Genomic DNA, 57,326 nt, shown 5'->3' with positions numbered 1-57,326 from the left:
TAGCCTGTACTGTACAGGCAGTAGCAGGAAATGGCCGATCAGGAGTACAGGTTGCAACGATGACCGTATCGATCGTAGAGGGTTCAATACCGGCCATCACCAGTGCTTCACGGCCAGCAGCAGTTGCCAGCGTGGAAGTACTCTCACCAGGCCCGGCCACTCGCCGTTCACGGATACCGGTACGAGTACGGATCCACTCATCGGATGTATCTATCCGTTGTGCCAGTTCATCGTTGGTAATCAGACGTTGCGGAACAGCCATCCCCCAGCCGACCACTGCTGCATAACGTTCCCTGCTCACCCTTATACCCTTTCTATCATAATCAAAGGCTGCCAGCCCGATAACCACGGCAGGCAGCCTTCTCGATACGCATTTCCCGACAGGAAATTCGGTACCAGGAATAGAGCTATTCAGCAGTAATGTCGAGTACCTGCCGGCCCTTATAATACCCACAAGAGAGGCATACTCGATGCGCCCGCATCAGTTCGCCGCAGCGTGGGCAAGACACCAACACCGGTGGGGTGAGGGCCAAATGTCGCCGCCGATTACCGCGTCGATGACGCGATACTTTTCGTTTTGGTACTGCTCCCATGATTGTTACTCCTTAATTTTGGTTACGTTGTCGTTCAGCCCATTCACGTAAAGCGGCGAAGCGATCATCAACCAGCGTATCGTCATCTTCAATCCCCTCCGATGCAACCGTATAGTTGACCGGTTGATCACGATATGCCGGCGCAATTGGATTCATCGGCAGATTGATCAGCGCGTAGCTACGGATCGCTTCCCCAATATCAATATGATGCAACTCGTCGAGCATAAATGGATCATCCTCAACGGGTTGCGGTAATCGGTGACCATTGACAACATCAACGACGGCGTAGAACTGATCACTGAAATCGAGGTCAAGCTCATAATCAAATAATTCGAGCGAACGGACACAGGTCAATGTCACGACACCATGCACCGTTACCTGGGCATAGACCCCTGCCGCAGTACGGGTCAGACGCACACGACCAGAAATATTCCGTAGCGTCAACTCCTCATCGAGTGGCAAAGCCGCTTCGCTAAAAGAAATATCGCGTCGTGCGCCTATCTCTTCGCGTAACAATTGCGCGAGATTGAATCGTAATGCAGTCATAGCAATCACCTGTGGCGCGCCGTGGTTCCGCCACAAGCGCCAAATTATAGGCGAGAGAGCGGAAGATTGTCAAGCACTTGTTCGGCGTTCTTCCAGCGCGTGTAAGCCATTACGCACACTACTCAACAGTTTACTCAGCCGTTCATCGAGTTCTTCAAGCACCTGCCGGGCATACGCATCGGCACCAGCGCGGATTTCGGCAGCTTCATGTTCGGCCTGTTGCAACAGGCGCTCTCGCTCGGCTTCGACGGCGGCCAGCAACCCGCGTTCGCTCAATACCTCCTGCACACGGGCCTGAGCAGTAGCCAGCAACTGTTCTTGTTCAGCAATGATTCGTCTGGCTCGTCGGATCTCTTCAGGAATAACCGTGCGCATCTGATCGATGATTTCGAGGATACGACCTTCATCGACTAAGGTTCGTCCACCGCTGAGGGGCAGCCGGAAGCCGGCAGCAATCACCTCTTCCAGTTCATCAATCAAATCATCCAGTTCGATGATGATCACCCCCTCTGTGCGAACTTGTCGCGTAAGGCCGCTACAACGACCGGCGGTGCAAATTCCACCGGGTCGCGTCCAAGGCTGGCCATTTCGCGTACCGCCGTTGAACTGATATGGGCAAATTGCCGACCGGCCATCAGCACCACCACCTCGATGCCTGGATCGATGGCCTGATTCACCTGCGCCATTTGAAACTCCGCCTCGAAGTCACTCGCAGCACGAAGGCCACGCACAATCGCGCACGCACCTACCTGCCGGGCAAAATCAACTGTTAGTGTTTCATAGCTCATTGCCTCTACCCGTTCGAGATCGGCCGTTGCAACGCGCAACAGATGGAGTCGTTCAGCAGTCGAAAAGAGCAGTTTTTTCTGTGGACGATCAAACACTGCCATAATAACACGGTCAAAAATCCGCGTTGCACGACGGGCAATGTCAAGATGAGCGTATGTAACTGGATCGAAACTGCCGGGGTAGATTGCGATGCGCATAGCTTACTGATCGGATTCTGGCGTCGTTATTGCTGTCAGTTCATAAATCGAGAAGCACGAGTCTCCTAGACGCCGAAACTTGATTCGGTGCAGCCCTGGATAATCATCGGCCAGTTCTACTCGTGGTGAATGACCGACAATCAAGAGACTACCTTCCTTTCCCACACCGCTTTTTGCCACAAGCTGCATCGTCATCTCGATCGTCGGGTCAGCATAAGGTGGATCCATGATGATTATATCATAGCGTCCGATACCGCGTTGACGGTGCAAGAATCGATCCACCGGCATGTGATAGATATGTGCCTGCTGTTCGAAGTGGGTATGGCGCAAATTTTCAGCAATGATGGAACAGACATGCGCATTTCGCTCAACAAAATCAGCACTATCAGCACCACGCGACAGACACTCAATACCGAGTGATCCGGTACCGGCGTAGAGATCAAGGACTGCACCGCGGATTGGACCGTACCCCTCGAGCACCGAAAAGAGGGCTTCTTTCACCCGATCAAGCATCGGACGAGTACCGAGGCCTTTCGGTGCTTTCAAACGGTGTCCCTTAGCTTTTCCGGTAATAACTCGCATGACTCTGTTGCCATCGTTATAACGCACAGCAGACGGTCTGTGATACGACCGTCTGCCCCACTGCACCATTGCCGTACCCCAATCGGATTAGCGCTTTGTGTACTGTGGTGCCTTGCGTGCTCGCTTGAGACCAACTTTCTTGCGCTCTTTGGCACGTGGATCGCGGGTGAGCAGCCCGGCTTGCTTGAGCGTCGGACGCAAGGTGCTGTCGTAGTCTAACAGTGCCCGGGCAATACCGTGACGAACAGCACCGACCTGGCTGGAAATTCCCCCACCCTTGACCTTTACCAACACATTAAACGTGTTGAGATGGTTTGTCAATACCAGCGGTAAACGGAGGTTATACTGGTATAGATCACGACGACCGAAGTAATCCTCCGGCTTCTTCCCATTGACGATAAATTCCCCATTTCCGGGGAAGAGGCGAACCCGCGCCACCGCAGTCTTGCGACGGCCAGTGCCTTGATAATAGCGCTTAGCTTCCATTCCTTCTCCTCACCACCTTGGCACCACTGGGGTGCTCTTGACTGTCTGCACACGGACCGCAATATCTCCCGCTTGCTACACACTGTTTTAGCGCGGAATATAAGGCTTTGGCTGCTGCGCCGCGTGCGGGTGGTTTGGCCCAGCGTAAATGCGCAGCTTGCTCAACAATCGGCGACCCATGCGGTTTTTGGGTAACATCCGCTTCACCGCCAGGCGTAAAATCCGATCAGGATGCTTTGCCAGCATCATCTTGTAAGGTGTCGCTTTAAGACCACCCGGATAACCAGTATGGCGATAGTAGATTTTCTGATCGGGTTTCCGTCCGGTCAAGACAATTTTCTCGGCATTCACCACGATCACAAAATCTCCACCATCAACTGATGGTGTGAACGTTGGTTTGTGTTTCCCGCGCAGCAGAGTACTAATCTGCGTTGCCAGTCGACCGAGCACCTTACCACTCGCATCGATGACATACCAGTCGCGCTGCACTTCTGATGGTTTTTGATGATAGGTCTTCACAGCACCTATTCCTCGTGTACGTAGGACGAAGATTGGGCAATCTTCGTCGAGCCATTTTGCCGTTTCGATGTCTCTACCCAGCGGATGAGGCCGGGTGGATAGCGTACAGCCGTTAAGGTCAAGCCATGAGCCGGTGCAGTTGGACCGGCCAGCCGCCGGTCACGACTCATGAGCACTTCACCGAACTGATCGACCGTCATTCGGTTACGACCAACCTGTAAGAGTGTACCGACGATCATCCGTACCATATGCTGGAGAAAAGCGTTAGCTGCAACTTCGATAGCCAGTAAACGCCGCTCGAACCATTCATACTCACCGATTCGGGTCCAATATATTGTACGAACGGTCGAACGTTGGGCCGGTGCTGCCGTTGTAAAGGCAGCGAAGTCGTGCGTTCCCTCCAGCAACTTGAGCGCTGCGGTCATTGCCGGTACATCAAGGGTTCCTGCTACATGCAGGGCTTGATGGCGAAGTTGTGGCAATGGCGCTGGCGCACAATCGATAAGATAGCGATATTCACGCTGGATCGCACTAAAGCGAGCGTGAAAATCTTCAGTTGCGTCACCGACATTCTGTACCGTCAGATCAACCGGCAGATGAGCATTCAATCCGCGCCAGATCGTTTGCAGATCATGACGGGTGGTCGTCTGCACATGAGCAACCTGACCACTAGCATGAACCCCGGCGTCGGTTCGGCCGGCCAGCACAATCCGACGCCGTTCCTGGGTTAATGCTTCCCACGCCGATTCCAGAGCACCCTGGACGGTACGAATATCGGTCTGCCACTGCGACCCGGCAAAGTCGGTGCCATCGTAGGCCAACAGTAGCACAATCGTGCGCATCAGACCAACTCGATCAAGGCCATCTCGGCCCCATCACCCCGTCGCGGCCCCAGCTTGGTAATGCGCGTGTAGCCACCGTTACGTCCGCCGTAGGTGGTTGGGGCAAAGGCAAACAGCTTCCGCATTGCATCTTTACTGGCCAACTTCGAGAGCGCCATCCGTCGCGCATGGGGTGTATCCTCGCGCGCAATCGAAATCAGCGCTTCTACTTCAGGCTGAACGGCACGTGCCTTAGCCAGCGTCGTCTTAATCTTCTTGTGTTCAATCAGGGCAATCATCAGATTGCGGTAGAGCGCCTTACGGTGCTCATACGACCGCCCCAGTAATTTTCCGGCATGTCGATGTCGCATGGTCGTATCCTTATGAACGCGCTGCCCCGTTTTTTGGCACTATGCGCGGAATATAACCTCGTTCAATCAATTTATCACGAATCTCTTCCATCGACTTTTGGCCGAGATTCCGTACCGACAACAACGCCTTCTCGTCCATTTGCAACACTTGACCGATCTTGGTAATCTCCGCCCGTTTCAAGCAGTTGTATGTGCGGGTCGAGAGATCAAGGGTCTCAATTGACAGATCGTAGATATGTGCTGGAATCTCCAGCCCATTGGTCTCCGGTTGCGTTGCCGGTTCAGCAGCTAGGCGATTAAAATTCGCGATAGTAGTATTGTAGTGTACCAGGACTCGGGCCGCGTAATCGAGAGCATCTTGTGGTCGCACGGTTCCGTTGGTCCAGACCTCGAGAATCAGGCGATCATAGTCGGTGGCTTGCCCAATACGGGTATTTTCCACCACATAATTGACACGCGGCACCGGCGTAAAGATAGCATCAATCGGAAACTCACCGAGCGGCAAGATGCCTCGCTGATCGGCCGATAGGTAGCCGCGACCTTGTTCAATCGTTGCGATCACCTCGATGTGTGCCTGATCATGCTCAAGGGTGCAAATATAGTGATCGGGATCAACGACCGACAGACCTTCTGGCAACACCAGATCGGCAGCCGTCACTACAGCCGGTCCCTGTTTTCGGATCATTGCCTGTACTGTTCCCTCGTGGCGACCACGCAAATGGATGCCTTTCAGGTTTAAGATAATCTCGACGACATCCTCGGTCACACCGGGGATAGTGTCGGTCTCCTGATAAACACCAGCGATGCGCACGTGGGTGATCGCCGATCCGGGAATGGCCGTAAGCAGCACGCGCCGAAGCGCATTACCGAGCGTGTGTCCATAGCCCGGATCGAGCGGCTCGATTTTAAAGCGTCCAAAGGTATCGGTTGCTTCAACAACCTCAATCTTTGGTTGTGCAATATCGAGCACTGCTACCTCCCATTTCTTTTCTCCGTCTTACAGACGAGAGTAATCATTACCGGCTATAGAACTCAACGATCAACTGCTCGTTAATTCCGGCCTCAGCATCTTCACGGCGTGGTAAAGCAACGACGGTACCCGAAAGATCGGCAGGATTGAGCCGCAGCCATTCGGGCGCACGATGTTTGTTCAAAACACCGCTATCGACGAGATTCTTAAAGTAAGTACGGCTCCGACTTTGTGGACGAACGGCAATAACCTGCCCAACCTTCACCGTATACGACGGGATGTTTGTTTTGCGACCATCAACAACAATATGCCCATGGCTGACCAACTGGCGAGCCTGAGCGCGGGTTGTGGCAAATCCAAGACGATACACCACATTATCAAGTCGGCGCTCAAGCAAGCTCAACAAATACTCGCCAGTTACGCCACTACGACGTGACGCCTGCTCAAACAGTCGACGAAACTGGCGTTCGAGCACGCCGTAGATGAATTTTGCCTTCTGCTTTTCACGCAACTGCATACCGTAGTCGGACAATTGCCGACGACGAGCGGCGGCACCGTGCTGTCCAGGCGGATCTGGCCGCTTATTCAGAATACGTTGACCTTTTTCGGTGATTCCGATACCGAGGCGTCGGCTAACTTTGCCGACTGGTCCTATATATCGCGCCATAGTCTTACTAATCCTTTATTCAGAATATATTCATCCGAGCAGCCAGTGACTGCGCTTCTATCTCAAACTGTGAGATGGGCGCCGGTGCTGCAATTGAGCAGACACACTACCACAACGGGCGTCCGGGAATAATCCCTCCGGTTCCAATTGTGGTCGTCTCACAGCGTACATTCAGTTGTATCATTCAACCACACCAACGATGAAACCGCACACGCTCCTACACACGCCGACGTTTTGGCGGTCGGCAACCATTATGTGGAATCGGTGTTACGTCGGTAATGGCAGTAATCTGCAAACCAGCAGCCTGCAAAGCGCGAATAGCAGCCTCACGGCCGGCGCCAGGTCCTTTAACAAAGACCTCAACCGAGCGCATACCGTTTTCCATTGCCTTCCGAGCAGCATTTTCTGCTGCCACTTGAGCAGCGTAGGGTGTGCTCTTCCGTGATCCCTTAAATCCACTCTGACCAGCACTTGACCAGCAGACGACAGCGCCCTGGGGATCGGTAATAGTTACAATCGTATTGTTGAACGTGCTCTGGATATGGGCCTGACCCCGTGGCACGTTCTTACGCTCACGGCGTTTGCCGCGTTGGCGTGTCGTAGTGGTCGTTTTTCCCTTAGCGGGCATGCCTCACTCCTTATTACAACTACTTCTTTACGGCCTTCTTCTTGATACCGATCGCCTGACCGCGACGGCCACGCCGGGTACGCGCATTGGTACGGGTACGTTGCCCACGCACCGGCATACCACGGCGATGACGGAGCCCACGATAACAGCCGATATCCATCAAGCGCTTAATGTTCAACTGCACCTCACGGCGCAAATCACCTTCAACCCGATACTCGCGGTCAATAATCTCGCGAATACGGCCTATCTCTTCTTCGGTCAGGTCACGCACCCGGCGTTCGGGGTTTACATTCGCTTTACGCAGAATGTCCATGCCGTTTGAGCGACCAATACCATAGATGTAAGTGATCGCAATTTCGATCTTCTTGTTGCGGGGAATATCAACCCCGGCGATACGTGCCATGCCAGTCCTCTTCGCTCCTGATGTACTCGGCCAGCTCCGACAAGGCTGGCGAGAACAGATCGCTTGTCCCTGATAACAGATACTCGTTACCTGTTGTTAGCCTTGCCGCTGTTTATGCTTTGGTGTGCGCGAGCAGATCACCCGAATCACGCCCTTGCGCTTAATCACCTTGCAATATTCGCAGCGCGGCTTTACCGACGCTCGCACTTTCATTTCAGCCTCCTTGCGGCGGCGGACGCCGCCGTGCTGCGTCGCGCCCCCTACTTATATCGATACGTAATCCGCCCCCGGGTCAGGTCATACGGCGACAATTCAACCAGAACCCGGTCACCTTTTAAGATGCGAATGTAATTCATACGCATCTTGCCCGAGATGTGAGCCAGTACTTCGTGCCCGTTATCGAGCTGCACCCGGAACATTGCATTTGGTAATGGTTCCGTGATGGTACCTTCCATCTCGATGACATCTTTCTTTTTTGACATACCCCTCCTAACCTACGGCTGCGCCGGAGCCAAATATGGACTCAGCGCCTTCAACATTGCCTCTGTCACGAGCGCGATCTCGCGTTGGCCATCGATCTCATGGAGAATGCCCTGCCGCTGATAGTATTCGATCAACGGCATCGTTTGGGCAAAATAGACATCCAATCGGTGCTGCGCCGTTTCAATCGAGTCGTCGCTTCGCTGATAGAGTCTGCCGCCGCAGGCGTCACAGACACCCGGTCGGTGTGACGGGAAATAGTAAATGTTGAAAATCGCGCCACAGGTGCGGCACGTCTGCCGACCGGCAATTCGGCGCAGCAGCACATCTTGTGGTACGGCCAGGAAGAGGACGGCATCGATCCGTGAGTTATGAACGGCGAGCGCCTCTTCCAGGGCTCGCGCCTGTTCCCGGGTTCGGGGAAACCCATCGAAGATGACCCCCGCTGCACAATCGGGTTGGCGAATGCGTTCGAGGATCATGCGAATCACGACTTCATCGGGTACCAACTCCCCCCGATCCATATAGGACTTAGCCAGCATCCCCAGTTCCGTTCCTTCGCGCAGCGCGGCACGAAAGAGATCACCACTCGCAACATGGGTCAACCCTGTGCGGTCGGCGAGGGTCTTGGCCTGCGTTCCTTTGCCGGCGCCCGGCGGTCCTAGTAAGATTACATTGGTCATGACTCGGCGCTCGCTCAACTTCAAAACCGTACATGATCGTATGCACGGTAGACCATCTGCCTGTCTCACAAAGACGCTGCCCAACCGGTACGCCGGCGAGCAACAATTCCCATTGTACTACACTTTTTTCGTTTGTGTGCAGCGATCAGCGGCTCAGAAATCCCTCGTAGTCTCGCATGATCAACTGCGCTTCAAGTTGACGCATGGTATCGACAGCCACACCGACCACAATCAAAAGCGCAGTACTCCCCAGACCGATTTGTACACCGGTAATCGACTGCGTGATAAACGGTAGGACAGCGATCAACCCCAGGAAGAGTGCACCTGCCAGAGTGATGCGATTCAGTACTTTCATCAGGTACTCTTCCGTTTTCTTCCCGGGCCGAATACCAGGAATAAAACCACCATTCCGTTGCAGATTTTCTGCCAGGTCCTGTTGCGTAAAGATCACAACAGTGTAGAAGTAGGTAAAGCCAACCGTCAACAGGAAGAGCAGAGTCATATAGACAATACCACCACCCTGACCCGTCGGATTAAAGGTGTTGTAAAAGAAACCAGCAATGGCATTGCCAATTCCTTCCGCACCGGGACGGTAGAACCACGATGCTACAATGCCGGGGAAGATGATGATGCTTTGGGCGAAGATCAGAGGGATCATCCCGGCAGAGTTCACCTTGAGCGGGATAAAGCTGCTCTGACCACCGTACACTTTATTGCCACGAACTCGGCGGGCATACTGAACACGAATACGACGCTGTCCTTCTTGTACCAGCACGATACCAACAATTGTCAGGATGGCAATTGCAATAAAGCCGATCAGGCCAAGAATGGTGCTGAAGTCACCAGCCTGACTGATCTGGAAACCTTGAATGATCAATCTTGGCAGACGTGAGACAATTCCACCAAAGATGATGATCGAGATACCATTGCCGATCCCGCGCTCGTTGATTTGTTCGCCGAGCCAGATCAACAGCATTGTACCGGCGACCATCGTGGTCAGCACGGTGAACGTAGGCAGGAAATTTGCGCCCAGGTCAAATGGCGTGCGGAATAACGATAATGCTGGATCGTTGTTCGGATTGATCGACCGTTCGAGTGTCAGCGTCTGACCGTAGGCCTGCAAATAAGCAAGTGGAATCGTCAGCCACAACTGATAGCGATTTAGACGCAGGCGTCCCTGCTCACCCTCTTTTTGCAATTCCTGAAGTGCCGGGATCAACGGTTGCAGCAACTGCATAATAATTTGGGCCGTGATATACGGATAGACCCCCATTGCCGCAACCGAAAAATTTTCTAACGCCCCACCGGCAAAGATATTCAGCAACTGTGCCAGTTGATTCGTAGCCAGTGCCTGTCGCAACTGATTGAGCGTCGCCGGATTAACATTTGGTACCGGGATGTGCGCGATCAGGCGAAACAGAAACAACATCCCCAAGGTGAAGAGGATGCGGCGCCGTAGATCTGGCAACTGAATAGCACGAAGTACAGCCTGTAGCATGATAGTACTTCCTGTCAGCGGCGAGAACACGAGGGTTCTCGCCGCTCTGACCAATTACGCTTGAACCTGGCGAGCGTTGCGCATACTGGGATTGGGGCCGCGCGAGCGTGAGTGGCGTTCGACAATCCAAGGGAGATCAATCGCCTTCCCACCGGCAGCCTCAATCTTTTGTCGCGCACTTGCCGAGAACTTATGAGCTTTAATTGTCAACGGTTGGTTCAGCTCACCGTCGCCGAGGATCTTGACCGGCATCCGCTTGCGGCGCACCAGACGGCGGGCCAGCAAGGTCTCTGGAGTTACCTCAACCTCGGTTGGCCAATCGGCCAGACTACCAACATTTACCACTTCATATTCGACGCGGAATTTATTAACAAATCCGCGCTTAAAGGGCATACGCTTGACCAGACGGTTCTGACCACCTTCAAAGGTACGATACGGACCAGGTCCACTGCGGGCTTTCTGCCCCATCATACCTTTACCGCCAGTCTTGACTTTCCCTGAACCATGGCCGCGACCGATCCGCTTGCGCTCTCGATGCGCACCTTTAGGGGGACGTAAATCGTGAAGTTTCATGCCTGCACCTCGTCCTCAACCTCCTCCACCTTTACGAGGTGCTGAATCTTAAACAGCATCCCCCGCACCGATGGAGTATCAGGTTTGAGTACACTCTGATTCAACCGGCGCAAGCCGAGCGCGGCCAGCGTTGCTTTCTGGTCACGCGCATAGCCGATTGCGCTCTTCACATAGGTCACGCGCAGCTTTGCCATTATGCTGCCTCCGTTTCCCGTCGTCTCCGGCGCTCCATCAGCTCTTGCGGCGTCATATCACGCCGACGAGCCATTTCCTGGAGCGAGGTCATCTCGCTTAACGCCTTAAAGGTTGCCTTCACCACATTCACCGGGTTATTGCTACCGTAGACTTTAGAGAGCAAGTCTTTAATCCCGGCTGCTTCCACCACCGGACGCACACCGCGACCTGCAATAACGCCGGTACCGGGTGCTGCCGGCCGTAGCATCACCTTAGTTGCAGCAAACTTTGTAGTGACCTCATGGGGAATCGTCGCATGAACAAGGGGCACGCGAATCAGATTCCGTTTTGCGGCCTCAGCTCCCTTGCGAATAGCGTCCGGCACTTCTGCCGCCTTCCCCATGCCAATACCAACGTGGCCTTTGCCATCACCAACGACAACGACCGTGCTGAAGCTAAAACGCCGGCCGCCCTTCACGACCTTTGACACGCGGTTGATCTGGACGACTCGCTCCTCGAGCTCCAGCGTGTCGGGGTTGATACGTTCTCGTTTCACAGTTCCTCCGCTACGCTGCCCTTAGGCAACTAGAAGTTCAGACCAGCTTCGCGGGCCGCCTCGGCCAGCGCCTTCACTCGTCCGTGATACTTATAGCCACCGCGATCGAAGACCACCTTCGTAATCCCAGCCTGTAACGCTCGTTCGGCAATCAGCTTACCAACCAGTGCCGCCTCTTGGGTTTTGGTCAACTCTGGACTGCCGGTCCACCCTTTTTCGTTCGTTGAAGCGGCAACGAGCGTGTGACCAACAGTATCATCAATTACTTGCGCATAAATATGGACGTGGCTCCGAAAGACGTTCAGGCGTGGTCGTTCAGGCGTACCAAAAACCCGCTTTCGGATGCGACGATGCCGGCGAAGCCGGAGTTCACGTGGTGTTCGCTGTCCCATACGATCCTCAAATACTGTCGCGATAGAGATTGTATCCCCTACCGCTCGCTAGGGGTGCAGGCTACGGCATAGCAGCCGCAGCCCAACCAACTATTTCGCCTTACCAGCCTTACCAGCCTTGCGGCGGATCTTCTCTTCAACGTACTTAATGCCCTTACCCTTATACGGCTCAGGCGGACGCAGACTACGAATTCGGGCTGCCTCTTCGCCGACCTGTTGTTTATCGATACCAACGATCGTCAGCGACAACGGATCGTTTGCCGACTTACGTTCACCGACAATGTAGCTAATGTTCGGTGGCGGCTCGATACGTACCGGGTGTGAAAAACCCAGATTGAGCACGAGCGTTTTTCCTTCGAGCTGAGCACGATACCCAACGCCGTTGATTTCGAGCGCTCGTTGCCAGCCCTGGGTAACCCCAACCACCATATTGTAGATCAGGGTACGGGTCAAACCGTGCAAAGCGCGATGCAACTTCCCATCAGAAGGACGCTGAACGGTAATGACATCGCCTTCCTGACGAATAATCATATCAGGATGCAATCTCTGGCTTAGCGTCCCCTTGGGGCCTTTTACCGTCACGAGATTCTGCTCGCCGATGGTAACCTGAACCCCCTTTGGCACGGTAATTGGTCGTTTTCCGATTCGCGACATGATACTCCTCCGTGCGCGTTACCAAACGTAGCAGAGTACCTCGCCGCCGACACGCTCGCGCCAAGCCTCGTGATCGGCAAGCACACCCTTCGGCGTCGAAAGAATGCTCAGCCCGAGACCACCGCGCACTCGTGGAATGTCAGCGCGCTTGGTATAAATTCGCAGCCCCGGCTTACTGACCCGTCGCAAGCCGGTGATAGCCGGCCGACGATCAGGCATATACTTCAGCGTAATCGAGATGGTCTTGTACGGCTTGCCATCATCGATTACAGTGTAATCCCGAATAAATCCTTCACGTTTCAGAATATCGGCAATCGCGATCTTCATCTTCGATGCCGGAATTGTTACAGTTGTATGGCGGGCCATACACGCATTACGAATGCGTGTCAGCATATCGCCGATAGGATCATTGACACTCACGGTATGCCTCCTCAACGATCGCGGGCGTCAGCATCACTCGCTTGCCGCACAGCACTCACCAACTTGCCTTTACGACGCCCGGAATGAGGCCCTTTAATGCATGTTCGCGGAAGCAAATGCGGCACATCCCGAACTTACGAATATACGCTCGTGAGCGACCGCAGATTTTACAGCGGTTGTACGCACGAACTTTGAATTTCGGCGGCCGCTGGGCCCTTACAATCCACGACTTCTTAGCCAAAGGATTACCTCCTCAAAATGCGTTGAACCAGTCAGCGTCCTGCGCTCTTAGTTCAAACTAATCACGAAATGGCATGCCGAGACGTTTCAGCAAGGAATAAGCCTGCTCATCATTCGGCGCACTGGTGACAATTGCCACCTCTAAACCACGAATCTTGTCGATCTTATCGTAATCAATGTCTGGGAAGACAATCTGCTCACGCAATCCCAGACTGTAATTGCCGCGCCCATCGAACGAGCTGCGGCTCACACCACGAAAATCACGGATGCGCGGCAGCGCCAGCGAGCAGAGCCGATCTAAAAAGTCGTACATGCGGTCACCGCGCAGGGTTACCATCACCCCAATAGGCATCCCGGCACGCAGCTTAAACGATGCTACAGACTTCTTGGCCCGTGTCACGACCGGCTTCTGCCCGGTGATGGTAGCAACGTCATTTACCGCAGCCTCGATAGCCTTCGCATTCTGAACCGCCTCGCCGACACCAACATTTACCACAATTTTGACGAGACGTGGCACCTGCATGATGGACTTGAACTTAAACTCCTCCATCAAGGCAGGGACAACCTCTTTTTGATACTTTTCACGTAATCGAACGGTCATAGCGTTTTCTCCAGGGGCTTGGCAGCAGACATCTCTTGTGCCGGCCCTGTGAACAGACTACTTATCGATAATGGCGTCACATGCCTTACAATAGCGCACCTTGCGCGGACGGCCTTTATGATCGGTTTCTTCCAGGAAGCGCTTACCGGTACGTGACGCCCGACCGCAGCTCGGACAGATCAGCATCACATTCGATGCATGAAGTGGCGCTTCCATCTCGATAATACCGCCAGGGCGACCAGGGCCACGCGGCTTCTGGTGCCGCTTGACGATATTAATCCCTTCGACAACAACACGGTTCTCTGCCGGCAAGGCGCGTTTAATCTTGCCACGACGCCCCTTATCTTTGCCGGCAATAACCAACACCTCGTCACCAGTTTTCACATGCATCACAGCACCTCCGGGGCGAGCGACACGATCCGCATAAACTGCTTCTCGCGCAACTCACGGGCCACCGGGCCAAAGATGCGCGTGCCGCGTGGGTTGTTCTCTTTCCCAATCAGCACCGCCGCATTGTCATCAAAGCGGATGTGCGATCCGTCAGGTCGGCCGTATTCCTTTGCCGTGCGGATGATTACCGCCTTGACAACATCACCCTTCTTCACCTGACCACCGGGTGTAGCAACCTTTACCGAGGCAACAATGATGTCGCCAACTCGACCGTAGCGCACCCGTGAACCTCCGAGGACCCGGATGCACATGATCTCTTTCGCCCCGGTATTATCGGCAACCTTCAGCCGTGTCTGAGGCTGGATCATGGCTACTCCTCCTCGCCACGTTTCACAATTTCCACGACCCGCCAGCGCTTTGTGCGGCTGAGCGGACGGGTCTCTTCGATCCGCACCGTATCACCCACTTTGCACTCATTATGTTCATCGTGGGCGTGAAATTTCTTCGTTCGTCGAATAATCTTACGGTAAAGGGGATGCGGCTTGAGATAATCTACCGCGACCACCACCGTCTTATCCATTTTATCGCTAACGACGCGACCCACCTTTGTCGTTTTGCGCTTTTGCTCTGCAGTCATCATGCTCTGCTCCATCTCTGATTAGCCGAGCTCAGCCTGCGCCAACTCACGTTCACGCAGGATGGTTAAGATGCGCGCTATCTCTTTTTTGACCTGCCGTGGTCGGGCTGTATTGGTCAACTTTCCAGTTGCTTTCTGGAAGCGCAGATTAAACAACTCAACCTTATATTCAGCCAATTTCTCGCGCAACTGTGCATCATCGAGGGCGCGCAGTTCACTCGCTTTCACTGCTCACCTCCCCAGTTGCTGCCATCGTACCCTGCTCTTCCCGATCGATAATTTTGCACTTGATCGGTAACTTCTGCGCGGCACGACGCAGGGCTTCCTGAGCTACATCTTCGCGAACGCCGGCCAGTTCAAACATGATACGGCCGGGTTTCACAACGGCAACCCAGTGATCGACAGAACCCTTACCACCACCCATACGGGTTTCGGCCGGTTTGCGGGTGATCGGTTTATCTGGAAAAATACGAATCCAGACCTTTCCACCACGCTTGACGTAGTTGGTAATTGCACGACGGGCAGCTTCAATCTGACGGCTGGAGATCCAGCTCGGTTCGAGTGCCATCAGGCCATATTCACCGAACACGACATTGTTGCCGCGATACGAGAGGCCATGGCTGCGCCCTTTCTGCATTTTGCGGTACTTCGTGCGCTTAGGCAGAAGCATTGCTATTCCTCCTCGGCTGACGTTCACGCCGTTCGGGCGCGGGCGTAGGTGTAGGCGCGGCTGCTGCCTGCTCGACCGGTGCCTTGGCAGCCTGGTTGGGGAAGACGTCTCCCTTGTAAATCCAGACCTTCACGCCAATCCGACCGTAGGTGGTATGGGCGTGTACCTGGGCATAATCGATATCGGCCCGCAGCGTATGGCGCGGCACACGACCCTCGGCCTCTTCGTGAACGCGCGCCATCTCGGCTCCACCGAGGCGACCTGAACAACGCACTTTCACTCCCAAGGCCCCGAGTCGCATTGCGCGCTGCACAGCCTGCTTCATTGCACGCTTGTAGCTCACGCGCCTGGTAATCTGTTCACCAATGCTCTCAGCAACCAACTGAGCATCAAGTTCCGGTTGATGGATCTCCTTGATATTGAGCTTGATCTTCTTCCCGGTCTTGCGCTCCAATGCACTCTTCAACGTGTCAACATTCGTGCCGCGTTTCCCGATCACAATACCGGGCTTAGCTGTGTACACCGAGATCTCGATCTTGTTTGCTGAACGCTCGATCTCGATCCGCGACACGCCAGCGCTTTGCAATTCCTTACTAATTAGCTTCCGCAGCTCGATGTCTTCGTGGAGCTGGCGAGTATATTCCTCGCCTTCAGCGAACCACTTCGACTGCCAGTCCTTGATGTAACCGAGCCGAAAGCCAATCGGATGTACTTTGCGCCCCAAGCGAGCCTCCCTCTACTAGTACTCCGACCTGTCAGCAACTACCACAGTGATATGGGTAGTTGGTTTGCGGATGCGATTCGCCATCCCGCGTGCACGCGGCATAAACCGCTTCAAGACCGGGCCTTGATCGGCATAGATTGCCTTGATATACAGCGATTCGCGATCCATTTGAAAGTTGTGCTCTGCGTTTGCAGCGGCCGACTTGATCGTGCGGGCGACTTCTCGGGCTGCCTTCTGCGGCATATACCGAAGCGTTGCCAGCGCACGGTCTACATCCATACCGCGCACCACATCCATCACGAGGCGAACCTTCAATGGCGAGATTCGCACATAGCGGGTAACTGCTTTTGCTTCCATTGTTTTTTCTCGTATCGCTACCCGACGCATCACCACAAGCGTGTCATTGTACCACGTTTTTGGGAAGATGCAATCAGGTCTAACAGCGGGAGCTACTTGACTTTCCCGCGCTTATCGGCTTTTTTGCCACCGTGGCCGCGAAAGAAGCGGGTAGGTGCGAACTCTCCCAGCTTGTGACCGACCATGTTTTCGGTGATGTAAACAGGCACATGGCGGCGGCCATCGTGGACTGCAATGGTGTGACCAATCATCTGCGGGAAGATGGTCGAGTCGCGCGACCAGGTTCGGATAACCCGCTTCTCATTGGCCTTGTTCATAGCCTCAATTTTCTCGAGCAACTTAATATCGACGTATGGCCCCTTCTTTGACGAGCGGGACATAGTTCCTCCTCACAGGCACGTCGGGCGACAACAGTGGCCGCCCGACACAGGGCAATGTTACTTACGCCGGCGAACAATGAAGCGATCAAAGCGCGGATTATGACGAGTCTTAACGCCACGTGCCGGCTTACCCCACTTCGTCTTTGGCGTACTCATACCGCGTGGTGCACGGCCCTCGCCACCACCATGGGGATGGTCACGCGGGTTCATCGCAGCGCCACGCACGCGCGGACGGCGGCCGAGCCAGCGTGAGCGGCCAGCTTTGCCGAGCCGGATATTCTGGTGATCAACGTTCCCAACCTGGCCAATGGTAGCCATACAGCGCAGATGGATAAGGCGCATTTCACCAGAGGGCATACGAACCGTAGCGTAGTTACCCTCTTTGGCCATCAATTGAGCGGCGGTACCAGCCGAACGTACCAGCACGCCACCGCGCCCAATCTCAAGTTCGATGTTGTGAATCTGAGTACCGAGCGGAATCGCACTGAGCGGCAGTGCATTACCTACGCGGATTTCGGCATCTGGACCGCTCATAACGGTATCGCCGACTTTCAGGCCAAGCGGAGCGATAATGTAGCGCTTCTCACCATCGGCGTAAGCCAGCAATGCGATCCGCGCAGTACGGTTTGGATCGTACTCAATCGCCTGAACCTTCGCCGGGATACCAAACTTATTGCGCTTAAAGTCAATAATTCGGTAAAAGCGCTTGTGACCGCCACCACGATGACGCACCGTGATTCGGCCCTGATTATTCCGGCCAGCTTTCTTGCGTAGCGGCTCAATCAAGCGCGGCTCAGGCCGCTTTTTTGTAATTTCCTCGAAGGTCGAAACCGACATATTGCGGCGACCGGCCGAGGTTGGTTTGTAGATACGAACTCCCATCGTCTTGCTCCCTCCATCGGCAACGACTCTTCAGTGCGAATCGTCGCCGGTCACTACTTTCATTGCAGTAGTGACCTATGATCCGAAGATCTCGATCCGATCGCCTTCAGCAAGGGTCACAATGGCCTTCTTCCAATCGCGGGTATAACCGACCGAACGGCCACGGCGGCGCAGCTTCCCGCGCACATTCATCGTATGCACCTTTGTCACCCGCACGTTGAAGATTGTCTCGACCGCATGCTTAATCTGCGGCTTTGTTGCCTCACGATGAACCTCAAACGTATATTTATTGAGTTCCATGAGGCTGGTGTTCTTCTCGGTAATCAGCGGGCGGATCAAAATATCATACGGCGTCAGCATGGTTACTCCTCCTGCGCCGGCGCTGCTGTGCGAGAACGCTCGCCAAGGTAGCTTTCCACCACCTCAACGGCTGCCTTCGGCATCACAATATGATCATAAACCAGAAGATCGCGCACATTGAGGTAATGGGCCAGCAACGTTTTTACTTGGGGTAAATTGTTAGCCGAGCGGCGCAGATTCTCATTCGCCGGACTCTTGCTATCGATCACGACTAGTGTCTTCTTATCAGCGAGGCCGTGGGCCTTCAGAAAAGCGACAAAATCCTTCGTCCGCGGCTGGGGGAACGTCAGCTCATCGACAAAGCGAATCTGATCGGCGGCGAATTTTGCCGACAAAGCTGAGCGGACACCGAGCCGACGCATCTTCCGTGGCATTGAGACACGATACGAACGCGGATGCGGGCCATGAGCCACGCCACCACCTTTGTGGTGTGGAGCGCGGATCGAACCCTGACGGGCACGTCCAGTCCCCTTTTGCCGATAGAGCTTGCGGGTCGAACCCTTTACCTCACCGCGTCCACGTGTATTATGCGTGCCGAGGCGGGCATTGGCCTGTTGCATCACAACGTATTGATGCATGACCGCTACGTTCGGCTCAATGCCAAAGATGTAATCACTCACTTCAATGGCGCCCACCTGTTCGCCGGCCTGATTATAGAGCGTTGCCTGCATCGTTTTACTCCTCTAGCCCTTCACCGCTTTGCGGATCTGAAGCAGGCCATTGCGGGCGCCAGGAACGGAGCCCTTCACCAGTAGCAAATTCTGTTCGGGAAGCACCTCAACCACCTCCAGATTCTGGATGGTAACCCGCGTGCCACCCATTCGACCAGCCATGCGCTGACCCTTCCACACACGACCCGGCGTCGTACCTGCACCAATCGAACCAGGAGCACGATGACGATCACTCTGACCGTGGGTCTTCGGACCACCCCGGAACCCATGTCGCTTCACAACACCGGCAAAGCCGCGCCCCTTTGAGGTACCAGAGATGTCAACTTTTTGACCTGGTCGGAACAGCTCAACTGTCACGACTTCACCTGGCTTATGGGCCAGAGGGTCATCGGCGCTGAACTCGCGCAGAATGCGTAACATCTTGCCACCTGAAGCCTTCAGATGCCCTTGCTGAGGCTTAGTCAGCTTGCGTGACTCGACCTCTTCGTAACCGAGCTGTACCGCACTGTAGCCATCACGCTCAGGGGTGCGGATTTGCGTGACGATGCAAGGACCAGCGGCAATGACTGTCACTGGAATGGCCATGCCTTCCTTGGTGAAGTATTGCATCATCCCGATTTTACGACCTAACAATCCGTGAATCATGGATACACCTCCGCAGCATGCGTCTTCGCGCAGCGGCTGCCTTTTTAGCGCACATCACTCCTTTTGACCAAGGGTGAAGTTGTCGATAGAGTGGTGTCGCGCATCATTTTCTTCTACAACTTAATTTCAATATCGACACCAGCCGGCAGATTGAGCTTCATCAGCGCGTTGATTGTCTGCTGGCTTGGATCGAGTACATCGATGAGCCGCTTATGGGTCCGAATCTCAAACTGCTCTTGCGAGTCCTTATCAATAAAACCCGAGCGTATTACGCTGTAACGCTCGATTTTTGTCGGGAGCGGAACGGGACCAGCAACAAGGGCACCTGTCCGTTCAGCAGCCTCGACAATCTGACGCGCAGATTGATCGAGGATCTTATGATCATACGCCTTTAGGCGAATTCGAACCTTTTGCTTAGCCATCTTTATTCTCCAATCAACAGGGACGTGGCATACACCCACGCCCCCGCCATCGGTTTCCTATCTACTAATCAAGAATCTTGGTTACGACACCGGCACCGACGGTGCGACCACCCTCGCGGATGGCGAAGCGCAATCCCTCTTCAATCGCCACCGGCACGATCAGGTCGATGGTCATCACCACGTTGTCGCCTGGCATCACCATCTCCATCCCCGCCGGTAAGCTAATCGCCCCCGTCACGTCGGTCGTCCGAATGTAGAACTGCGGCCGGTAGCCCGAGAAGAACGGCGTGTGCCGTCCACCCTCTTCCTTCTTCAACACGTACACCTGCGCCTCAAACTTCTTGTGCGGCTTGATGCTCCCAGGCGCGCACAACACCTGCCCGCGCTCAACCTCGTTGCGCTCAATCCCCCGCAACAGACAGCCGACGTTGTCGCCAGCAATCCCTTCATCAAGCGTCTTCTGGAACATCTCCACCCCCGTCACCACCGTGCGGCGGGGCGCTTCGTCGGTCATGCCCACAATCTCGACCGTATCGCCGACCTTCACCTTCCCGCGCTCGATCCGCCCGGTCACCACCGTTCCACGCCCCTTAATCCCGAACACGTCTTCTATCGGCATCAGGAACGGCTGGTCAATCGCCCGCTGCGGCGTCGGAATGTACTCATCGACCGCCTTCATCAGCTCCAGGATACAGGCATACTCCGGCGCGTTGATGTCCTGGCTCGGGCTTTCCAGCGCATTGCGGGCGCTCCCGCGGATAATCGGAATCTCATCGCCCGGAAACCCGTACTTGCTGAGCAGCTCGCGCAACTCCAGCTCGACCAGCTCCAGCAGCTCGGGGTCGTCCATCATATCGACCTTGTTGAGGAACACCACGATGGCCGGTACCTGCACCTGGCGGGCGAGCAGGATGTGCTCGCGGGTTTGGGGCATCGGGCCATCGGGCGCGCTTACTACCAGGATGGCACCGTCCATCTGCGCTGCGCCGGTAATCATATTCTTGATATAGTCGGCGTGACCAGGACAGTCCACGTGCGCGTAGTGGCGTTTCTCGGTCTGATACTCGACGTGGCGAATGGCGATGGTAATGCCACGGGCACGCTCTTCGGGTGCGTTGTCAATCTGGTCGTAGGCCATAAACTGGGCCGCGCCCTTGAGTGACAGCACCTTGGTGATTGCAGCGGTCAACGTCGTCTTACCGTGGTCTACGTGACCGATGGTGCCGACATTGACGTGCGGTTTCGTCCGCTCGAATTTTTGTTTGGCCATTGTGTTGTACCTCCGCGTTTATGCGCGATCTTCACTATACTATTCTCTATCAGCCAGAAATGGCTATTTCCCGATCAGACCAGGCAGCGTAGATAGCTGTTGGCAGTAGACGCCGGGTTGTGCGTTCCGGAATTGCCAGCTCACCCGCACTCAGATAGCCATCAAACGAAGCCATCGTTTCTGCGAGGAGATTACCGATGGTCAACGCCGAAATTGTGGTTGCGTAGGCACATACTAACACTCCCAGCGGTTGCCTATTCAACAGGCGCGCACATTGAGCCAGCAATTGTGGTAGTTGTTCGTGCAAGCGCCAGATTTCACCGTTAGGACCTCGCCCAAATACCGGTGGGTCGAGTAAAATCAGATCATAACGATTACCACGTCGCAGCTCACGCGCTACAAACTTCCCGACATCATCGATCAGCCATCGGATCGGACGATCTGCCAGATCAGCTAAAACCTGGTTTTCCTGTGCCCAACGCACAGCAGGCTTAGAAGCATCGACGTGCGTCACATGGGCACCGTAGCGAGCCAGATGTAAACTACTCAACCCGGTGTAGCCAAATAAGACCAAGGCGCGTGGTTGCGAGCGACGTTGCACCTGACTGGCCAGCCAATTCCAATGTGCGCTATGCTCCGGGAAAACACCGGTATGACGAAACGGTGTCAGACGTACCCAGCAACGCACCCCATGGGCATTCATTGACCAACGTTCAGGCAAAGGTTGACGTTGATACCACTCACCCGGCCCCTCTTCACCACGAATGCGACGAAAGGTAGCATCAGCTCGTTGCCACTCAGACTCCGGCAGATGCGGCGTCCAGATCGCCTGCGTTTCCGGTCGAGCCAACAGGTAGGGACCAAATCGTTCCAACTTCGCCCCGTGACCCGAGTCGATTAACTCATAATCAGCCCAAGGCGGTGGCGTCAACAGGCGTAGCTCCATCGTCGCAGTGAAGGAACGAGCGCTCGCCGCGTTCGTCCCACTCTCTCCTTGCTAATTCGTACTACGCTTTTCGATAATTTCCTTCGCCAGCGCTTCGGGCAACGGCTCGTAATGATCAAATTCCATCGACGACGTAGCACGACCCTGCGTTGCCGAGCGAAGGTCGGTCATGTAACCGAACATATTTGCCAGCGGTACATAGGCGCGTACCACCTGCGCATTCCCACGAGCTTCCATACCCTCGATGCGACCGCGGCGTGAGTTGAAATCACCAATCACCGTACCAAGGAACTCTTCTGGAGTAACCGTCTCGACCTTCATAATCGGTTCGAGCAGTTGTGGCTTACCACGGCGAACGGCATCTTTGAGACACATCGAGGCCGCAATCTTAAAGGCCATTTCCGACGAGTCAACTTCGTGGTATGAACCGTCGTACAACGTTGCCTTAATATCAACCACCGGGTAACCGGCGATAACACCGGTCTGCATCGCCTCGCGCAAGCCCTGTTCAACGGCAGGAATGTACTCTTTCGGGATCACGCCACCGACGATAGCATTGACAAACTCAAACCCACTACCAGGCGGCAAGGGTTCAAACCTGATTTTCACATGACCGTACTGACCCTTACCACCGGTCTGGCGTACGAAGCGAGTCTCTTGATCAACTGGGATGGTAATGGTTTCGCGGTACGAAACCTGGGGCTTGCCCTGATTGGCCTCAACCTTATACTCACGGCGCATACGGTCAAGGATCACCTCAAGGTGCAGCTCACCCATCCCTTTGATAATAGTCTGGCCGGTCTCAGGATCGGTATACACGCGGAAGGTAGGATCCTCTTCGGCAAGGCGGCTGAGCGCAATCGACATCTTGTCCTGGTCAGCCTTGGTCTTTGGCTCAACTGCCAACTCGATCACCGGCTCTGGGAAGCGAATGCTTTCAAGCACGATAGGATGATCGGGATCGCAAATCGTATCGCCGGTATACGAGTTCTTAGGGCCCACCATAGCGGCAATTTCGCCCGTGTATACCTCTTCAATATCTTCACGATGATTGGCGTGCATGCGCAGGAGACGGCCAAGGCGTTCACGCTGGTTTCGCGTTGAATTCAGCACGTAAGAACCCTTCGTAATCTTACCGGCGTAAACGCGGAAGTAAGCCAGCTTACCGACATAGGGATCGGCGACAATCTTGAAGACCAGAGCCGTAAACGGCGCATCATCGCTCACTGGGCGGGTGATAACCTCTACGCCTTCATCACCCATTACCTGACCGGGCAACGTACCGGTAATTGCCGGCCGGTCGAGAGGCGACGGCAAGAATTCCACAATCGCATCGAGCAGCTTTTGGACACCCTTGTTACGCAAAGCAGCGCCACAAAGTACTGGTACCAACTTCCGTTCGATCGTTGCCTTGCGCAACCCCCGCTTCAGCTCTTCGACGGTCAATTCTTGCCCTTCGAGATAGAGCAGAGTCAACTCATCGTCGGTCTCAGCGATCATCTCAACCAATTCATTGCGAGCTTTCTCGGCAGCGGGGAGCAACTCTGGCGGAATCTCCTCTTCGCGAATATCCTTACCCAGCTCATCGTAATAAATTGTTGCCTTCATCTTGAAGAGGTCGATCGTTCCGCGGAACGTATCTTCGACCCCGATGGGCAACTGAATAATCGCCGGTTTGGCGCCGAGGCGATCTTTAATCATCTGCACGCAGCGCTCGAAGCTCGCGCCGACGCGATCCATCTTGTTTACAAAACAGATACGCGGCACGTTGTACTTATCAGCCTGTCGCCAAACGGTCTCAGACTGAGGTTCAACACCAGCCACGCCGTCGAACACGACGACGCCGCCATCGAGCACGCGCAATGAGCGTTCCACCTCTACGGTAAAGTCGACGTGACCGGGAGTATCAATGATATTAATCCGATACTCTACGCCGTCCAGGCGCCAGGAAGCAGTCGTGGCAGCAGCAGTAATCGTAATACCGCGCTCTTGCTCCTGCGGCATCCAGTCCATTGTCGCGGTTCCTTCATGAACCTCGCCGATCTTATACGTGCGGCCTGTGTAAAACAGAATCCGCTCGGTCGTCGTGGTTTTACCCGCGTCAATATGGGCGATAATGCCGATATTGCGTACCTTGTCGAGTTCGATCTGACGTGGCATACCCGTCACACACTCCTAACGTGAGGCAACCACTGGTCGCCATTTACTCTTATGCCGATAGCCGGTTCTACAGACGGCCATAGTGAGCGAAAGCACGATTAGCTTCCGCCATCCGATGAACATCTTCTTTACGCTTGATAGTAGCACCAGTATTATTATAAGCGTCGATCAATTCAGCCGCGAGGCGCTCGACCATTGGCTTACCGGTACGAGCACGAGCTGACATAATCAACCACCGCATCGCCAGCGAATAGCGCCGATCGCTCTTAACTTCGACCGGCACCTGATACGTCGCACCACCAACCCGTTTCGGCTTAACCTCGATTGAAGGACTGGCGTTGCGAATTGCTTGCTCAAAAATCTCCATCTGCGGCTTCTTGAGTCGTGCCGCAGCCAGATCAAGTGCCTGATACACGATTCGCTCGGCAAGACTCTTCTTGCCGCGCTCCATCACCTTATTAATAAATTTTTGTACGAGAACGCTATTGTAGCGCGCGTCAGGTGGAATTGGTCGCCGCTCAACATTGCCACGACGGGGCATAACGCACCTCTTCTACTTCTTACCGCCCTTACCGGCAGCAGCACCTTTACCGACCGGCTGATTCTTCTTGGTACCATACTTGCTGCGACCCTGCTTGCGCCCACTGACGCCCTGGGTGTCAAGGGTACCACGGACGATATGGTAACGCACGCCGGGCAAGTCTTTCACACGACCACCGCGAATCAGAACCACTGAGTGTTCTTGCAAATTATGACCTTCACCAGGGATGTATGCCGTCACCTCAAGGCCGTTGGAGAGCCGCACGCGGGCGATCTTGCGCAGCGCCGAGTTTGGCTTCTTCGGCGTCATTGTCGTCACCTTTGTGCAGACGCCGCGCTTTTGTGGTGATCCGCGGCCGCGAGTCAGCTTCCCCTTCAGCGAGTTGTAGGTGAAGCGCAGGGCCGGGGCTTTCGTCTTCTTCACCACCGGCTTGCGCGGCTTCCGAACAAGTTGGTTAATGGTCGGCATGTAATGCTCTCCTTCAAACCGGCCTATGCTAATTAACCGCTTATAGACAAAATAATAACTGGCCCAAAGATCTGGTCGCAGTATGCCACTGCGCCTTAGAAGTGGGCCGCATGGCGCACAAAGCTGTTGCTGCGTACTTCTTCGCAGCAGTTACGCAGTATAACATTGGCTTCGGGCTTTGTCAAACCCGATTGGCCACGACGGAACGAGAACTCGTTACTGTTACGACAATCCAATATCAAAACCAGCTTCGAGATCACGTCGTGAATAACGGCGGAAAGCCAAAACTGTCGTGGTGTGCCGCACACCATCGATGCGAGCAATCCCACCTGGTACGGCATCGTCAAGTGATTCGTAGGCATTCACGCGCAGAACGGCAATGATGTCGTAGTCGCCCGTAACCGAATATACTTCGGCAACGTTAGGTAGCTCGGCAATTTCCTGGGCTATGTCGCTGATCCGTCGTGGTTCGCAGGTAATAAATACGAAGGCAGTGACCATAAGCACACTCCTATGCTTCCCAAAGGGCTGATACGGCAATGATACCAGATTCTGTCTCTAAGCAGAAAAAGGCATTGATCGCGACCCAAGCGTCTTGCTCTTCCAACGGTTGCCCGCTGCTATTCTCCCCTGGTCACATTCCCGCCTGCCCGTCATCAGAATGGCTCCGGTGGACGCACTCGCCAGAACATCGGGGTGAGCCAGTACCATATGGTGTTGGCGAGTACGAGCAGACCTACCCCGATGATGGCAAGCCGTTCGATCTTTCCCCGATGCCAGAGTGCATCGCAAGCCGCTGCACTTCCCACGGCAATGACCCAACCGAGTGCCATCAGGTAGCGTGGACTATTGGAGATTTGGGTGATGAAGGGGAGGGTGGCGAAGACGAGAGCTACACCGAAACTGAGAACCATGAGTATCAACGTTATGTGCCAGCCTTGCTGACGTTGCAGTAACCAGAGACCACCCAGTGCAAGTGGAATTGGGAAGAAACCGTAGTGTGCAATCAGGCCGGCTTGCCAGAGTGTTTGCCAAAGCCTTTCCCGACTGATCGGTGCTCGTCCGGCAACGGCAGTTAGGCCACCAGTTCGAGCTGTTTCAAGTTGTGAGAAAAACATTGGCACATACGAACTGTAGAAAAAGAGGATCGCAAACGTGGCCCCAACAACGATTGCAACGGTGAAGGGGAGACAAACCCGGCGTGCCCAAGCCACTCCTGTGCGATGGGCAATCCAAACGATCGCGAGTAGTAACCCTAAGAGCACGCCACTACTTATAAGGAAGCCAAAATGGCCGAGGAACACCATAGCGCTGATGGCGGCCAGCCCGAAAACCCATTCCCGGTAGTATTGGTCGGCTTGCCAATCTTCCCAAGCCCTGATAATCGCCCAAATCAAAAGCAGGTAGAGGCTTTGCGTGATGATGTGGGTATTGAACGACCACCACGTGGTCAGATAGGTGGCAGCAGTAAACACATAGATTGCCGCAGCCAGTAATGCCGGCCGTGGAGGCAAAACACGGCGAGCAATGACGTAGATGAGCAACGGGCTAAGACTATCGGCCAACGCAGCACCGATCTGCAAGAGCAGAGACGTTTCGATGCCCAATACGCGCAGTGGTGCGAGGAGTAAGTATGGCCCCGGCGGATAGGGAAAATCAATTCCGCGATTCTTTGAAACAATCGTGATCAGTCCACCGAGTGCTTCGTGAAAACGGTTGGTGTGAAAGCCAATATCGCCGGGCATACTAGCCGGGTAGAAGCGTCCAGCGATGCGGGTAGCAAAGGCAATGGCAATGATAGCGCTCAGTGGCGACTTGACATGATGATCAATTGGCAACCGCCGTAGACCAAACTGCACTGCCAGCGTAAGAACATAGGTAAGTGCTAATGCAGCCACTGCGGCTTCGGCACCGAAAGCCCACCGTACCGGATCAAGGATGATTGCAAGACTTATCGCTGTCAGCCCGATCACCAAGCCCCAGCCAGCCCATTTATGGATGGTACGGAAAAGGATGAGCCAACCGAGGATGACTGCTCCGATCCATCCTACAAGCGGAGGCAATGCTGGCCAAACCCAGCCGCCAGGAACGCTAGCAATAACGATCCGTTCAAGTGGAAGACCGAGCTGACGGGGGTCTTGGGCTGGCTGAAAGACATTACTGACAATCCTGATACGTAAGTGACCATCCACGGTGGCCGGTAAGATGAACCATTGTCGGCTCCCGCTGGACCAAACCGGTGATTCGGTGATCAGGAGCTCATCAACCCACACCTGATAGCTATCTGAAACCTGCGGGCGGATGGATTCACCGATCGGGAGCCAGCGTAGCTCGATCAGAGTTGGCCGGACACCCAGAGCGGGTAAGAAGATTTTAGAGTCGCCACCTGTCCAGCGAAAATGACCATTCCTACTCTCTTCAGGGGTGTTGAAATCATTCAGGAAGGGGAGATCGGCATTCCCGATACCCTCTTCATAACCAACATCAATGACGTATTGATAGGAAAACTGGGCAGAGAGGGTGGCAATAGCAACAAGAAACCCTACCGCTATCCAGAGGATCGGTACACGGAGTGCACGCCATTCGAGTTGCAGCCAGTTGTGGATCGAAGTAAACAGCGTTTGCATGCTGGTATCAGATTTCTGCACAACAAGAACGTCATAGCAGCATTCCGTATCTACAGTAGCGCATGTAGCCGATTGTAGTGCAAGTAATCATTTTATACGCGGGTAAACACACAGATCGGGCATCATAGCCACCTTGTCTGCGTCGACTCATCCTATGTTGGCAGTATCAAGATGCTTCTGCTTTCAAAACGGGAGAAAAAGGAAGAGTTGCACCAGATAACTGGCGGGAAAGATTGGTCTCACTCTCATAAAGTGAGGAACGTGCGAACACGGATAAGGGGCGGGTATGATACCCGCCCCTCCTGTGAAACAAACTAGAATGTTGGGTGATCTGCATCTTCCTGGTCAGCCTCGTCTTGATCATTGTCACCGGACAGCAACTCTTCAAGCCGTGCCCGCAACAAAGCATCGGTTTCGCTTTCCGGTGTTGTCTTACCGTTTGGTGTTGGCAGAGTAGCCGCACGCTGGCTTTCTGCCTGAGCCGCTTCTGCGCGTTGCGCCTCTTCGAGCATACGGGCCATTTCGCTGATCAGATCCTCGTGGGGGCGTTCAAGCCGCTTCTCGATACCGGTACCGGCTGGGATCAGTTTACCGATAACGACATTCTCTTTCAGCCCACGCAGGTAATCAACCTTCCCTTGAATGGCAGCATCGGTCAAAACCCGTGTCGTCTCTTGGAATGAGGCAGCGGCCAGGAAACTATCGGTATTGAGTGACGCCTTCGTAATACCGAGCAACACGGTAGAAGCGGTTGCCGGATCACCACCTTGACTGACAATATCGTTGTTAAGACGGCGGAATTCACCGCTGTCAATCAGCTCACCCGGTAAGAGACCGGTGTCACCCGGATCCTCAATCCGCACCCGACGCAGCATCTGACGCACAATGACTTCGATGTGCTTGTCATTGATGTTCACACCCTGCGAGCGGTAAACCTTCTGGGCTTCATTGACCAGATAGCGCTGCACAGCTTCACGGCCTTGCAGCTCGAGCAATTCTTGAGGGTTTGCGCTGCCATCGGTCAATTGCTGACCGGCCATCACCCGCTCACCGTTTTCAATTCTGATACGAGCGTTGTGAGGCACAACCAGCTCGCGCTCCTGGCGATCTTCCTGGCTAACGATAATCCGGTCACCCTGAATGAACGCTTTCCCGGTCAGGCGTGTCACAATCTGAGCACCACCCGGCCCTTCAGCGATCACCTGTCCTTCGTAGACTTCACTCTCGTTGCTGATGGTTGGGCTAAAGCCACGACCCAACGGATATTCATCCGTATAGACATCGGTTGAGACAATCCGAATGGTGCGTACCCCTTCTTCATCACGGATAATCTGGGCCACACCATCAATTTCGGCCAGCAGGGCTTTCCCTTTCGGTACCCGCGCCTCAAAAATTTCCTGGACACGGGGCAAACCCTGGGTAATGTCATCGGCTGAAGCAACACCACCGGTATGGAAGGTACGCAACGTGAGCTGGGTACCCGGTTCACCAATCGACTGCGCAGCGATGATACCAACGGCCTCACCGATTTCAACCAGTTTCCCAGTAGCCAGGTTACGACCATAGCAGAGCCGACACAGCCCGTGTTCTGCCTGGCAACTCAGCGGTGAGCGCACAAAGACCGACTCTTGGCCACTGGCGATAATAGCAGCGGCTAATTCCTCATCAATTTCGGTATTGCGGTCGGCAATAAGCTCACCTGTCTCTTTGTGATAGATTGGCGCAGCCAGGATACGACCCAACATACGTACCTGGAGCTTCTCCATCAGCTCGCCATCATCAGCGCTATGGAGCCACAGGCCTTCTTCGGTACCGCAATCCTCGATGGTGATGATCACATCCTGCGCTACATCAACCAATCGGCGGGTCAGATAACCGGCATCGGCAGTACGAAGCGCTGTGTCGGCCAGACCCTTCCGGCCACCGTGGGTTGAAACGAAGTAGTCGAGCACCGAGAGACCTTCACGGAAGTTCGCTTTAATCGGCAGCTCGATAATCCGACCGGTAGGATCAGACATCAAACCACGCATACCGGCCATTTGTGAAATCTGGTTGATGTTACCACGTGCACCAGAGGTAGACATCATTGCCACCGGCCCAAAGGGGTTCAGATTTTCTTTGACTGCGTTAATAGTCTGCTTGGTGGCTTCCTGCCAGATTCGCACGATTTCCTGGTAGCGTTCTTCTTCGGTAATCAGACCACGGCGGAACTGCTTTTCGACATCGGCTACCAGTTGCTCGGCTTCACGGACAATATCGTACTTCTTGGCCGGCACTTCGATGTCATCGATAGCGATAGTCATACCACCCAACGTCGCATAGCGGAAGCCAAGGGCCTTGATCCGGTCAGCCTGTTGGGCCGTCATTTCAGAACCATAGATACGAGCCAGTTCCTGAACGTGCTTATTACCGTGCGAGGCACGGACTTCATTGAGCTGGGATTCGTTCAGGTTACGCAAGTTCGTGTAGTACTGATAGCAATCGGCAATGATCTCTTTAAGACCTTTCTTATCGATCAAGCGATTGCGGAAACGGAGCGGCGGTTGCAGCTCGTTGTTGAGCAAGATACGCCCAATTGTCGTTTCAATCAAGATACGCGGAGTGCCATCAGCGGCTGGTGGCAGTTCGCGTACCGGACGGTCGCTTTTGCCAGAGATCGTACCATTCATTCGTACCCAGATCGGGGCCTGGATATCGATCAGGTGCTTCTCGTAGGCCAGCATTGCCTCATCGATAGAAGTAAAGCGCTTGCCCGACCCTTTTGCACCGTCGCGGACCATCGTCAGATAATAACAACCCAACACGATGTCTTGCGAGGGAGTAATAATCGGTTCGCCGTGGGCAGGACTGAGCAAATTATATTTGCTCAGCATACGGGTTCGCGCTTCCTCCTGCGCCTTCCGCGAGAGTGGTACGTGCACCGCCATCTGGTCACCGTCGAAGTCGGCGTTAAACGCGGCACAAACGAGTGGATGAAGTTGAATTGCCGAGCCTTCGATCAATTTCGCCTCAAACGCCTGAATCGAGAGACGGTGCAACGAAGGCGCCCGGTTGAGCAAGACGAGATAGTCTTTAATCACCTCTTCGAGCGCATCCCAGACTTCAGGGCGAACACGCTCAACGGCGCGTTTGGCATTCTTGATGTTGTGGGCAACACCGCGTTCGACGAGGCGACGCATCACAAAGGGCTTAAACAGCTCAAGGGCCATCTTCTTGGGCAAACCACACTGATGCAGTTGCAGATTTGGCCCGACCACAATGACCGAGCGACCAGAGTAATCGACGCGCTTGCCGAGCAGATTCTGGCGGAAGCGGCCCTGCTTCCCCTTGAGCATATCACTCAGGCTCTTGAGGCGGTGCTTGCCTTTGCCGCTCACTGCTCGACCGCGACGGCCATTATCGATCAGCGCATCAACTGCTTCTTGCAGCATGCGCTTCTCGTTGCGCACAATGATTTCCGGTGCATTGAGTTCAATCAGCCGCTTTAGCCGGTTATTGCGGTTAATGACACGGCGATAAAGATCGTTCAGATCGCTTGTCGCGAAACGGCCACCGTCGAGCTGCACCATTGGGCGCAGATCGGGAGGGATCACCGGCAGCACGGTAAGGATCATCCATTCAGGGCGATTGCCACTTTTACGGAACGCTTCGACGACGCGCAAGCGCTTGGTCGCCTTCTTGCGTCGCTGACCCTGTGAGGATTGAATTTCGGCCTGTAACTCTTCGGCCAGCTTATCGAGGTTGACGGTCTTCTCGATCAACTCTCGAATCGCACCTGCGCCCATATCAGCGCGGAAGACGCCAGGAGCGATCTCGCGCAACTGACGGTATTCGGTTTCATTGATAATACGGCCAACCTTGAGGTTATTGAGCTGTTCGAGCTTTTCTTTCTCCTCGCGCATCAGATTATCGAGTTCGCGCTGGAGACGCTCTTGCAGTCGCTCTTGCTCTTGAGTAGCCTCATACGCCTTGCGCTCGCGTTCGGCGTCGGTGAGCATCTCAGCATCGGCCAGATCACGACGGCGGCGCTCTTCGAGGACATCAAACTCTTGCTCGACCAATTCATCGAGCTGATCAAGCGTGCGCTCGTTGATGAGTTCACCCTCTTCAACAATCGTCACGCCACGGAAGATAATATCTTCGTCGGCCAGCGTGCCACTCAGCTCCTCCAAACGCTCACGCAGTTGTTCAGCTTCGCTGGCAACCTCATCACGAAGACGGTGATATTCCTCTTCGATCTGGCGCTGTGCGCTGCGTTGCGCCGTTTCCATACCGCCGAGGTCTTGCGTCAGTTGAGTGCTCAACTCGATCCGTTTTTCTTCAGCCTGTTTCTGAATCTTCTGGCGGCGAGCAGCGTACTCCTCTTGGATCATCTCACGAGCGACCTGTAGCATATCTTCTTTTACCTCGACAATAATGTACGAGGCAAAGTAGAGCACACGCTCCAGATTTCGCGGTGAGATGTCGAGCAAGAGACCGAGCCGGGATGGCGTACCCTTTACGAACCAAATGTGGCTGACGGGTGAAGCCAGCGTGATATGCCCCATCCGTTCACGGCGCACCTTGGAACGAGTGACTTCGACACCACATTTATCGCAGACGACACCTTTGTAGCGTACACGTTTGTATTTACCGCAGAAGCATTCCCAGTCCTTGGTTGGACCAAAGATACGTTCGCAGAACAGACCATCACGCTCGGGTTTAAGCGTGCGATAGTTAATCGTCTCAGGCTTCGTAACTTCCCCGTGCGACCACGATAAAATATCTTGGGGTGAGGCGAGACTAATCCGTATAGCGTTGAAGTCGTTAATTTCCAACATGTGGGCTTACTCCTGTAGCGGGAGAATATCACCAATCTCCAGCATGTACTATCAGCCACAACAGTGCTCGTATGAGCGAAGGTCCGTTTCATCTATCTGGCAGGCAGTGCTACCCATCAGACAGACGCCTCAGATTAGGGAAGAAAGCGACTCTGATACTGTCGTTACCAACAACTTTCCCCTCAACCTGCATAGCGACGAGAAGAACCGCCGTGTATGACGAGGCGAGTAGTGCGTATCTGAACATTCTCCTCAGATCAGGGCAACGTCACAAACGGACCACAACCCTCATCACAGTCCATACCTCTTCCGCTACCAACATACGCGGAAGAGGTATAACATTCAGAAACACGCTCAGAACTCACCACGTTCCATACCGCTCAGGTTAATACCCTCCAGGGCACCGATGTCGCTGTCGAAATCATCACTCAGCTCAACCGGCTTCTCATCGGCACTCAACACTTCGACACTGAGACCAAGGCTCTGCAATTCCTTAATCAGCACCTTGAAGCTCTCGGGCACACCGGCTTCCTGGATCGGTTCACCCTTCACGATAGCCTCGTAAGTCTTGACGCGACCAACCACATCGTCTGATTTCACGGTCAGCATCTCTTGCAACGTGTAGGCAGCACCGTAGGCTTCAAGTGCCCAGACTTCCATCTCACCGAAGCGCTGACCACCAAACTGCGCCTTACCGCCGAGGGGCTGTTGGGTCACCAGACTGTAAGGGCCGGTTGAGCGTGCGTGAATCTTATCTTCGACGAGGTGAGCAAGCTTGAGCATATACGCATAGCCCACCGTCACCGGATTATCGAATTTCTCGCCGGTACGGCCATCGTAGAGCGTAATCTTGCCATCGGCCGGCAGACCCGCCTGTACCAACAGCTCTTTGATCTGATCCTCACGAGCGCCATCGAACACAGGCGTAGCCACGCGGAAGCCGAGACGGGCCGCAGCCCAGCCCAGGTGTGTTTCCAGAATCTGCCCAATGTTCATACGCGACGGCACACCGATGGGGTTCAGAATAATATCTACTGGGCGGCCATCGGGTAGGAACGGCATATCTTCAATTGGCAGGACCCGTGACACCACACCCTTATTTCCGTGGCGACCGGCCATTTTGTCGCCAGCGCTGATCTTTCGCTTCTGACACAGCAAGACTCGCACCGTCTGGTTCACACCAACCGGCAATTCAGCACCTTCACTGCGCGAGAAGACTTTGACATCGATCACCTTCCCGCGCACGCCGTTTGGTACGCGCAGCGAGCTATCTTTGACTTCACGAGCCTTCTCACCAAAGATTGCCCGCAGCAAGCGCTCTTCAGCGGTGAGATCGGTTTCGCCTTTCGGTGTAATCTTGCCAACCAAAATATCATTTGGCTGCACTTCAGCGCCGATATAGATGATACCGCGCTCATCAAGATTCCGCAGGCTCTCTTGACCGACGTTGGGAATATCGCGGGTAATCTCTTCAGGGCCGAGTTTGGTATCGCGAGCTTCCACCTCGTACTTCTCGATGTGGATTGAGGTAAAGATATCTTCGCGTACCAACCGTTCACTGACAAGGATGGCGTCCTCGAAGTTACCGCCTTCCCACGGCATATAGGCCACCAAAACATTCTGACCAAGGGCCAGTTCACCTTGATCGGTACTTGAGCTATCGGCAATCACCTCACCAGCCTTGACCCGCTGACCACGAACCACTGCCGGACGCTGATTGATGCAGGTATCCTGGTTACTGCGCATAAACTTGCGCAGACGGTATTCAGTACGATTCCCGTCATCTTCCTCAATCACGATTCGGTCGCTGGTGGCACTGACCACCACGCCATCACGACGGGCGACAACCACCTGACCACTATCGCGAGCAGCGCGGTATTCCATACCGGTACCGACGATGGGCGCATCGGGGCGCAGTAATGGCACCGCTTGCCGTTGCATGTTCGATCCCATCAGCGCACGGTTCGCATCATCGTGCTCGAGGAAGGGGATCAACGACGTAGAGACACTCACCACCTGCTTGGGTGACACGTCCATGTAATCAACCCGTTCCACCCGTTCGGTGACGAAATCTTCGCCGAAGCGACACGAGACAGTCGTTTCAAGGAAGCGGTTATGCTGATCGAGTGGAGCGTTTGCCTGCACAATAACGAAGCGATCTTCCTCATCAGCACTGAGGTAATCGACCTCTTGCGAGACGACCGGACGAATCTTGATATGCCTGATCGGCAATTCGACAATCCGTTCGGCCAGCGCACGATTAATCTCGGTACCAGCTTCAGCGATCAGCTCATCGGTATTGGGATCAACGATGTCTTCACGCAGGATCTGACCACGCAGGAGACCAATAGTGATCTGGCGGGCAATCTGATCATCTACCCTTGTCCCTTTGGCGGCAATCAGATCGCCGGTACGCAAATCACGCACGTCGCGCAGCAGGATGCCCTTTTCCTTCCAGACATGGGCGTTATCAATGCTGTTATACACCTTGCGATAAGGTGTTTCGAGAAAGCCCATCTCATTGACACGGGCAAAGGTTGACATCGTACCGATCAGACCGATGTTCGGCCCTTCTGGAGTCTCGACTGGGCAGATACGCCCGTAGTGCGAGTGGTGTACGTCACGCACTTCAAAACCGGCCCGGTCACGCGAAAGACCACCAGGACCAAGGGCAGAAAGCCGACGTTTGTTGGTCAGCTCAGCCAGTGGATTGGTCTGATCCATAAACTGGCTCAACTGCGAACCACCAAAAAACTCGCGCATGGCGGCGACAACCGGTCGAATATTGATTAAGCCATTGGGAGTAGCACTAGCCGGGTCTTGGAGCGACATCCGCTCTTTCACCACCCGCTCGAGACGGAGCAAACCAACCCGGAACTGCTGTTGAATCAGCTCGCCGACGGTGCGTACCCGTCGGTTACCGAGATGGTCAATATCATCGGGACGCCCGTGACCATTATTGAGCAAAATAAGCTGCTCAACAATGCGGAAGATGTCACGCGGCAGCAACACCCGCACACTGAGGTCGGGAGCTTTTGCGTTGTCGCAACGGGCATCACGTTCCCAGAGATTCTTATTCAGCTTGTAGCGTCCAACCTTCGCCAGATCATAGCGGCGTGGATTGAACAGCAGCGACTCAATCAGCGAACGAGCATTCTCTAGCGTTGGCGGATCACCAGGACGGAGCCGCTTATACAGTTCCAGCAATGCCTCTTTGGCATTCCGCGAAGGGTCTTTATCGAGGGTCGCATGGATATACTGATGTTCGAGCACCGTATCGACATGGCGGAACAACTCGATAATCTGGTCATTATGACCATACTTGTCGAGTTCGTTATCCGGCACCCAGCGCCCCTGACCATTCTCTTCGGCCTGCCAGGCCATAATCGCACGCAGCAGAATCGTCACCGGAATCTTGCGCTTGCGATCAACCTTCACGCTGATAACATCGCGCTTATTCGTCTCGAATTCAAGCCAGGCGCCACGATTAGGGATCAGTTTCGCCGTATGGAGTGCCCGCCCACTGGTAGGGTCTTTCTCATCTTTGAAATAGACACCAGGAGAGCGGATCAACTGTGAGACCACCACCCGTTCGGCACCATTGTACACAAAGGTACCGTTATCAGTCATCATCGGGAAATCGCCGAGAAAGATTTCGGACTCCTTGATTTCACCGGTGGTCAGGATACGCAATTCAACCTTCACGCGCAGCGGAGCGGCGTAGGTCAAATCGCGCTCACGGCACTCGAATTCATCGTAGCGCGGCTCACCAAACGTATAGTCACGGAAGTGGAGTTCAAGGTTTTTTCCGGTAAAATCGGTAATGGGCGAAATCTCATCAAAGAGTTCGCGCAGCCCCTCCCGCTTGAACCATTCAAAACTCTTGAGCTGAGTTTCAATCAGTAATGGCAGATCGATGGCATCTTTAATGCGGGCGAACGAGCGACGCTCAATCCGGCGCGACCGACGCCCATCGGCGCCCGGGTCGATCGGGGCGATCAACGGCTGAAGAACCACGCTCTCAATCAACGGGGGCATACGCACCTCTCTCTGTATAACGCTTACGGTTCAGCACACGGTGTTGCGTTCGACGTTGCAAAAAACATAAATAGCCAACCTGCGGCACTACCCATCAGCGGGCCGCAGGTGGACTGCTCCGGCACATCGTTTGTTTTAAAATTGTATTGCCCCACACGGGGACGTCCTACCATTCACACTGCTTACGTCGTGCGCATAATATAGATCGCGAATAATGATGATACCACAACTATGGAAGAAGAGCAAGGGGTTTTTGCCAGTTTCATGAAAAGAGATACATGAGAGCGGGTAGTGAGCCGGCCTTCGTCCCCCGTCCTTACCACTGGTGAGAAAGAGGCTGGGGTAAGGTGAGAGAGCTTCTCCGCGTGCATCTCGGTGCGCAACGGGGAAACGGGTTCTGGTCATAGCCTTTCATCTCATCGCAACAGGAAGCTGCGCACCTCCACAGATACGGAAGACGGATTGGGAATCTCGATGAGGGTACGACGTTCTATCGAGTACAAACCGGTAATAGAAATATTCTTGTGTGTCATCCTCGATGAAGTGTAGAGGACTGTACTCTCGACTGATCAGGAGTACATCGCAAACGCTCTGCTACACGTCGATCCGGCTTCAGCGAGTCTGAGCAAATGTAACCTTTTTCCCATATTCAACGTATTGATAGCGTGCTACAATTCGACTGTGCTTGCATATCACCAGGGGAAACTGCTCTATGACAGCTCGGATCGTTGCCGTCAGTGGCCCACTCAGCGGTCGAATCTTTCCACTAGGCAATACACCGATCACCTTTGGCCGCTCACCAGACAATACTATCGTCATTACCAGTCAGCGTGCTTCGCGTCGGCATGCCGAGATCAGACGTGAAGGTGGGGTCTATCTCTTAATCGATTTGGGAAGTTCTAACGGTACCGTTTTGAACGGCCAACTCATTCAGCGTCAGATATTACGACCTGGTGATACTTTCGTTATTGGCGACGAAATATTCCGGTTTGAAGAGCCTGCCGGTGCCACGCTCGATCCAACGTTACCGGTTGGTTCAACACCAGCCGCCCCCGGCTGGTCGGCGCAACCATCGCCTGCACCGGCAGACGGCGGATTTCGCCTACCGCCTGTTCCGCCAGCTCCAGCACAGCCCAAACCACGACGTTTCCCGATCTGGCTGTTGATCGGTGGACTGTTTACCTGCATCATCCTGGCCGGAGCTGTCACCGGCAGCGTGATGCTGCTGAATCGGAGCGGTATCATTGCCGGTGGGAGCAACAATAGCAATAACAGCGGTGAAGGAAGTGGCATCTCTCCCTCGCCAACCACACCTCCACCAGCCATTCCTACCCGTGAGTTACCTGCAAATGCTGCCGATTGGACAATCCTGGTTTACCTTGACGGTGACAATAATCTGGAGGCAGATGCGCTCGACGACTTTCTCGAAATGGCCCGCGTCGGTTCAACCGAACGGGTACACATTGTTGTGCAACTGGATCGAATCCGATCGCCGGAAACCTGGGATGACGAGCGTTACGATAATTGGGAGGGAACGCTGCGCTTCCGGGTTGAGGCAGGTATGGAACCAACGCCGGATCATGCAGTTGCCGATCTAGGTGAGACCAACATGGGTGATCCAGCAACCTTAACCGACTTCCTTATCTGGGGCATTGAAAGCTATCCAGCCCATCGCTATGCCATTATTCTCTGGGATCATGGTGCTTCGTGGTTGGGAATTGCGAGTGATGACACCGACAACGATGTGCTCAATTTACCCGAAATCAGCTCAGCCTTCCAGACTGCTCTGAGTCGTACTCAGATCGGAGGGTTTGAACTGATCGGATTTGATGCCTGTCTGATGGCACAGATCGATGTCTTTCAAACCATTGCCCCATACGGACAAGTTGCAGTGGCATCGGCCGAACTAGAACCGAACAGTGGTTGGGCATGGGATGCGTGGCTCGAACAACTGGTTGCCAATCCTGATCAGGATGGCTTCGCGATTGCACCAGTTATTGTCCAAACATATATGGATTCGTTTAGGGGTAGCAGAGCAGACGAAGTCACATTGTCGGCATTCGACTTGACACAAGTCAACAATATCGTGAATGGCATTAACACACTGGCGCAAACACTACAGCGTGAAGTGCAGCAGAGCTACAATGCGATTGGGCAGGCCCGTTCGTTCACCAACGTGTACGCACCGGCCTACTCAGAAGATTTCAATGCCATCGATCTGCCCCATTTTCTTACCCTCCTCCCCCAACAACGCGCTAGTAGCACGATAGTAGATCGAGCCAACCAATTACTACAAACCATTGAACAGGCGCGTATTGCGCACGGAGCAGGCAGGTATCATCGGGAAAGTGGTGGCCTCTCGATTTACTTCCCGCAACTGGCCGAACTCTATGCCGAGATGTACGAACGGGCTTCACCATTACCACGAGCGACAGCGTGGGAAGAATTTCTGCGCGCTTACCATCAAGCCGGTAGTGTCGCCGTGCAGCGCCCAACCATCAGCAATCTGGTCATCAACCGTGAGGTAGTGAGTGTCAATACACCGGCTCATTTGACCGGCACCGTTGCTGGCAGCGATATTGCTTACGTCTTTCAATTCATCGGCATTCCTAATGATCGGCGCGATACCGTTGATCTGATCCAGGTCGATTTCATCTACCCACCAGGAACTATTCCCGGCAATCAGGTACCAAACTGGGATGCTGGTGAGTATAATTTACGACTGAGCTGGGATGCAACAAGCTGGTACCTGAACAATGGGAAGGACTCGATTGAGGTGTTGCTTGGACCGATCAAGTATGGCTCTGAATTCTACGGTGTTGAAGGTATCTACACCACAACAGCGACTGGAGAGAAGATCAATGCCGGTTTGATCTTTTCGATCCAGGGCAGTGAAGCACAGCTTGTACGAATCTGGGGCTTCCCCCGCAGCGCCGGTAAACAGGAACCGCAACCGTTTGAGCTAACACCACGCCCTGGCGATACCTTCACTGCCTACTACCGTTCGTACACTGACACCGGTAGTAAGCTAGAGGTTAATCGTTTCGAGGGCCAGACTATCACCTTTGGTGAAAAACCGCTCACAGCAGTACGTGCGCCTACACTCAACGGCAATTACGTGATGGGATTCCTGGTACGCGACATTTCCGGCAATTATCACTACGACTACGTTGATGTTTCAGTTAATAATGCCAACATAGCCACAAATCCCAGTACTGTGCTTGTACCACCCGGTGCCGCTCAGGCTGGTTTTCAGCGCTATGAAAGCAACCTGGGCTTTGCCATGGATTATCCACAATCCTGGCGTGCAACAGATACCGGCAACGATCGGATTATTTTCGCTCACCGTGAGATCGATGACGGTGTATACGTTGTGGTTGATGTCTACAAGTTCGTAGACGACGATCCAGCAACTGCTACCAGCATCCTGATGCGGGAATTGAAGCGCCTGGTCGAGCAAAATGGTGAACTGCGTGTCAATGAAACCGATTTCCGCATCTCTGGAATCAACGGGCTAAAGATCGAGTACGTCTATCCAAATCAACAAGGGAACAACAGTTACGTGGTTGCCATCGTGGCTACCAGCCCCACAACCGGATGGACGTACCTGATCATGTTTGAAGCACCGGAAGATAAGTTTGACGATCAGCTTGATCTCTTCAATGCCATGCTCGTAAGTCTCGTCATTGGGTAGTGAAAAACTACGCAGCGAGGAAGGAACGAACCGTGGGGGGGCAACAGCAACGGGAAATTGGCGCACAACTCGGAGCGGTAAAGACGATACCAGAAGTTGGTGCACTGAGGGCCTGTCTCCGAATGGGGGTTGCCGGAGGTTATACACCAGCAACGCTCATCCAACTGACCCAAACGTTAAGCTATGCAACATTGGCCGAAGGAGGATCGGTGTTGGTCGCTGGCGCCAAGGGTGGCCATTGGGCTGATCTGGTGCTGCAAGACATTGCATTGCCGATTCAGCGCAGCAACCTGGTTACCAACGGTACGGGAGTCGCACTGATTGGAATCGGCCCGCGCTACGGCTATGCCCTAGTTGCAATGCCGATGGAACCACTCGAACGCGATGCCGATTTGCAATTGTACGATGCTCAATGGAGTTGCGCACCCGAAGACCTGCTGGCAATTGGCGAGATACTTGATGGTGCTATTCCGATGATGCAACGTGCTGCGCTATTACGGTTGCAGCCACCACCAACCAGCCTGCTCTTGCACATTGCTAATCAGGCACTCGATTTCGCTGCTCGTCAGCACGTCACGCTCACGCTGGCAAATCGTTCGCTCACCGAGCGTCTCCGCAACCACGAAGATCAAACGAACATGATCGTCCACGACATGCGGGCGCCACTGCATACGTTGCTCATCAGTCTGAAGGCACTGCAACGGCAGGGGTTTGATCCAAATGCTCATCAGGAATTGCTGGGAGTTGCGCAGGAGAGTGCAACCTACCTGCTCAGCCTGGTCAACACCGTGCTCGATTCAGCACGGCTTGAAACCAGTAGCTGGTCATTACAGTTGCAACCTACGAATCTAGTCAACCTGATCAAAACCGTTTGCGATCCTCTTCGGCAACTGTCCCATATCGATCACCCACAGATACGGGTTGAAATACCCGCTGAGCTGCCTATTGTGCCCGTAGACGCTCATTTGATTGAACGGGTACTGACCAACCTGATTTCAAATGCGATGAAGTTTACCCCTGCAGGCGGTGAGGTACGAATAACCGCACAAGTAACAAACAACGGACACAGTGTTGAAATCCGGGTCAGCGATACTGGTCAAGGTATTCCTGCCGAAGCCCAGGCTCACATCTTTGAACGCTTTTACCAGGCCCGTGACCATGATCGTCGGCAAGGCACCGGTTTGGGTCTCTACTTTTGCCGGCTGGCTGTGGAGGCCCATGGTGGCAGTATCTCACTGGAGAGCGAAGTTGGACGAGGCAGTACCTTCATTGTCCAACTGCCTGTGCGTGTGTAGTGTAGCAGGAGCACGGCAGCGCCATGCCCCTGCTCAACTTGATACGAACATATCACGTACCACACGGCTCCCATTGCAGATGACCGACATATTTGTGAGATACGTTACCCCGGTCATCAAGAGCAAACAGATAGAGCCAACCGTTATCGAGGAGTTGCCGTACCTGCTCGTGCTTTGCGATAATTGCAGTCATTGCATCAATTGGTGCTTCAATCAACACGTGTAAACGGAGTGGTTCGTGCACATACTTCGAGCCATCGTGAACCGATTGCCACGGCAATCCCACCCGTAAATCACCTGAGTTTCCTTCTAAGACGCCGAGCGTTCCGACAACGTTGTGCAGCGTTTTGTTACCACTCCCGAAGACTCGATTATCAACTGTTGAACCATAATATTGGAGGTTGATCCAACTGGCAACAATCATAGGAGCTGTCATGATAAGCTCCAGGACGCTGAAATCGGTATCCTGCTGCCAGTTGTACGAATGGAGAAAGGCGCGTCCATCCAGCTTAATGCCCGCTGTATGATCGCGTGGTGCCACAATAAACGCGGCACATCCAGCCAATCCCCACTCTGGGCGCACCTGCGACCAATCCTTACTCCGATGACGAATTGCTTTATCGATCCTGTCCTTACGATCTAGCTTGAACAGCACCGCTCGTTCGGTACGGGCCAATCGTCCGGCAGCGGCCAGGTCTGCTTCTAGTTGCTTGAGATCGGCAGCGTGACTGGCCGGGATGAGATGTTTATCGAAAATGATGACATCATCAGTCGTCGTATCGTGCAGACCGGCAACGAATACTGTGTCATTGGGAATCATAATCCCTTGCTCGCACAATCTGGCGCGCACTTCTGAATCGTTCAGAATACGTACCGCGACCCGTACATTGGCTTCGCCAGTGTGTCCACCACATGCGCCGCAGTCGAGAGCGGTAGCGTGCGGATTATTCACTGTTGTGGAACCATGACCGGCCAGTAACACCATACGGGCAAAATTGTCGGTCAGTGACATCGCCTTGAGCGCACCCGCTGCTGCCGCCACCCGCTGCTCAATTGACATGCCGGTAGTGCGACCGTCTATTATCCATGGATCAAGAGTGGGAGCCACGTGTGCACGAGTTCGCGCATCCAGGCCAAACTGTGCTGGATGAGGGACCGGTCGCGTGATCCCAAGTGTGTCTAGCAACAGTTTCCGCACATAGGCAAGACCAACCGGTCCAACGAAGCCGAAGCAGGAGACTGGACCAAACTTGAACATGCGCCAGGCCTTGGCAACCCGCTGATTCATTGCTCGTTTCGCTACAATTGCTGCCACTTCCTGCTCTGGTTTGCCCTCAACCGTCTCAGCAATCACAAACTGCGGAGTCAGCAGTACCGGGCACTGCGCACCACCATGAACCTCTGCCAGAGGAACATACTCGATTGGAAAACCGAAAAATCCGGCAAAACCAATCGTTTCGATCTCACTGCTTACCGTTTCAAGTGCCCGTCGGAAGACCTCAGAACGTACATCGATACAGAATGCTGCTTGAACGCGCTTGCGTTGCCTTTGTTGGACAACAGTGGCAGTCTGTTTTGAACCGAGTTGAGTGAAGAGCTGACGCTGATACGATTTCTCGAAGGCCCGTTGAAGCAGAATGTCACCTGCCAGTGCACGCTGAACGTGTTCCGCCAGACGTACATCACTCAATTCCTGCTTTCGCTTATGCCATGCCTCTGCAAGGCCTTTCCCTGCCAGGCTTTTCCAAAGAGCAACTTCCCAAACAATTCGGATCGCCAGCAGATCGGTGAGCGTACTGTCTTCACCACCGTAGAGTTCGGCATTCCAGCGTAGATAACGGGCATAGCTGGCCCAGCCGTGAATTGTTATCAGAAGACGATGTAGATAGGGCTCCAATCCGTCGTCGGGGATTTGTAATATCTTCACCGCTGCCACAATCGTCTCGAGGGCAGTCTCTGGGAATTCTTGCACCGTCTGCCGAAACTGGCGTAACCCTAACCCTCTCACTTGAGGACTACGGTCGTGCATTGCCTCGGCCCGCCACGCTGCGTAAGCCGGTAATTGTGCCCACGGTGAGCGCCAGTAAGACTGACCAAGGTCGAAGTATGCGCCAGCCCAGGTAGAAATGGCATCAGTAACGACATCTGCCCAATTGATACCGGTTAGCGTAGAAGCGACATCAGCGACGGTCGGTAGTACTGGATATGTCGCTTCGGTGGTGTCACTGAATGCAAATGCCTTGAGTTCAGCGACACCTTTCGGCGCATGTCGTAATGAACTATGTTCCGCAATTGCCGTCGCCAGATCGGCATCGGTTATCCGCCCATCACTGATGAGCCGTGCATAGAAAGCACGTGGTGCGGTCATCCGTGCTCCCGCTCGACCAAGCAGAAGCTGCGCTGCGGTAGCGAACGGCACATCCGCCAGACCGAGGAACGGATTCACTGCTACAAAGTTCCGTAATGGCCATAAGGGTGCGATACGCTGTTCGGCCTGTTTTACCGCACAGATAATTCTGTCGCGGGAAACTGTAGGTATGGGTGTCACGACAACGGCCTGAGCACTGAACTGCGTTTCAAGTACACTCATTGGTATTGCCTCCGTGGGTTTACGAATTAGCGAGCTAGACGTACCATATCGATCAGACGATCAAACAGCGTGTTAGCGTAAAAGCCGTTCTTCAGATGTACGTAGAACGCACGCCAGGCAGGGCGATTCACCAGGGCCGGTAAATAGGAGCTGAGTATGATCACGATGGCGAATACAACCACTGCTGTCCATACTGAAATAAGCACAGGCGCATTCAGCGTTGGGTAAACGGCGACCGCTCTACCAAGCAGGGCTTCTGCCAGTACCTCAAGGATGAAGAACGCAACCGTCACCAACGCGGCCATCATTGTCGTGCGGCTGATAACGTACAACGGCGCCTTACCGGTGTTACCCTTTACCATCAGATAGGCAACGGCGAGCATAAAGATCGTGATCATCGCCGTTTCAGCCGGTCGCTTCGTAACGTCGATGCCCAGAGCTGTGGCAACGGCAAGAAAGATTGCTACCGTTAACGCACCATTGACGAGCAGCGCCAGCGGGTGGGGAACCTTATCGAGACGCTGTGCGCCCGTATTCCGAACGTATTCGATGATGCTCCCTGACGAGAGAAAGGCGTGAGCTTTGTAGCAAGAATGGGCAATGAGATGCATGATGGCCACAGTATGGGCGCCAAATCCGCACAGCATGATCATGAAGGCCATGTGGGCAGCGCTTGAGTAAGCCAACGAAACTTTCACACTGCTCTGAGTGATCATTGCCGATGAGGCAAAAATAGCAGTGAAGCCACCGATCGCAATTAACATCATGAGCGCCGGTGTTGAAAGAAACACCACCTCCCCAAAACGCACGACCAGGAAGATACCAGCGTTCAGCAGACCGGCGTGGAGCAGGGCTGATACCGGAGTAGGTGTCTCCATCACCTCCAACAACCAGCCATGGAAGGGGAACATCGCCGATTTCAGTGAAGCGGCAAAGACAATAAAGATCGCTGCTGTGGCCGCGCCATTCGGAATATTCCCACTTGCCAGAGCAGCGCTGGCTGCGTCGCGGATCGCACCAATATCGGTGGTGCCAAAATCGCGAAACAACAGCACAGCAGCAATGATCAAACAGAGATCACCAACACGGGCCACAATAAATTTTTTGCGTGCTGCACGGATTGCACGTGGGCGTTCAGGATAAAACGTGAGCAATTCGTGTAAAGCGAGGCTGGTACCGATCCAAGCCAGTACTAGTTGCCAGAGATTACCCGACGAGATCATCAAGAGAACAGCAGCTATTGTCAGATAAAGTCGAAGGAAAAAGACTTTCTGCCGTGGATCGCCATTAAGATAGTTACGGCTAAACTGGATCAGGAGAGTGCCCAGCACGATCACCAGCCACAACAGCAAGACGCTCAGCGCATCAAAACGGATCTGAAGACCGATCTCACCGCTACCAATGATCGGACTCACCATCGGCCCCGACGTAAAAACAACCATCCCAATGCCGAGGAACAGGAGAAACGAGCCGATACCGATGAGACGGCCAAGCTGAAAGGTCAAATCAACCGAATGCAGTACATTGCTTGCTGCCAGGAGAGCCACCGCTATCAGCAATAGCGAGGGAAGATACCCCAACAGCGCTCCAGTCTGAACCAGCTCACTACCCATACCCTTGTTTCCTCCTTCACAATGATTTCGATGTTTCAATAGTATCATGGGAGTACCTGTCAGAAAAATATATGTATTTTCAAAAAACATTCTTTTTAACAGAACAAATAAATCCAGCCCAATTGTTCGGCTTCCTGCATAGCGAAGGAAGAGCAACGCCGGACAAACAGCAGTCTACAGCGCCTGGAATGACCGGGGCTGTTCGACGTTTTCATCCCAACCGGCAGCGGTGAGGTAGAGAGAAAAGAGGAAATGCGGAGGGAGGAAAGAGGGAGATTAGGAGAAACCCCGCACTGCACTCCTCCGTTCTCTGCTCGAGAGCGAGAGGAGGGGCTGGCGGGAAGATAAGGGAGTCATTCTCTTCCCTGAGCAGAGGATGGGAGCTGGGAGAAAGGTATGGGAAAAGAGGAATTCCACGCTCGTTTCTTTTACAGATTGCACAAAACTATCTCATCTGGCATACTGAGAGCTATGGTCAACGGTAGGAAATACCGTAAGAACGGGAATGAACGCGAACAGGCATCTGTCTAGGAAACTCTGTAAGCGCCTATCCGAAAACTCGTCGTCACGTCACAACGGTGAAACCGGTTGATGAGTAAAACACGATGGTCGATCAGCCTGGTACCGATGGCGTCGCACAGTGAGGCAGAACAACGCTTTGCCACCACGAGGTAAACCCTGACCAAAGGACACAGCTCCACTGCGCCCCGACCGATATACGCCGACAGATGGAGAATGGTATCGTTGGGCACCACGAGCGCAACCCTAGGCTCGCATGACCTGTACCTATGAAGCCACATTACCGTAGAAGTGGTTCTCACACCACGCCCTTCCGCCAACGGGAGTTTCGGATCGACGCTACGTCTTCGTTCCGATGGAAAGAATTATGTTGAATTATCACCATCTTCGCTACTTCTGGATTGTCGCCCACGAAGGCAACCTGACACGTGCTGCACAGAAGTATAACATTGCCCAATCAGCCCTCTCAATGCAGATAAATGCCCTTGAAGAATTTCTCGGCCAACCCCTATTTGAACGGGTCGGTCGGCGACTCGTTTTAACTGAAGCCGGTCACATCGCGTTAGACTTTGCCGATGCGATCTTTGCTAAGGGTGAAGAGCTACTCGCTACATTTGGCCGACTTGCGGAGTCGCACCAAAAGACCTTGCGCGTTGGCGCCTTAGCGACTCTGTCGCGCAACTTTCAAGTAGGCTTTCTTCGTCCGTTGTTCGCCAATCCCGAGATCAAGGTCATCGTTCGTTCGGGAACCCTTGAAGAACTGCTCGGCAGTCTCAAGCTTTACGATCTAGATGTTGTTCTGGCAACCGGGATTCCTTTTAGTGATCAGACCACACCGTGGATTGTCCACGTCATCGACACACAACCGGTTGGTTTGATCGGACAACCGCATCCAAACCGTTACCGTCAAACCCTGGCAGAATTGTTACAAAGCGAGCCAATAATAGTTCCTTCGCCAGAATCGACGATACGAACTGGTTTTGATGCGTTCGTCCATCGCCTGAATATCCAACCAAAGATCGTCGCCGAGATTGATGACATGGCAATGTTACGTCTCGTAGTACGCGAACATCACGCTCTGGCGGTTATTCCACCAATCGTAGTGAAAGATGAGCTAGAGACCGGCATGGTGGTCGAATATGCCGAACTACCAGACCTTGTAGAAACCTTTTGCGCAATCACCCTGGCACGTCGGTTTCCCAATCCTCTGCTAAGCCTGGTGTTACCGAAGACCGCTGCTTCAGAACCGGGAAGCAGTGACCTTTCCTTACCAACATAAAGGAACATCTATGAAATACTGGCTCTTTTTACTCATCGCCATTCTCACCGAAGTCGTTGCTACTTCGGCGCTCAAAGCCAGCGCCGGTTTTACTCGCCTTTTACCCTCATTGATTGTCGTAATTGGCTATGCTATCTCGTTCTACGCAATGTCACTGGCTCTCGAAGCCATTCCGGTAGGTATCGCCTACGCAGTCTGGTCAGGGATCGGTATCGTCCTGATCACGGTTGCAGCCTGGATCCTCTACGGCCAACGTCTCGATCTATGGGCAATGATTGGCATTGGTTTTATTATTGTCGGGGTCATCATTTTGAATCTTTTGTCAAAAGTTGAAGTCCGTTAATCATCAAAAATTCATTGATCACAACAATATAGAATGCTACAATATTGGCACCGAATAATCGTTTTCAGGCTGCCACATGATGGTAAAAGATACAGTCTTACAACTGGCGATCAGGCTGCTGGCTAAGGGCCGCATGTTTCCTACCAATCTTACGCCACAAACACATGTTCAAACCCTGATCGAGCAGCTTCATCCGCTGGCGCCATCAACCCCGTTCATTCGCCTCGGGCCATCAGGTGATGGCGGGTATCTCGTCCCCGACGATCTGGAAGGCATAACAACTTGTTTCTCTCCCGGCGTTGGTCAGATTGCCGATTTTGAGCAAGACTGTGCACGGCGGGGGATGACCGTCTTTATGGCCGATGCCTCTGTTGAGGGACCGCCCTGCCCACATCCGGCCTTTCGATTTAGCAAGCGCTTTCTCGGTGCGTTCACAGACGGTCAGTATATCACGCTGGCCGATTGGGTACATCAATCGCTACCGCCACAGGAGAACGGTGATCTCTTACTGCAAATGGACATTGAGGGTGCAGAGCACGAGGTAATTCTGGCAACACCGGTCGAGTTACTACACCGTTTTCGGATTATTGTGGCTGAATTTCATCATCTCGATCAATTATGGAACAAATGGTTCTTTCTCTTCGCCAGTCGCGCCATCGAGAAATTATTACAAACCCATGCCTGTGTTCACATTCACCCGAATAATCGACGTGGTGCAGTCACTATTGGTAATATTACTATTCCGCGTACAATGGAATTTACCTTTTTACGACGTGATCGATTGAAAGAACATCAATTTCGGAGCGACTTTCCGCATCCACTCGATGCCGATAATACCACACGTCAGGCATTGTCACTACCAAAGTGTTGGTATCGCAGTACAACATCATCGAAAAACAGTATAAATCAGGACACGATCTAAAGTGCGTCAAATCTTCGATAATACCTGCTGGGAAGCGCACCGATCTTGCGACCACAGTACCAAAAGCCGCCCGTGCACAAAATCAGAGGCTTCAATGTTTTCACCCAAGAGAGACATGCTCGAAACTTATTGTAAACATTGCTCGCAATAGGATTCATCGGGCATGCCACAGAGCTGCCAGCAGTCTACAATGCGCACACAAGCGTTGATCTTGAAATAACGAGGAGGTCAATTCGTGTTGAGCCGAGATCTTCGCATTGTAAGTTTTCTGACCGGTCTCTGTCTTATCCTCTTTGTTCATAACGATCCACCATTCACCCACCCACTCCTTGCCCAAACCGACCAGATGCAACGGGTAATTGAGCTAACGAATGAGATACGGATGGCAAATGGCCTGTCACCACTGAAACGCAACGACAACTTACAGCAGGCAGCGATCTACATCGTAGAGGACAACGCCAACCGCAATACCCTCTCACACATCGACAGTCTTGGGCGCAGTATCGGGCAGCGCTTTCCGGATTTTGGCTACTTCTATTCCGTAGCCGCTGAGAACCTGGCAGCCGGTTATAACTCGCCAGAGGAGGTGATCAATGGGTGGATGAGTAGCTCCGGTCATCGGGAGAATATCCTTCGCACCGACTTGTGCGAAATCGGTGCCGGTTACACCTACCGTAGCGGCACAACCTACGGCCATTTCTGGTCGCAGACCTTTGGCTGCCGCTGGAATACCTATCCGGTGGTGATCAACGGCGAGGCAGCAGTCACAACATCGTCTACGGTAAACCTGTACATTTACGGTGCAGGATGGGCGGAGCAGATGCGGCTGAGTAATGATGGGAGTACCTGGACGGAATGGCGACCATACGCCACCGAATACACCTGGACACTGGCAGCAGGAGATGGAGTGCGCACCGTTTTCGTGGAGATTCGGCGTGGAACGACCGTCTACCAGGCAAGTGATACCATTGTGGTACAAAATAACACACCACCGCCATCACCCAGCAACCTGCGCCAGACTGGGAGCACTGCCACCAGCATTACCCTCGCCTGGCAGGACAACGCCAGTACCGAGAGCGGCTTTTACCTTTACCGCTGGAACGGTAGTACCTGGAAGCGAATTGCCACCCTGGGAGCGAATGTCACTACCTATACCGATACCGGCCTGAGTTGCGGTCAGAGCTACCGCTATCGGGTAAGCACGTACAACACTGCCGGAGAGTCGGGAGTCACAGAGTTGATCGACGCAAGGACCAATCCCTGCTCAAGTAGTCTAAACCGGGTGTATATCCCGCTCGTAATACGATGACGCCCCAGCGGCAACCGCACACCAATTCAGAAACCGGCGCACTTGGGAATATCCAGGCGCGCACTGCACCAGGACCGAGAGAGTTCTTGCCACACGCCAGGCAACCGATTCGCAAGAACGAGACGACCGCACGCTGTGATTATCTGAGTGCACAACAAGGCGCCTGGTCTGCGGAAGGGTAGATAATCATCCAGGCGTAGCCGTATCGGGTGTTCTTGTAAGTGATAATCCGGTCAGATGAATGAAACGGATTTGCCAAAGACGTTTTTCTTAGCGCCTACCCGAATACCTCGTTACCACATTACGACAATTGCAACCTGTCGGACAATGGATGCAACACGAGACACGGCCATCCTGTCGCCGACACAATCCTAGCGGATGAGGCGAAGGAACCCGTTGGTGCCTCACCCCTGCTCGGATTGCTACCGATCTGACAAAAGGGCACCAGACAATGCCCTGCATTTCCCACGACAGGATGGCTCGGAGTGGTTCTGCCGAGCTGTCCCCTAACGCCTTGAGGAAGCTCGATCAAAACGCTCGCTTCGCCGTAGCGCCAGTTTCGCCAGTGTTTCCGCATGACTGGCTTTTGTAATTGGGTAGAAGGCTGTCAGAACCATCCCGCTGATCAGGATCAAGGTTGGCATTGGGCCAATCAGTAAGCGAATTGCTAGCAAGGCGCTTTCGGGTTGCTGACCGGGTTGCAGATTTTCGTTAAAGCCGGAAAATTGTAAAATCTGACCGACCAGAAATAACCCTAGCGCCAACCCCATCTTTTGCAAGAACACCATAAATCCGTAGAACATGCCCTCCCGACGTTGACCGGTCTCAAGTTCATCAAGCTCAATAATATCGGGCATCATACTCCACGGGATGAGATAGGCAGTGGCAACACCCGCACCGGCAATCAGGCCAAGAATGATCGCCAGATCGATCTGTTCGGGCTGTAGAAAGAATAGAAATGCCTGCACACCGATCCAGATCAGGCTGCCGATCATGTAGACTGCCTTTTTACCAATCCGCCGACTTACTGCACTCCAGACAAACAGAAACACGAGGGCTGAACCCTGAACTGCGAATAACATCACTGGGATCAGATCGTTGACGGTGTTAAATGTCAGACCAAAACTGACATGCGGGAACTGTGGAATACTTCCTAACCAAAACACTATGAAGAAGGTGAGGACGCTAGAAGTAACCTGTACTGCCAGCCAGGAGAACATGTAGATTCCAACCACAAAGAGAAAGGGACGATTTTTAAAAACATACCGAATCTGATCCGGTAGACTCAACTCTTCGCTGCCGGGTTCTGGTTCGTAACGCTCACGAGTGCCGAAAAAACACCAGAGGAAGGGAAGCGCAATAAGCACCCCGATAACGGCGCCTGACACTAGATAACCAGTTTGCTGATCAGAAAATTGCCCGACGATAATTTGATGCAAAATACCACCGAGCAGGCTACCACCAATGCTGAAAGCAAAGCGATAGGAATTGAGTGCAGTACGTTCGTCGTAGTCGCGGGTCAATTCGGGGGTAAGTGCTGTATACGGCACATTTACCACTGTAAACGCTGTATCAAAGAGAAGAGCGATCACCAGATAGTAAATAAATTTACCGGTCACATCGAATGGAGGAACAATCCACTGTAAAAAGAAGAGCAAGCCAAATGGGGCGGCACCAAACAACAGCCATGGTCGCCGTCGTCCCCAGCGGGTCTGGGTTTTATCAGTCAGCCAGCCGATAATCGGGTCGTTCACCGCATCCCAAATTTTGACGATAAGCAGTATTGTGCCCGCCAGGCCAGGAGGTAGACCGGCAATGGTGGTGAGGAAATAGAGCTGGAAGAACGAAGCAATAATGGTGGCGATGGCCGGACCTAAATCACCAGCACCGAACGCCAGCCGGGTCGCGAGGGGCAAACGCTCTGAGGGAGCCGACAACGGGGCGGCCATAGGGATGTTCTCCTCTGATTTTCAAAAAGACAACCGACGCCTGCTATTGTAGCACTATTAGCGCTGTTTCGCGAGATGGTACAATATCGGGAAGGGGATTGCTTTGCAATACAAAGGGTAATTATGACAATTCTGGAATTGGTTCAGATCAACCTGCTTTCACCAATGGTATTGGCATTTGCACTTGGAATTACTGCGACACTGCTACATAGTGATCTCAAACTTCCTGACGAGTTGTACACCACGCTTTCGATCTATCTCTTGCTGGCAATTGGGCTGAAAGGCGGTATTGCGCTGGCTGAGACAAGCCTGGCCGTGTTTTGGGCACCGGCTGTAGCCACGTTGCTCCTTGGAATCATCATTCCAGTGATTGCTTACGGAGTAGCACGTAAAATCGGTAAGCTGAATGTTGCCGATGCAGCAGCTCTGGCTGCACATTATGGCTCGGTGTCAGCAGTGACCTTCGCCGCTGCGCAGACATTCCTTGACACGGTGGGAGTACGTTATGAAGGTTTTATGCCGGCGTTAGTCGCAATCCTGGAAGTGCCGGCAATTGTGGTAGCACTGTTGATTGCGCAGGTAGCTGGCGCCCCCCAGGGTGGTGACTGGCGCAAAGCGCTACGTGAGTTGCTCACGAGCAAGAGTATTTTGCTTCTCGTTGGCGGTATGATTATCGGTTGGTTGGCCGGCCCGCGTGGCGGCAAGGAAGTCGCACCAGTGTTTGTCGATCTGTTCAAAGGTGCGCTGACCTTCTTCCTTCTGGAGCTAGGAATGGTTGCTGCCCGTCGCTTTCGCGATCTGCCCAGCGCTGGTCTGTTTTTGCTCGGTTTTGGTATCATCATGCCGATTTTCAACGGGCTGCTTGGAATCTGGTTTGGCAGCATAAGTGGCCTATCACTGGGAGGCAGTACCATTTTAGGTGTATTGGCCGCCAGTGCGTCGTACATTGCTGCACCGGCGGCAGTTCGGATTGCTCTACCGCAGGCAAATCCTGGCTTCTACCTGACAGCGGCGCTCGGTATCACGTTTCCTTTTAATTTGGCTATCGGCTTACCGCTGTACTACACTATAGCATCATGGATCGTTGGTGGGCATTAAGCGGCGAAAGGGCAGCACGATGGAATTGACTACTGTCAAACTGGTGACCATTATTGCCGAGGCGGTGCTTGAAGAGCGGATATTACACGATCTGCGTCAGCTTGGCGCACGGGGATATACGATTGGTACGGTGCAGGGAGAAGGAACCCGTGGAGTGCACGCCAGTGAATGGGAGGGGAAGAGTCTGCGGATTGAGACGCTGGTACCACCTGAAGTAGCTGAAAAGATTTTACAGCATCTGGCAGCGGTCTACTTTCCTCATTTCGCCGTTGTTGCATATGTCATGGACGTGCAGGTGGTACGGGGGGCGAAGTTTGGGGTGTAGGTAGAGAGGACAGGCGACCTTTACCTACCCTGGCGCCATTCCTGCCCAGTGGTATCAGCACACCACATCAGCAGAGTATGACCCTACCCCGCACACAGCGGAATTGAGTGAGGGAAACCGATCACCCACCTCTTATGTCTCGCTGTGTATTGCGATCCAACGCAATTTTCCATAGCGCCAATCCCAGTACCTGCGGATCGTGGCGAATGGTATCGGCTTTATTCCATAACTCGCGATAACCGGGATCGGATTCGGCCAGATGACGAACCAGCGGTTCAATCCCTAACGCCCGTATCGTATGCCGATCATTTTCGGTAAAGACCAGCGGATGAAGACCGGCCGCACTATAACGGGCTACAACAGCTGGATGTAATTCGGTAGTGTCATTAACTAAAACAACATCCAGCACACCAAGACCGAGTACATCGACTAATCGCGAAACGTGATCAGCAACGCTCATCCCGTCAGTCTGTCCCGGTTGTGTCGTTGTATTGCAGACAAAGACAACTGTTGCTGATGTTTCACGAAGCGCCGTAACGATTCCCTCAAAGCAGAGTGTAGCCAACAATGAGGTGTAGAAGCTCCCAGGCCCAATGACGACGACATCGGCGTCGGTAATCGCGGTGATTGCCGGCGGGTAAGCTACTGCTGGCGGGTCGAGGAAGAGACGCCGAATCGCCGGTTTGCCCAACGCACGCACTGCCGCTTCTTCAACGACGATTCGACCATCAACCAGCTCGGCACACAAATGAGTGTTGGCGGTTGAAACCGGCAGAATCTGTTCAGGACACCCCAACATCTGGCGGGCCAGTTCGACTGCTGCAGCAATATCACCTGTCATTTGGGTCAAGCCGCCTATCATCAGATTGCCGACTGCCATTCCATCAAGCAGTGGAACCGCTGAACTGCGCAAACGATGTTGCATCAAACGCGGGAGAACAGCATCAGGATTGGCAGCGAGGGTTGCCAGCAGATTGCGCAGATCACCGGGAGCGGGAATATTGGCAATCATTCGCGCCGTACCGGTGCTACGCCCCGAGTCAGTAACTGCGATGATAGCAGTACGTTCGGCGAAGAACGGACGAGCACCGAGCAAGACTTGCGCACTACCACCACCACCACCAAGCGCGACGATTCGGAGTGCTCGAGTATTATCAGACATAAAAAACTCCTTGAACACTCTCTGTGTCCTCTGTGGTACAATGACCTCTTGAGCTTTCATCACTGAAAAAACCAAAACACTCGCCGTGTCCTCTGTGCCATCTGTGGTGATATATGCAACCATCTACACAGTATCATCGCTTTGACCGCACAACTTCGCTCGTCACCGCCAATCTGGTCGGTATCGGGTTGGGAGCAGTTCCAGCAATTGCCTTATATATCGGCCACATTCTCTATAACGGCAATTTAATTCTGATTGATGACTCCGGTCACTGGTGGTCGCTTATCTTGTTTTTAATCCTGATTGTTGTCGGTATCATCGTTCATGAACTGTTGCATGCACTTGGCTGGATACTGGCCGGGCGAGTACCTTTCAGCGCGATCAAATTTGGAGTTGATCGAGAAACGCTCAGTCCATATGCACATCTACGACAACCACTTCCCATCAACCCCTACCGATTCGGCGTTGTCTTGCCGGCGATAGGATTAGGTCTGCTGCCAGCAGCTATTGGTATTATCGGCAACCTGTCACTCTTCACAGTATACGGCGCATTCTTCACACTCACTGCTGGTGGAGATTTTCTCGTCTTGTGGCTGCTGCGCAACGATCCACCACAGGCATTAGTCACCGATCACCCAGAACGTGTCGGCTGCGAGGTGCTCATTCCGGTTGACAACAGCTCAACGTAGAGTTCAACCGTTTGCCGGGCCACTATCGGCCAGTCGAAGGTCGAGCGCACAATTTGTTCACCCGCCGCCCCCCATTCTGACCAGCGGTCACGCGATTCCAGGGCGAGGCGGAGTTTCGCTGTGAGATCATCAACATCGCCGGGACGAACCAGTAAGCCGTTACGATCGGGAAAAACCTTATCGGGAATACCCCCGATCGCGCTTGCAACGACCGGTCGGCGATGGATCATTGCCTCAAGGGTTACCAGAGAACTACCCTCGTACAGCGTTGGATGGACGAACAGATCAACTTCTTCATACAGACTATGCAACTCTTCATCGTTCAACCGTCCCACGAACAGCGTATGATCGGCAATACCGGCTGCTTTAACTTGCTGTTCTAGTGCAGCACGCGCTGAGCCACTGCCAACAATCAGCCACAGCCAGTTAGGTGGCAATTCATCACGTAAGCGCGCCAGCGCGGCAACTAATACATCAAAGCCCTTGTTTGGTTCCAGGCGACCGACACTGAGTAAGATCGGAGTGCTACTGGCTAGACCAAAGCGGAACCGTAGCGCAGCACGGAGATCGCTGCGTACCTGTGATACACACTCTTCCGTATCAATGGCTGATGGAATCACGACAATGCGGGCAGGATCAACCTTGAGGTAGCGCGGTAGATCATCTTTGGTGCAGGCATCGGTCGCAATGACTCGGTCAGCCTGGCGATGCCCATAAGCGTAGAGAATACGAAACGGTGCATATGCCAGCCATTTACGCCAGTCTGGCGTGCGAAACTCCTCCATACCGTGTGGATTTGCCACAAACGGAACATACCGCAGTTGTGGTGTGCGGTTTCGCGCTACTGCATAACCGAACGCGCACAGACCCTGGCTGTGAACAACATCGAAATCCCCTTGCAGCACGCGCCGGGCAGCTCGTTGACCAATACGCCAACTGTAAATTGGGAAGTTGATTTGTCGTCCAATAACACCGTTGGGTGCTAATAACGGTGACGTGTAATCGTAGCGGATGGTCTCGATGGCATGTAGACGCAGATCACCCGGATCACTGCTGACCGACGGTGATTGAACGTAGAGGGTAACTTCAACGCCTAGGCGGGTGAGATGTTTGGTGAGATGGTAGACGTGGCGTTCGATGCCACCATACCCATGCAGCGGAAAGACGGCACGAGCCAACATAGCCACCCGAATCGGTCGGTTAGCTTTTGGATGGGTGGCGATCATGGCTACAAAATCCTCTCGTACTCCCACGAACAATAACGTCGGAATGATAATAACACGACTCGTAGCTCTGGCAAGACAACGGTATCGGTCACAGCGACCTCATTTGGAGCTGGGAAGGCACGCAACAGGCACGGAAGTCCACACGTTTACGGGTGGAAGGTGGCATACCGTTCATAACTGCTTGCAATGTTGCACTCAATATCATCCCCGGACTACCTTCAGCAAGCTGACTGTCTCGGATGCCGACTCGTTTGTCTCGAGCGATAAGCCCACATCCTTAAATGCGTAACACCCTCATCGAGTGGAACGCACCACGCTCGCCACATCACATTTGCCGGAAGAGAGAACCGCGCTGCGCCCATGCCCAGGCGTTGTTGGGATCGATCTCAATCGCTTTGGTCAGGTCAATGTAGGCCTCTTCGTAGATTTTGAGCGCCTGATAGGTCGCACCACGCCGACTAA

63 protein-coding genes (1 of these 63 running past the window's edge) are annotated in these 57,326 nt (G+C 53.7%); 9 read left to right on the top strand and 54 right to left on the bottom strand.

Translation table 11 applies throughout. From position 1 onward, the window contains the following. The 48 genes from JE47_RS0102545 to rpoB all read right to left on the bottom strand — a co-directional run. A protein-coding gene (locus JE47_RS0102545; RefSeq protein WP_031458248.1) for a beta-ketoacyl-ACP synthase III crosses the window boundary here: on the bottom strand, positions 1-301 show its beginning. 713 nt of this gene lie to the left of the window's left edge; only the first 301 of its 1,014 coding nucleotides appear in the window; the start codon lies at positions 299-301; the stop codon falls past the left edge of the window. Positions 302-407: 106 nt separating this feature from the next. Further along, the gene (rpmF, locus tag JE47_RS21210; protein WP_081909980.1) at positions 408-593 is read right to left on the bottom strand and encodes a 50S ribosomal protein L32; all 186 of its coding nucleotides are present in this window, start codon (positions 591-593) and stop codon (positions 408-410) included. A 12-nt stretch (positions 594-605) separates the two neighbouring features. Then, positions 606-1,139 (bottom strand): YceD family protein, encoded by a 534-nt coding sequence (locus JE47_RS0102540; RefSeq protein ID WP_031458247.1) that lies wholly within the window; start codon positions 1,137-1,139, stop codon positions 606-608. A 69-nt stretch (positions 1,140-1,208) separates the two neighbouring features. Further along, the gene (locus JE47_RS0102535) at positions 1,209-1,643 is read right to left on the bottom strand and encodes a hypothetical protein (RefSeq protein WP_031458246.1); all 435 of its coding nucleotides are present in this window, start codon (positions 1,641-1,643) and stop codon (positions 1,209-1,211) included. Further along, positions 1,640-2,125: a pantetheine-phosphate adenylyltransferase gene (gene coaD, locus JE47_RS0102530; RefSeq protein ID WP_031458245.1), complete on the bottom strand. Its 486-nt coding sequence runs from the start codon at positions 2,123-2,125 to the stop codon at positions 1,640-1,642. The genes JE47_RS0102535 and coaD overlap by 4 nt, the downstream gene beginning before the upstream one ends. Before the next feature lie 3 nt (positions 2,126-2,128). After that, positions 2,129-2,707 carry a 16S rRNA (guanine(966)-N(2))-methyltransferase RsmD gene (gene rsmD, locus JE47_RS0102525; protein ID WP_031458244.1) on the bottom strand — a complete coding sequence of 193 codons (579 nt, stop codon included), beginning with the start codon at positions 2,705-2,707 and terminating at the stop codon, positions 2,129-2,131. A gap of 87 nt (positions 2,708-2,794) precedes the next feature. After that, positions 2,795-3,193 (bottom strand): 30S ribosomal protein S9, encoded by a 399-nt coding sequence (rpsI, locus tag JE47_RS0102520; RefSeq protein WP_028457690.1) that lies wholly within the window; start codon positions 3,191-3,193, stop codon positions 2,795-2,797. An 87-nt stretch (positions 3,194-3,280) separates the two neighbouring features. After that, on the bottom strand, positions 3,281-3,712 hold the full coding sequence (gene rplM / locus JE47_RS0102515; protein ID WP_031458243.1) for a 50S ribosomal protein L13: 432 nt from the start codon (positions 3,710-3,712) through the stop codon (positions 3,281-3,283). 5 nt (positions 3,713-3,717) lie between these two features. Continuing rightward, positions 3,718-4,554, bottom strand: coding sequence for a tRNA pseudouridine(38-40) synthase TruA (truA, locus tag JE47_RS0102510; RefSeq protein WP_031458242.1), 837 nt, complete (start codon positions 4,552-4,554; stop codon positions 3,718-3,720). Beyond that, positions 4,554-4,904 carry a 50S ribosomal protein L17 gene (gene rplQ, locus JE47_RS0102505; RefSeq protein WP_031458241.1) on the bottom strand — a complete coding sequence of 117 codons (351 nt, stop codon included), beginning with the start codon at positions 4,902-4,904 and terminating at the stop codon, positions 4,554-4,556. The genes truA and rplQ overlap by 1 nt, the downstream gene beginning before the upstream one ends. 10 nt (positions 4,905-4,914) lie before the next feature. Beyond that, the gene (locus JE47_RS0102500; protein WP_031458240.1) at positions 4,915-5,874 is read right to left on the bottom strand and encodes a DNA-directed RNA polymerase subunit alpha; all 960 of its coding nucleotides are present in this window, start codon (positions 5,872-5,874) and stop codon (positions 4,915-4,917) included. Between the two features lie 46 nt (positions 5,875-5,920). Further along, a complete protein-coding gene (gene rpsD / locus JE47_RS0102495; protein ID WP_028457695.1) occupies positions 5,921-6,541 on the bottom strand; it encodes a 30S ribosomal protein S4 in 621 nt (206 codons plus the stop codon). A 217-nt stretch (positions 6,542-6,758) separates the two neighbouring features. Next, positions 6,759-7,169 (bottom strand): 30S ribosomal protein S11, encoded by a 411-nt coding sequence (gene rpsK / locus JE47_RS0102490; RefSeq protein WP_028457696.1) that lies wholly within the window; start codon positions 7,167-7,169, stop codon positions 6,759-6,761. 19 nt (positions 7,170-7,188) lie between these two features. Further along, positions 7,189-7,572, bottom strand: a complete 384-nt coding sequence (gene rpsM / locus JE47_RS0102485; RefSeq protein WP_031458239.1) for a 30S ribosomal protein S13 — start codon at positions 7,570-7,572, stop codon at positions 7,189-7,191. A 96-nt stretch (positions 7,573-7,668) separates the two neighbouring features. Continuing rightward, a complete protein-coding gene (gene rpmJ, locus JE47_RS21205) occupies positions 7,669-7,785 on the bottom strand; it encodes a 50S ribosomal protein L36 (protein ID WP_012258254.1) in 117 nt (38 codons plus the stop codon). A 47-nt stretch (positions 7,786-7,832) separates the two neighbouring features. Beyond that, positions 7,833-8,054 carry a translation initiation factor IF-1 gene (gene infA, locus JE47_RS0102480; RefSeq protein ID WP_012258253.1) on the bottom strand — a complete coding sequence of 74 codons (222 nt, stop codon included), beginning with the start codon at positions 8,052-8,054 and terminating at the stop codon, positions 7,833-7,835. 12 nt (positions 8,055-8,066) lie between these two features. Continuing rightward, a complete protein-coding gene (locus tag JE47_RS0102475; RefSeq protein ID WP_031458238.1) occupies positions 8,067-8,735 on the bottom strand; it encodes an adenylate kinase in 669 nt (222 codons plus the stop codon). A gap of 145 nt (positions 8,736-8,880) precedes the next feature. After that, complete coding sequence (gene secY / locus JE47_RS0102470) at positions 8,881-10,233, bottom strand: preprotein translocase subunit SecY (RefSeq protein ID WP_031458237.1); 1,353 nt, start codon at positions 10,231-10,233, stop codon at positions 8,881-8,883. A 54-nt stretch (positions 10,234-10,287) separates the two neighbouring features. Then, entirely contained in the window at positions 10,288-10,806 is a 519-nt protein-coding gene (rplO, locus tag JE47_RS0102465; RefSeq protein ID WP_031458236.1) for a 50S ribosomal protein L15, read from the bottom strand. After that, positions 10,803-11,000: a 50S ribosomal protein L30 gene (gene rpmD, locus JE47_RS0102460; RefSeq protein ID WP_031458235.1), complete on the bottom strand. Its 198-nt coding sequence runs from the start codon at positions 10,998-11,000 to the stop codon at positions 10,803-10,805. Before rpmD ends, rplO begins: the two co-directional genes overlap by 4 nt. After that, entirely contained in the window at positions 11,000-11,536 is a 537-nt protein-coding gene (gene rpsE, locus JE47_RS0102455) for a 30S ribosomal protein S5 (protein ID WP_028457702.1), read from the bottom strand. Before rpsE ends, rpmD begins: the two co-directional genes overlap by 1 nt. 29 nt (positions 11,537-11,565) lie before the next feature. Beyond that, a complete protein-coding gene (rplR, locus tag JE47_RS0102450; RefSeq protein ID WP_031458234.1) occupies positions 11,566-11,928 on the bottom strand; it encodes a 50S ribosomal protein L18 in 363 nt (120 codons plus the stop codon). Positions 11,929-12,018: 90 nt separating this feature from the next. Continuing rightward, positions 12,019-12,582, bottom strand: a complete 564-nt coding sequence (gene rplF, locus JE47_RS0102445; protein ID WP_031458233.1) for a 50S ribosomal protein L6 — start codon at positions 12,580-12,582, stop codon at positions 12,019-12,021. Between the two features lie 18 nt (positions 12,583-12,600). Further along, positions 12,601-13,002: a 30S ribosomal protein S8 gene (gene rpsH / locus JE47_RS0102440; protein WP_031458232.1), complete on the bottom strand. Its 402-nt coding sequence runs from the start codon at positions 13,000-13,002 to the stop codon at positions 12,601-12,603. A 55-nt stretch (positions 13,003-13,057) separates the two neighbouring features. Continuing rightward, the gene (locus JE47_RS21200) at positions 13,058-13,243 is read right to left on the bottom strand and encodes a type Z 30S ribosomal protein S14 (protein ID WP_081909979.1); all 186 of its coding nucleotides are present in this window, start codon (positions 13,241-13,243) and stop codon (positions 13,058-13,060) included. A gap of 57 nt (positions 13,244-13,300) precedes the next feature. Continuing rightward, complete coding sequence (gene rplE, locus JE47_RS0102435) at positions 13,301-13,843, bottom strand: 50S ribosomal protein L5 (protein ID WP_028457706.1); 543 nt, start codon at positions 13,841-13,843, stop codon at positions 13,301-13,303. Between the two features lie 57 nt (positions 13,844-13,900). Continuing rightward, positions 13,901-14,233, bottom strand: a complete 333-nt coding sequence (gene rplX / locus JE47_RS0102430) for a 50S ribosomal protein L24 (protein ID WP_028457707.1) — start codon at positions 14,231-14,233, stop codon at positions 13,901-13,903. After that, positions 14,233-14,601 (bottom strand): 50S ribosomal protein L14, encoded by a 369-nt coding sequence (gene rplN, locus JE47_RS0102425; protein ID WP_012258241.1) that lies wholly within the window; start codon positions 14,599-14,601, stop codon positions 14,233-14,235. Before rplN ends, rplX begins: the two co-directional genes overlap by 1 nt. A gap of 2 nt (positions 14,602-14,603) precedes the next feature. Next, a complete protein-coding gene (gene rpsQ / locus JE47_RS0102420) occupies positions 14,604-14,873 on the bottom strand; it encodes a 30S ribosomal protein S17 (RefSeq protein ID WP_028457708.1) in 270 nt (89 codons plus the stop codon). Positions 14,874-14,891: 18 nt separating this feature from the next. Continuing rightward, positions 14,892-15,098 carry a 50S ribosomal protein L29 gene (rpmC, locus tag JE47_RS0102415; RefSeq protein WP_028457709.1) on the bottom strand — a complete coding sequence of 69 codons (207 nt, stop codon included), beginning with the start codon at positions 15,096-15,098 and terminating at the stop codon, positions 14,892-14,894. After that, on the bottom strand, positions 15,085-15,540 hold the full coding sequence (gene rplP, locus JE47_RS0102410) for a 50S ribosomal protein L16 (RefSeq protein ID WP_031458231.1): 456 nt from the start codon (positions 15,538-15,540) through the stop codon (positions 15,085-15,087). The genes rpmC and rplP overlap by 14 nt, the downstream gene beginning before the upstream one ends. Next, positions 15,527-16,264 (bottom strand): 30S ribosomal protein S3, encoded by a 738-nt coding sequence (gene rpsC, locus JE47_RS0102405; RefSeq protein ID WP_031458230.1) that lies wholly within the window; start codon positions 16,262-16,264, stop codon positions 15,527-15,529. Before rpsC ends, rplP begins: the two co-directional genes overlap by 14 nt. 15 nt (positions 16,265-16,279) lie before the next feature. Next, positions 16,280-16,621, bottom strand: coding sequence for a 50S ribosomal protein L22 (gene rplV, locus JE47_RS0102400; protein WP_028457712.1), 342 nt, complete (start codon positions 16,619-16,621; stop codon positions 16,280-16,282). 92 nt (positions 16,622-16,713) lie between these two features. Further along, on the bottom strand, positions 16,714-17,001 hold the full coding sequence (gene rpsS, locus JE47_RS0102395; protein WP_031458229.1) for a 30S ribosomal protein S19: 288 nt from the start codon (positions 16,999-17,001) through the stop codon (positions 16,714-16,716). A gap of 57 nt (positions 17,002-17,058) precedes the next feature. Then, positions 17,059-17,883, bottom strand: coding sequence for a 50S ribosomal protein L2 (rplB, locus tag JE47_RS0102390; RefSeq protein ID WP_031458228.1), 825 nt, complete (start codon positions 17,881-17,883; stop codon positions 17,059-17,061). Positions 17,884-17,958: 75 nt separating this feature from the next. Next, positions 17,959-18,243: a 50S ribosomal protein L23 gene (rplW, locus tag JE47_RS0102385; protein WP_031458227.1), complete on the bottom strand. Its 285-nt coding sequence runs from the start codon at positions 18,241-18,243 to the stop codon at positions 17,959-17,961. Positions 18,244-18,245: 2 nt separating this feature from the next. Next, positions 18,246-18,914, bottom strand: a complete 669-nt coding sequence (gene rplD, locus JE47_RS0102380) for a 50S ribosomal protein L4 (RefSeq protein WP_031458226.1) — start codon at positions 18,912-18,914, stop codon at positions 18,246-18,248. 12 nt (positions 18,915-18,926) lie between these two features. Next, a complete protein-coding gene (gene rplC / locus JE47_RS0102375) occupies positions 18,927-19,559 on the bottom strand; it encodes a 50S ribosomal protein L3 (protein ID WP_031458225.1) in 633 nt (210 codons plus the stop codon). Between the two features lie 113 nt (positions 19,560-19,672). Further along, positions 19,673-19,981, bottom strand: a complete 309-nt coding sequence (gene rpsJ / locus JE47_RS0102370) for a 30S ribosomal protein S10 (protein WP_012258230.1) — start codon at positions 19,979-19,981, stop codon at positions 19,673-19,675. Between the two features lie 64 nt (positions 19,982-20,045). After that, positions 20,046-21,251, bottom strand: a complete 1,206-nt coding sequence (tuf, locus tag JE47_RS0102365; RefSeq protein ID WP_031458224.1) for an elongation factor Tu — start codon at positions 21,249-21,251, stop codon at positions 20,046-20,048. A gap of 49 nt (positions 21,252-21,300) precedes the next feature. Beyond that, positions 21,301-22,197 (bottom strand): class I SAM-dependent methyltransferase, encoded by an 897-nt coding sequence (locus JE47_RS0102360; protein ID WP_031458223.1) that lies wholly within the window; start codon positions 22,195-22,197, stop codon positions 21,301-21,303. 51 nt (positions 22,198-22,248) lie between these two features. Beyond that, positions 22,249-24,357 (bottom strand): elongation factor G, encoded by a 2,109-nt coding sequence (gene fusA, locus JE47_RS0102355; RefSeq protein ID WP_031458222.1) that lies wholly within the window; start codon positions 24,355-24,357, stop codon positions 22,249-22,251. Positions 24,358-24,424: 67 nt separating this feature from the next. Then, complete coding sequence (rpsG, locus tag JE47_RS0102350; protein ID WP_028457721.1) at positions 24,425-24,898, bottom strand: 30S ribosomal protein S7; 474 nt, start codon at positions 24,896-24,898, stop codon at positions 24,425-24,427. 12 nt (positions 24,899-24,910) lie between these two features. Then, complete coding sequence (gene rpsL, locus JE47_RS0102345) at positions 24,911-25,366, bottom strand: 30S ribosomal protein S12 (RefSeq protein ID WP_031458221.1); 456 nt, start codon at positions 25,364-25,366, stop codon at positions 24,911-24,913. 222 nt (positions 25,367-25,588) lie between these two features. After that, on the bottom strand, positions 25,589-25,867 hold the full coding sequence (locus tag JE47_RS0102340) for an Lrp/AsnC family transcriptional regulator (protein ID WP_028457723.1): 279 nt from the start codon (positions 25,865-25,867) through the stop codon (positions 25,589-25,591). A 155-nt stretch (positions 25,868-26,022) separates the two neighbouring features. Then, positions 26,023-27,993, bottom strand: coding sequence for a glycosyltransferase family 39 protein (locus JE47_RS0102335; RefSeq protein WP_031458220.1), 1,971 nt, complete (start codon positions 27,991-27,993; stop codon positions 26,023-26,025). Between the two features lie 314 nt (positions 27,994-28,307). Then, positions 28,308-32,813, bottom strand: a complete 4,506-nt coding sequence (gene rpoC, locus JE47_RS0102330; protein WP_031458219.1) for a DNA-directed RNA polymerase subunit beta' — start codon at positions 32,811-32,813, stop codon at positions 28,308-28,310. Between the two features lie 354 nt (positions 32,814-33,167). Continuing rightward, complete coding sequence (rpoB, locus tag JE47_RS0102320) at positions 33,168-36,851, bottom strand: DNA-directed RNA polymerase subunit beta (RefSeq protein ID WP_031458218.1); 3,684 nt, start codon at positions 36,849-36,851, stop codon at positions 33,168-33,170. A 712-nt stretch (positions 36,852-37,563) separates the two neighbouring features. Here rpoB and JE47_RS0102315 point away from each other — a divergent pair. After that, positions 37,564-40,545 carry a clostripain-related cysteine peptidase gene (locus JE47_RS0102315; protein WP_031458217.1) on the top strand — a complete coding sequence of 994 codons (2,982 nt, stop codon included), beginning with the start codon at positions 37,564-37,566 and terminating at the stop codon, positions 40,543-40,545. A 32-nt stretch (positions 40,546-40,577) separates the two neighbouring features. Continuing rightward, positions 40,578-41,840: a sensor histidine kinase gene (locus tag JE47_RS0102310; protein ID WP_031458216.1), complete on the top strand. Its 1,263-nt coding sequence runs from the start codon at positions 40,578-40,580 to the stop codon at positions 41,838-41,840. A gap of 52 nt (positions 41,841-41,892) precedes the next feature. Here JE47_RS0102310 and JE47_RS0102305 read toward each other — a convergent pair whose 3' ends face one another. Together JE47_RS0102305 and JE47_RS0102300 are read right to left on the bottom strand one after the other, a co-directional pair. Next, on the bottom strand, positions 41,893-44,430 hold the full coding sequence (locus JE47_RS0102305; RefSeq protein ID WP_031458215.1) for a YbcC family protein: 2,538 nt from the start codon (positions 44,428-44,430) through the stop codon (positions 41,893-41,895). Between the two features lie 26 nt (positions 44,431-44,456). Further along, positions 44,457-46,043 carry a proton-conducting transporter transmembrane domain-containing protein gene (locus JE47_RS0102300; protein ID WP_031458214.1) on the bottom strand — a complete coding sequence of 529 codons (1,587 nt, stop codon included), beginning with the start codon at positions 46,041-46,043 and terminating at the stop codon, positions 44,457-44,459. Between the two features lie 886 nt (positions 46,044-46,929). Here JE47_RS0102300 and JE47_RS0102295 point away from each other — a divergent pair. From JE47_RS0102295 to JE47_RS20910, 4 genes are all read left to right on the top strand, one after another. Next, entirely contained in the window at positions 46,930-47,841 is a 912-nt protein-coding gene (locus tag JE47_RS0102295; protein ID WP_031458213.1) for a LysR family transcriptional regulator, read from the top strand. 10 nt (positions 47,842-47,851) lie between these two features. Continuing rightward, positions 47,852-48,184: a DMT family transporter gene (locus JE47_RS0102290; RefSeq protein ID WP_031458212.1), complete on the top strand. Its 333-nt coding sequence runs from the start codon at positions 47,852-47,854 to the stop codon at positions 48,182-48,184. A 76-nt stretch (positions 48,185-48,260) separates the two neighbouring features. Next, positions 48,261-49,106 carry a hypothetical protein gene (locus JE47_RS20265; protein ID WP_051871054.1) on the top strand — a complete coding sequence of 282 codons (846 nt, stop codon included), beginning with the start codon at positions 48,261-48,263 and terminating at the stop codon, positions 49,104-49,106. A 235-nt stretch (positions 49,107-49,341) separates the two neighbouring features. Then, a complete protein-coding gene (locus JE47_RS20910; protein ID WP_081909978.1) occupies positions 49,342-50,415 on the top strand; it encodes a CAP domain-containing protein in 1,074 nt (357 codons plus the stop codon). 506 nt (positions 50,416-50,921) lie between these two features. On the opposite strand, the gene JE47_RS0102275 is transcribed toward JE47_RS20910, so the two are convergent. Then, positions 50,922-52,364, bottom strand: a complete 1,443-nt coding sequence (locus JE47_RS0102275; RefSeq protein ID WP_031458209.1) for an MFS transporter — start codon at positions 52,362-52,364, stop codon at positions 50,922-50,924. A 123-nt stretch (positions 52,365-52,487) separates the two neighbouring features. On the opposite strand from JE47_RS0102275, the gene JE47_RS0102270 reads away from it, so the two are divergent. Together JE47_RS0102270 and JE47_RS0102265 are read left to right on the top strand one after the other, a co-directional pair. Continuing rightward, the gene (locus JE47_RS0102270; RefSeq protein ID WP_031458208.1) at positions 52,488-53,462 is read left to right on the top strand and encodes a sodium-dependent bicarbonate transport family permease; all 975 of its coding nucleotides are present in this window, start codon (positions 52,488-52,490) and stop codon (positions 53,460-53,462) included. A 19-nt stretch (positions 53,463-53,481) separates the two neighbouring features. Beyond that, on the top strand, positions 53,482-53,787 hold the full coding sequence (locus tag JE47_RS0102265) for a P-II family nitrogen regulator (protein ID WP_031458207.1): 306 nt from the start codon (positions 53,482-53,484) through the stop codon (positions 53,785-53,787). A 121-nt stretch (positions 53,788-53,908) separates the two neighbouring features. Here the strand turns inward: JE47_RS0102265 and JE47_RS0102260 are convergent, their stop codons facing one another. Further along, positions 53,909-54,949 (bottom strand): gluconeogenesis factor YvcK family protein, encoded by a 1,041-nt coding sequence (locus JE47_RS0102260; protein WP_031458206.1) that lies wholly within the window; start codon positions 54,947-54,949, stop codon positions 53,909-53,911. A 113-nt stretch (positions 54,950-55,062) separates the two neighbouring features. Here JE47_RS0102260 and JE47_RS0102255 point away from each other — a divergent pair, with 113 nt between their 5' ends. Then, a complete protein-coding gene (locus JE47_RS0102255; RefSeq protein ID WP_031458205.1) occupies positions 55,063-55,638 on the top strand; it encodes a DUF3267 domain-containing protein in 576 nt (191 codons plus the stop codon). On the opposite strand, the gene JE47_RS0102250 is transcribed toward JE47_RS0102255, so the two are convergent. Both JE47_RS0102250 and JE47_RS21195 read right to left on the bottom strand, forming a co-directional pair. Next, positions 55,581-56,864 carry a glycosyltransferase family 4 protein gene (locus JE47_RS0102250; RefSeq protein ID WP_031458204.1) on the bottom strand — a complete coding sequence of 428 codons (1,284 nt, stop codon included), beginning with the start codon at positions 56,862-56,864 and terminating at the stop codon, positions 55,581-55,583. The genes JE47_RS0102255 and JE47_RS0102250 overlap by 58 nt on opposite strands. A 325-nt stretch (positions 56,865-57,189) precedes the next feature. After that, a partial coding sequence (locus JE47_RS21195) for a tetratricopeptide repeat protein (protein WP_152555985.1) occupies positions 57,190-57,326 on the bottom strand: 137 nt, incomplete at its 5' end.

The organism is Chloroflexus sp. MS-G (assembly GCF_000735195.1).
Taxonomy (GTDB): domain Bacteria; phylum Chloroflexota; class Chloroflexia; order Chloroflexales; family Chloroflexaceae; genus Chloroflexus.
This window is presented reverse-complemented; position numbering and strand designations above follow the sequence as displayed.

Excerpts from the sequence above, each read along its gene's own strand:
- rpmF (WP_081909980.1), bottom strand. The coding sequence starts at position 593 with ATGGGAGCAGTACCAAAACGAAAAGTATCGCGTCATCGACGCGGTAAT.
- JE47_RS0102540 (WP_031458247.1), bottom strand. The coding sequence starts at position 1,139 with ATGACTGCATTACGATTCAATCTCGCGCAATTGTTACGCGAAGAGATA.
- coaD (WP_031458245.1), bottom strand. The coding sequence starts at position 2,125 with ATGCGCATCGCAATCTACCCCGGCAGTTTCGATCCAGTTACATACGCT.
- rsmD (WP_031458244.1), bottom strand. The coding sequence starts at position 2,707 with ATGCGAGTTATTACCGGAAAAGCTAAGGGACACCGTTTGAAAGCACCG.
- rpsI (WP_028457690.1), bottom strand. The coding sequence starts at position 3,193 with ATGGAAGCTAAGCGCTATTATCAAGGCACTGGCCGTCGCAAGACTGCG.
- truA (WP_031458242.1), bottom strand. The coding sequence starts at position 4,554 with ATGCGCACGATTGTGCTACTGTTGGCCTACGATGGCACCGACTTTGCC.
- rplQ (WP_031458241.1), bottom strand. The coding sequence starts at position 4,904 with ATGCGACATCGACATGCCGGAAAATTACTGGGGCGGTCGTATGAGCAC.
- rpsD (WP_028457695.1), bottom strand. The coding sequence starts at position 6,541 with ATGGCGCGATATATAGGACCAGTCGGCAAAGTTAGCCGACGCCTCGGT.
- rpsK (WP_028457696.1), bottom strand. The coding sequence starts at position 7,169 with ATGCCCGCTAAGGGAAAAACGACCACTACGACACGCCAACGCGGCAAA.
- rpsM (WP_031458239.1), bottom strand. The coding sequence starts at position 7,572 with ATGGCACGTATCGCCGGGGTTGATATTCCCCGCAACAAGAAGATCGAA.
- rpmJ (WP_012258254.1), bottom strand. The coding sequence starts at position 7,785 with ATGAAAGTGCGAGCGTCGGTAAAGCCGCGCTGCGAATATTGCAAGGTG.
- infA (WP_012258253.1), bottom strand. The coding sequence starts at position 8,054 with ATGTCAAAAAAGAAAGATGTCATCGAGATGGAAGGTACCATCACGGAA.
- JE47_RS0102475 (WP_031458238.1), bottom strand. The coding sequence starts at position 8,735 with ATGACCAATGTAATCTTACTAGGACCGCCGGGCGCCGGCAAAGGAACG.
- secY (WP_031458237.1), bottom strand. The coding sequence starts at position 10,233 with ATGCTACAGGCTGTACTTCGTGCTATTCAGTTGCCAGATCTACGGCGC.
- rplO (WP_031458236.1), bottom strand. The coding sequence starts at position 10,806 with ATGAAACTTCACGATTTACGTCCCCCTAAAGGTGCGCATCGAGAGCGC.
- rpmD (WP_031458235.1), bottom strand. The coding sequence starts at position 11,000 with ATGGCAAAGCTGCGCGTGACCTATGTGAAGAGCGCAATCGGCTATGCG.
- rplR (WP_031458234.1), bottom strand. The coding sequence starts at position 11,928 with ATGGGACAGCGAACACCACGTGAACTCCGGCTTCGCCGGCATCGTCGC.
- rplF (WP_031458233.1), bottom strand. The coding sequence starts at position 12,582 with ATGTCGCGAATCGGAAAACGACCAATTACCGTGCCAAAGGGGGTTCAG.
- rplE (WP_028457706.1), bottom strand. The coding sequence starts at position 13,843 with ATGACCGTTCGATTACGTGAAAAGTATCAAAAAGAGGTTGTCCCTGCC.
- rplX (WP_028457707.1), bottom strand. The coding sequence starts at position 14,233 with ATGCATGTGAAAACTGGTGACGAGGTGTTGGTTATTGCCGGCAAAGAT.
- rplN (WP_012258241.1), bottom strand. The coding sequence starts at position 14,601 with ATGATCCAGCCTCAGACACGGCTGAAGGTTGCCGATAATACCGGGGCG.
- rpsQ (WP_028457708.1), bottom strand. The coding sequence starts at position 14,873 with ATGATGACTGCAGAGCAAAAGCGCAAAACGACAAAGGTGGGTCGCGTC.
- rplP (WP_031458231.1), bottom strand. The coding sequence starts at position 15,540 with ATGCTTCTGCCTAAGCGCACGAAGTACCGCAAAATGCAGAAAGGGCGC.
- rplV (WP_028457712.1), bottom strand. The coding sequence starts at position 16,621 with ATGGAAGCAAAAGCAGTTACCCGCTATGTGCGAATCTCGCCATTGAAG.
- rpsS (WP_031458229.1), bottom strand. The coding sequence starts at position 17,001 with ATGTCCCGCTCGTCAAAGAAGGGGCCATACGTCGATATTAAGTTGCTC.
- rplB (WP_031458228.1), bottom strand. The coding sequence starts at position 17,883 with ATGGGAGTTCGTATCTACAAACCAACCTCGGCCGGTCGCCGCAATATG.
- rplW (WP_031458227.1), bottom strand. The coding sequence starts at position 18,243 with ATGCTGACGCCGTATGATATTTTGATCCGCCCGCTGATTACCGAGAAG.
- rplD (WP_031458226.1), bottom strand. The coding sequence starts at position 18,914 with ATGCAGGCAACGCTCTATAATCAGGCCGGCGAACAGGTGGGCGCCATT.
- rplC (WP_031458225.1), bottom strand. The coding sequence starts at position 19,559 with ATGATTCACGGATTGTTAGGTCGTAAAATCGGGATGATGCAATACTTC.
- rpsJ (WP_012258230.1), bottom strand. The coding sequence starts at position 19,981 with ATGGCTAAGCAAAAGGTTCGAATTCGCCTAAAGGCGTATGATCATAAG.
- tuf (WP_031458224.1), bottom strand. The coding sequence starts at position 21,251 with ATGGCCAAACAAAAATTCGAGCGGACGAAACCGCACGTCAATGTCGGC.
- JE47_RS0102360 (WP_031458223.1), bottom strand. The coding sequence starts at position 22,197 with ATGGAGCTACGCCTGTTGACGCCACCGCCTTGGGCTGATTATGAGTTA.
- fusA (WP_031458222.1), bottom strand. The coding sequence starts at position 24,357 with ATGCCACGTCAGATCGAACTCGACAAGGTACGCAATATCGGCATTATC.
- rpsG (WP_028457721.1), bottom strand. The coding sequence starts at position 24,898 with ATGCCCCGTCGTGGCAATGTTGAGCGGCGACCAATTCCACCTGACGCG.
- rpsL (WP_031458221.1), bottom strand. The coding sequence starts at position 25,366 with ATGCCGACCATTAACCAACTTGTTCGGAAGCCGCGCAAGCCGGTGGTG.
- JE47_RS0102340 (WP_028457723.1), bottom strand. The coding sequence starts at position 25,867 with ATGGTCACTGCCTTCGTATTTATTACCTGCGAACCACGACGGATCAGC.
- JE47_RS0102335 (WP_031458220.1), bottom strand. The coding sequence starts at position 27,993 with ATGCAAACGCTGTTTACTTCGATCCACAACTGGCTGCAACTCGAATGG.
- rpoC (WP_031458219.1), bottom strand. The coding sequence starts at position 32,813 with ATGTTGGAAATTAACGACTTCAACGCTATACGGATTAGTCTCGCCTCA.
- rpoB (WP_031458218.1), bottom strand. The coding sequence starts at position 36,851 with ATGCCCCCGTTGATTGAGAGCGTGGTTCTTCAGCCGTTGATCGCCCCG.
- JE47_RS0102315 (WP_031458217.1), top strand. The coding sequence starts at position 37,564 with ATGACAGCTCGGATCGTTGCCGTCAGTGGCCCACTCAGCGGTCGAATC.
- JE47_RS0102305 (WP_031458215.1), bottom strand. The coding sequence starts at position 44,430 with ATGAGTGTACTTGAAACGCAGTTCAGTGCTCAGGCCGTTGTCGTGACA.
- JE47_RS0102300 (WP_031458214.1), bottom strand. The coding sequence starts at position 46,043 with ATGGGTAGTGAGCTGGTTCAGACTGGAGCGCTGTTGGGGTATCTTCCC.
- JE47_RS0102295 (WP_031458213.1), top strand. The coding sequence starts at position 46,930 with ATGTTGAATTATCACCATCTTCGCTACTTCTGGATTGTCGCCCACGAA.
- JE47_RS0102290 (WP_031458212.1), top strand. The coding sequence starts at position 47,852 with ATGAAATACTGGCTCTTTTTACTCATCGCCATTCTCACCGAAGTCGTT.
- JE47_RS20265 (WP_051871054.1), top strand. The coding sequence starts at position 48,261 with ATGATGGTAAAAGATACAGTCTTACAACTGGCGATCAGGCTGCTGGCT.
- JE47_RS0102275 (WP_031458209.1), bottom strand. The coding sequence starts at position 52,364 with ATGGCCGCCCCGTTGTCGGCTCCCTCAGAGCGTTTGCCCCTCGCGACC.
- JE47_RS0102270 (WP_031458208.1), top strand. The coding sequence starts at position 52,488 with ATGACAATTCTGGAATTGGTTCAGATCAACCTGCTTTCACCAATGGTA.
- JE47_RS0102265 (WP_031458207.1), top strand. The coding sequence starts at position 53,482 with ATGGAATTGACTACTGTCAAACTGGTGACCATTATTGCCGAGGCGGTG.
- JE47_RS0102260 (WP_031458206.1), bottom strand. The coding sequence starts at position 54,949 with ATGTCTGATAATACTCGAGCACTCCGAATCGTCGCGCTTGGTGGTGGT.
- JE47_RS0102255 (WP_031458205.1), top strand. The coding sequence starts at position 55,063 with ATGCAACCATCTACACAGTATCATCGCTTTGACCGCACAACTTCGCTC.
- JE47_RS0102250 (WP_031458204.1), bottom strand. The coding sequence starts at position 56,864 with ATGATCGCCACCCATCCAAAAGCTAACCGACCGATTCGGGTGGCTATG.